At 63.4% G+C, this 57,671-nt stretch carries 50 protein-coding genes (2 of these 50 cut by a window edge); 23 read left to right on the top strand and 27 right to left on the bottom strand.

Annotation, left to right across the window (positions count from 1 at the left end):
- On the bottom strand, positions 1-3 hold the 5' portion of the coding sequence (locus ACFFJ6_RS06395) for a DUF6894 family protein (protein WP_378385516.1). 255 nt of this gene lie to the left of the window's left edge; 3 of the gene's 258 nt are visible here — the first part of the coding sequence; the start codon lies at positions 1-3; its stop codon lies beyond the left edge, outside the window.
- A gap of 137 nt (positions 4-140) precedes the next feature.
- Between ACFFJ6_RS06395 and pip the strand changes: the two genes are divergently transcribed.
- The gene (pip, locus tag ACFFJ6_RS06390; protein ID WP_378385514.1) at positions 141-1,133 is read left to right on the top strand and encodes a prolyl aminopeptidase; all 993 of its coding nucleotides are present in this window, start codon (positions 141-143) and stop codon (positions 1,131-1,133) included.
- A gap of 3 nt (positions 1,134-1,136) precedes the next feature.
- Here pip and ACFFJ6_RS06385 read toward each other — a convergent pair whose 3' ends face one another.
- Complete coding sequence (locus tag ACFFJ6_RS06385; protein ID WP_378385512.1) at positions 1,137-1,910, bottom strand: SDR family NAD(P)-dependent oxidoreductase; 774 nt, start codon at positions 1,908-1,910, stop codon at positions 1,137-1,139.
- 94 nt (positions 1,911-2,004) lie between these two features.
- On the opposite strand from ACFFJ6_RS06385, the gene ACFFJ6_RS06380 reads away from it, so the two are divergent.
- From ACFFJ6_RS06380 to ACFFJ6_RS06345, 8 genes are all read left to right on the top strand, one after another.
- A complete protein-coding gene (locus ACFFJ6_RS06380) occupies positions 2,005-2,499 on the top strand; it encodes a winged helix-turn-helix transcriptional regulator (protein WP_378385510.1) in 495 nt (164 codons plus the stop codon).
- Positions 2,500-2,517: 18 nt separating this feature from the next.
- Positions 2,518-3,186 carry a hypothetical protein gene (locus tag ACFFJ6_RS06375; protein WP_378385508.1) on the top strand — a complete coding sequence of 223 codons (669 nt, stop codon included), beginning with the start codon at positions 2,518-2,520 and terminating at the stop codon, positions 3,184-3,186.
- Positions 3,187-3,429: 243 nt separating this feature from the next.
- Positions 3,430-6,282 (top strand): bifunctional transaldolase/phosoglucose isomerase, encoded by a 2,853-nt coding sequence (locus ACFFJ6_RS06370; RefSeq protein WP_378385506.1) that lies wholly within the window; start codon positions 3,430-3,432, stop codon positions 6,280-6,282.
- Positions 6,283-6,436: 154 nt separating this feature from the next.
- Positions 6,437-7,477, top strand: a complete 1,041-nt coding sequence (gene gnd / locus ACFFJ6_RS06365; RefSeq protein WP_378385504.1) for a phosphogluconate dehydrogenase (NAD(+)-dependent, decarboxylating) — start codon at positions 6,437-6,439, stop codon at positions 7,475-7,477.
- A complete protein-coding gene (zwf, locus tag ACFFJ6_RS06360; RefSeq protein ID WP_378385502.1) occupies positions 7,474-8,985 on the top strand; it encodes a glucose-6-phosphate dehydrogenase in 1,512 nt (503 codons plus the stop codon). Before gnd ends, zwf begins: the two co-directional genes overlap by 4 nt.
- Positions 8,986-9,032: 47 nt before the next feature.
- Positions 9,033-9,731: a 6-phosphogluconolactonase gene (gene pgl, locus ACFFJ6_RS06355; RefSeq protein ID WP_378385500.1), complete on the top strand. Its 699-nt coding sequence runs from the start codon at positions 9,033-9,035 to the stop codon at positions 9,729-9,731.
- Positions 9,732-9,756: 25 nt separating this feature from the next.
- Positions 9,757-10,263 carry a gluconokinase gene (locus ACFFJ6_RS06350; protein WP_378385757.1) on the top strand — a complete coding sequence of 169 codons (507 nt, stop codon included), beginning with the start codon at positions 9,757-9,759 and terminating at the stop codon, positions 10,261-10,263.
- Between the two features lie 7 nt (positions 10,264-10,270).
- A complete protein-coding gene (locus tag ACFFJ6_RS06345) occupies positions 10,271-11,083 on the top strand; it encodes a Cof-type HAD-IIB family hydrolase (RefSeq protein ID WP_378385498.1) in 813 nt (270 codons plus the stop codon).
- 26 nt (positions 11,084-11,109) lie between these two features.
- Here ACFFJ6_RS06345 and ACFFJ6_RS06340 read toward each other — a convergent pair whose 3' ends face one another.
- A complete protein-coding gene (locus tag ACFFJ6_RS06340; protein ID WP_378385496.1) occupies positions 11,110-12,918 on the bottom strand; it encodes a glycoside hydrolase family 15 protein in 1,809 nt (602 codons plus the stop codon).
- The gene (malQ, locus tag ACFFJ6_RS06335; protein ID WP_378385755.1) at positions 12,908-14,881 is read right to left on the bottom strand and encodes a 4-alpha-glucanotransferase; all 1,974 of its coding nucleotides are present in this window, start codon (positions 14,879-14,881) and stop codon (positions 12,908-12,910) included. Before malQ ends, ACFFJ6_RS06340 begins: the two co-directional genes overlap by 11 nt.
- A gap of 186 nt (positions 14,882-15,067) precedes the next feature.
- Here malQ and ACFFJ6_RS06330 point away from each other — a divergent pair, with 186 nt between their 5' ends.
- The 6 genes from ACFFJ6_RS06330 to treY are packed head-to-tail and all read left to right on the top strand — an operon-like array spanning position 15,068 to position 29,111.
- On the top strand, positions 15,068-17,023 hold the full coding sequence (locus ACFFJ6_RS06330) for an alpha-1,4-glucan--maltose-1-phosphate maltosyltransferase (protein WP_378385494.1): 1,956 nt from the start codon (positions 15,068-15,070) through the stop codon (positions 17,021-17,023).
- A gap of 11 nt (positions 17,024-17,034) precedes the next feature.
- Positions 17,035-20,337, top strand: coding sequence for a maltose alpha-D-glucosyltransferase (gene treS, locus ACFFJ6_RS06325; protein WP_378385492.1), 3,303 nt, complete (start codon positions 17,035-17,037; stop codon positions 20,335-20,337).
- Positions 20,334-22,484: a 1,4-alpha-glucan branching protein GlgB gene (glgB, locus tag ACFFJ6_RS06320; RefSeq protein WP_378385490.1), complete on the top strand. Its 2,151-nt coding sequence runs from the start codon at positions 20,334-20,336 to the stop codon at positions 22,482-22,484. Before treS ends, glgB begins: the two co-directional genes overlap by 4 nt.
- A gap of 2 nt (positions 22,485-22,486) precedes the next feature.
- Positions 22,487-24,565 (top strand): glycogen debranching protein GlgX, encoded by a 2,079-nt coding sequence (glgX, locus tag ACFFJ6_RS06315; RefSeq protein ID WP_378385488.1) that lies wholly within the window; start codon positions 22,487-22,489, stop codon positions 24,563-24,565.
- Complete coding sequence (treZ, locus tag ACFFJ6_RS06310; RefSeq protein ID WP_378385486.1) at positions 24,562-26,322, top strand: malto-oligosyltrehalose trehalohydrolase; 1,761 nt, start codon at positions 24,562-24,564, stop codon at positions 26,320-26,322. The genes glgX and treZ overlap by 4 nt, the downstream gene beginning before the upstream one ends.
- The gene (treY, locus tag ACFFJ6_RS06305) at positions 26,322-29,111 is read left to right on the top strand and encodes a malto-oligosyltrehalose synthase (protein WP_378385484.1); all 2,790 of its coding nucleotides are present in this window, start codon (positions 26,322-26,324) and stop codon (positions 29,109-29,111) included. The genes treZ and treY overlap by 1 nt, the downstream gene beginning before the upstream one ends.
- Positions 29,112-29,153: 42 nt before the next feature.
- Here the strand turns inward: treY and ACFFJ6_RS06300 are convergent, their stop codons facing one another.
- Positions 29,154-29,465, bottom strand: coding sequence for a polyhydroxyalkanoic acid system family protein (locus ACFFJ6_RS06300; RefSeq protein ID WP_378385482.1), 312 nt, complete (start codon positions 29,463-29,465; stop codon positions 29,154-29,156).
- Positions 29,466-29,641: 176 nt separating this feature from the next.
- Here ACFFJ6_RS06300 and ACFFJ6_RS06295 point away from each other — a divergent pair, with 176 nt between their 5' ends.
- The gene (locus tag ACFFJ6_RS06295; protein ID WP_011503879.1) at positions 29,642-29,806 is read left to right on the top strand and encodes a DUF3309 family protein; all 165 of its coding nucleotides are present in this window, start codon (positions 29,642-29,644) and stop codon (positions 29,804-29,806) included.
- 15 nt (positions 29,807-29,821) lie between these two features.
- Here ACFFJ6_RS06295 and ligD read toward each other — a convergent pair whose 3' ends face one another.
- Positions 29,822-32,563 carry a DNA ligase D gene (ligD, locus tag ACFFJ6_RS06290; RefSeq protein ID WP_378385479.1) on the bottom strand — a complete coding sequence of 914 codons (2,742 nt, stop codon included), beginning with the start codon at positions 32,561-32,563 and terminating at the stop codon, positions 29,822-29,824.
- 119 nt (positions 32,564-32,682) lie between these two features.
- On the opposite strand from ligD, the gene ku reads away from it, so the two are divergent.
- Positions 32,683-33,564, top strand: a complete 882-nt coding sequence (gene ku, locus ACFFJ6_RS06285; protein WP_378385477.1) for a non-homologous end joining protein Ku — start codon at positions 32,683-32,685, stop codon at positions 33,562-33,564.
- 241 nt (positions 33,565-33,805) lie between these two features.
- Here the strand turns inward: ku and ACFFJ6_RS06280 are convergent, their stop codons facing one another.
- Both ACFFJ6_RS06280 and ACFFJ6_RS06275 read right to left on the bottom strand, forming a co-directional pair.
- Positions 33,806-34,183, bottom strand: a complete 378-nt coding sequence (locus ACFFJ6_RS06280; RefSeq protein ID WP_378385475.1) for a DUF6496 domain-containing protein — start codon at positions 34,181-34,183, stop codon at positions 33,806-33,808.
- A gap of 146 nt (positions 34,184-34,329) precedes the next feature.
- Positions 34,330-34,593 (bottom strand): sulfurtransferase TusA family protein, encoded by a 264-nt coding sequence (locus ACFFJ6_RS06275; protein WP_378385473.1) that lies wholly within the window; start codon positions 34,591-34,593, stop codon positions 34,330-34,332.
- A 118-nt stretch (positions 34,594-34,711) separates the two neighbouring features.
- Between ACFFJ6_RS06275 and mobA the strand changes: the two genes are divergently transcribed.
- Both mobA and ACFFJ6_RS06265 read left to right on the top strand, forming a co-directional pair.
- The gene (gene mobA, locus ACFFJ6_RS06270) at positions 34,712-35,338 is read left to right on the top strand and encodes a molybdenum cofactor guanylyltransferase MobA (protein WP_378385471.1); all 627 of its coding nucleotides are present in this window, start codon (positions 34,712-34,714) and stop codon (positions 35,336-35,338) included.
- A 78-nt stretch (positions 35,339-35,416) separates the two neighbouring features.
- Entirely contained in the window at positions 35,417-35,632 is a 216-nt protein-coding gene (locus ACFFJ6_RS06265; protein WP_378385469.1) for a hypothetical protein, read from the top strand.
- 94 nt (positions 35,633-35,726) lie between these two features.
- Here ACFFJ6_RS06265 and ACFFJ6_RS06260 read toward each other — a convergent pair whose 3' ends face one another.
- Both ACFFJ6_RS06260 and ACFFJ6_RS06255 read right to left on the bottom strand, forming a co-directional pair.
- Positions 35,727-36,779, bottom strand: coding sequence for an alcohol dehydrogenase (locus ACFFJ6_RS06260; protein ID WP_378385467.1), 1,053 nt, complete (start codon positions 36,777-36,779; stop codon positions 35,727-35,729).
- 71 nt (positions 36,780-36,850) lie between these two features.
- A complete protein-coding gene (locus ACFFJ6_RS06255; RefSeq protein WP_378385465.1) occupies positions 36,851-37,813 on the bottom strand; it encodes an NAD(P)H-dependent flavin oxidoreductase in 963 nt (320 codons plus the stop codon).
- 111 nt (positions 37,814-37,924) lie between these two features.
- Between ACFFJ6_RS06255 and ACFFJ6_RS06250 the strand changes: the two genes are divergently transcribed.
- Positions 37,925-39,487 (top strand): AMP-binding protein, encoded by a 1,563-nt coding sequence (locus tag ACFFJ6_RS06250; RefSeq protein WP_378385463.1) that lies wholly within the window; start codon positions 37,925-37,927, stop codon positions 39,485-39,487.
- 113 nt (positions 39,488-39,600) lie between these two features.
- Here the strand turns inward: ACFFJ6_RS06250 and ACFFJ6_RS06245 are convergent, their stop codons facing one another.
- The 14 genes from ACFFJ6_RS06245 to urtA form a co-directional block, all read right to left on the bottom strand.
- The gene (locus tag ACFFJ6_RS06245) at positions 39,601-40,326 is read right to left on the bottom strand and encodes an urease accessory protein UreF (protein WP_378385461.1); all 726 of its coding nucleotides are present in this window, start codon (positions 40,324-40,326) and stop codon (positions 39,601-39,603) included.
- Complete coding sequence (locus tag ACFFJ6_RS06240) at positions 40,316-40,987, bottom strand: urease accessory protein UreE (RefSeq protein ID WP_378385459.1); 672 nt, start codon at positions 40,985-40,987, stop codon at positions 40,316-40,318. Before ACFFJ6_RS06240 ends, ACFFJ6_RS06245 begins: the two co-directional genes overlap by 11 nt.
- A gap of 277 nt (positions 40,988-41,264) precedes the next feature.
- Complete coding sequence (locus ACFFJ6_RS06235; RefSeq protein ID WP_378385457.1) at positions 41,265-41,564, bottom strand: putative quinol monooxygenase; 300 nt, start codon at positions 41,562-41,564, stop codon at positions 41,265-41,267.
- Positions 41,565-41,601: 37 nt separating this feature from the next.
- Positions 41,602-41,901: a putative quinol monooxygenase gene (locus ACFFJ6_RS06230; RefSeq protein ID WP_378385455.1), complete on the bottom strand. Its 300-nt coding sequence runs from the start codon at positions 41,899-41,901 to the stop codon at positions 41,602-41,604.
- A gap of 985 nt (positions 41,902-42,886) precedes the next feature.
- The gene (ureC, locus tag ACFFJ6_RS06225; protein ID WP_378385453.1) at positions 42,887-44,599 is read right to left on the bottom strand and encodes an urease subunit alpha; all 1,713 of its coding nucleotides are present in this window, start codon (positions 44,597-44,599) and stop codon (positions 42,887-42,889) included.
- On the bottom strand, positions 44,596-45,132 hold the full coding sequence (locus ACFFJ6_RS06220; RefSeq protein ID WP_378385451.1) for an HD domain-containing protein: 537 nt from the start codon (positions 45,130-45,132) through the stop codon (positions 44,596-44,598). Before ACFFJ6_RS06220 ends, ureC begins: the two co-directional genes overlap by 4 nt.
- Positions 45,133-45,438 carry an urease subunit beta gene (locus ACFFJ6_RS06215; protein ID WP_378385448.1) on the bottom strand — a complete coding sequence of 102 codons (306 nt, stop codon included), beginning with the start codon at positions 45,436-45,438 and terminating at the stop codon, positions 45,133-45,135.
- 145 nt (positions 45,439-45,583) lie between these two features.
- Positions 45,584-45,886, bottom strand: a complete 303-nt coding sequence (locus ACFFJ6_RS06210) for an urease subunit gamma (RefSeq protein WP_378385445.1) — start codon at positions 45,884-45,886, stop codon at positions 45,584-45,586.
- A 53-nt stretch (positions 45,887-45,939) separates the two neighbouring features.
- The gene (locus ACFFJ6_RS06205) at positions 45,940-46,776 is read right to left on the bottom strand and encodes an urease accessory protein UreD (protein ID WP_378385442.1); all 837 of its coding nucleotides are present in this window, start codon (positions 46,774-46,776) and stop codon (positions 45,940-45,942) included.
- Positions 46,777-46,812: 36 nt separating this feature from the next.
- Complete coding sequence (urtE, locus tag ACFFJ6_RS06200; protein ID WP_378385440.1) at positions 46,813-47,508, bottom strand: urea ABC transporter ATP-binding subunit UrtE; 696 nt, start codon at positions 47,506-47,508, stop codon at positions 46,813-46,815.
- 213 nt (positions 47,509-47,721) lie between these two features.
- A complete protein-coding gene (gene urtD, locus ACFFJ6_RS06195) occupies positions 47,722-48,486 on the bottom strand; it encodes an urea ABC transporter ATP-binding protein UrtD (protein WP_378385437.1) in 765 nt (254 codons plus the stop codon).
- 5 nt (positions 48,487-48,491) lie between these two features.
- The gene (gene urtC, locus ACFFJ6_RS06190; RefSeq protein WP_378385434.1) at positions 48,492-49,682 is read right to left on the bottom strand and encodes an urea ABC transporter permease subunit UrtC; all 1,191 of its coding nucleotides are present in this window, start codon (positions 49,680-49,682) and stop codon (positions 48,492-48,494) included.
- A 310-nt stretch (positions 49,683-49,992) separates the two neighbouring features.
- Complete coding sequence (gene urtB / locus ACFFJ6_RS06185) at positions 49,993-51,606, bottom strand: urea ABC transporter permease subunit UrtB (RefSeq protein ID WP_378385432.1); 1,614 nt, start codon at positions 51,604-51,606, stop codon at positions 49,993-49,995.
- 99 nt (positions 51,607-51,705) lie between these two features.
- Positions 51,706-53,022: an urea ABC transporter substrate-binding protein gene (gene urtA, locus ACFFJ6_RS06180; protein WP_378385429.1), complete on the bottom strand. Its 1,317-nt coding sequence runs from the start codon at positions 53,020-53,022 to the stop codon at positions 51,706-51,708.
- 484 nt (positions 53,023-53,506) lie between these two features.
- Between urtA and ACFFJ6_RS06175 the strand changes: the two genes are divergently transcribed.
- From ACFFJ6_RS06175 to ACFFJ6_RS06165, 3 genes are all read left to right on the top strand, one after another.
- The gene (locus tag ACFFJ6_RS06175) at positions 53,507-54,994 is read left to right on the top strand and encodes a DEAD/DEAH box helicase (RefSeq protein WP_378385427.1); all 1,488 of its coding nucleotides are present in this window, start codon (positions 53,507-53,509) and stop codon (positions 54,992-54,994) included.
- A 24-nt stretch (positions 54,995-55,018) separates the two neighbouring features.
- Entirely contained in the window at positions 55,019-55,303 is a 285-nt protein-coding gene (gene infA / locus ACFFJ6_RS06170; protein ID WP_011503902.1) for a translation initiation factor IF-1, read from the top strand.
- A 278-nt stretch (positions 55,304-55,581) separates the two neighbouring features.
- Positions 55,582-55,794 carry a cold-shock protein gene (locus tag ACFFJ6_RS06165; protein ID WP_025588297.1) on the top strand — a complete coding sequence of 71 codons (213 nt, stop codon included), beginning with the start codon at positions 55,582-55,584 and terminating at the stop codon, positions 55,792-55,794.
- Between the two features lie 126 nt (positions 55,795-55,920).
- Here ACFFJ6_RS06165 and ACFFJ6_RS06160 read toward each other — a convergent pair whose 3' ends face one another.
- The 3 genes from ACFFJ6_RS06160 to ACFFJ6_RS06150 form a co-directional block, all read right to left on the bottom strand.
- Entirely contained in the window at positions 55,921-56,541 is a 621-nt protein-coding gene (locus ACFFJ6_RS06160) for a TadE/TadG family type IV pilus assembly protein (protein ID WP_378385422.1), read from the bottom strand.
- A gap of 9 nt (positions 56,542-56,550) precedes the next feature.
- Complete coding sequence (locus tag ACFFJ6_RS06155) at positions 56,551-57,093, bottom strand: TadE/TadG family type IV pilus assembly protein (protein ID WP_378385419.1); 543 nt, start codon at positions 57,091-57,093, stop codon at positions 56,551-56,553.
- 179 nt (positions 57,094-57,272) lie between these two features.
- Positions 57,273-57,671, bottom strand: the 3' portion of a protein-coding gene (locus tag ACFFJ6_RS06150) for a pilus assembly protein N-terminal domain-containing protein (RefSeq protein ID WP_378385417.1). The gene runs 93 nt beyond the window's last position; 399 of the gene's 492 nt are visible here — the last part of the coding sequence; its start codon lies off the right edge, out of view — the gene reads right to left on this strand; its stop codon occupies positions 57,273-57,275.

Raw genomic sequence — 57,671 nt, 5'->3', positions numbered from 1 at the left:
CATCCAAAAGTTTCCGTTTCTCCTCGGCAGAAAGTGAGGGCGGGGTCGAAGATGCGCAACCCTGTTCCCCGCATGGCGCCGTCCCGCGTCCCCGCCTTGCCGTGCTCGCCTTCTGCCTCATTTGGCTGTAACCACACAGGATGGCACCCGAAGCAGAACGCGAGATCCGTCCCGGCCACATTGGCGCCGCGGCGCCGCTGATGTCGCAGATGCTGCCCGTCGGCGACGGCCATACGCTCTATGTTGAAACCAGCGGCAACGCGGATGGTTCGCCCGCGGTCTATCTGCACGGCGGCCCCGGCAGTGGCTGCCAGCCCGACCACCGCCGGCTATTCGATGCGCAGCGTTATCACACCGTGTTGTTCGATCAGCGCGGCGCCGGCCGCAGCCGACCGAAGGGCGGACGCGACGCCAACACGCTTCCGCATCTCGTCGCCGACATGGAAACGATCCGCACTACGCTCGGGATCGAGCGCTGGCTCGTGGTCGGAGGCTCGTGGGGCGCGACGCTGGCACTCGCTTATGCGCAAGCACATCCACAGCGCGTCAGCGGCATCGTGCTGCGCGCGACCTTTCTCGGCACCCGCGCCGAACTCGAAGCGGCCTTCCTCGAAACGCTGCCGAGATTCTATCCCGAACTGAATGCGGACTTTCTGTCCCTGCTTCCGGAGAACGAACGCGCCGCGCCGCTGGATGCCTATTGGCGCCGCATTCTCGATCCGGATCCAATGGTTCACGAACCTGCCGCGCGAGCTTGGGGAGAGACCGAGTCCATCCTGTCTCAGATCGCCCCGAAACGGACGCGGCTCGATCACTCCAGTTCTGGCGGCACTCGGCCGCTGCCGTCCACGCCGTTCATGGAAGCGCATTACTTCGTCAACGACTGTTTCATGCGGCGGGATCAACTGATCGCCGAAGCCGGGCGGCTCGCCGGCATTCCCGGCATCATCGTGCAAGGCCGCTACGATCTGCTGTGCCCGCCCGCAACCGCCCATCGGCTGATCGCGAGCTGGCCGGACGCAGAGCTGCGCACCACCGATGCCGCCGGCCATCTGCTTTACGATCCAGGGATCCGCGATGCCGTGATCACTGCGATCAACGACGTCGCGGATCGGATCGAACGTCAGCGCTGATCGTCAGCCGCGATAGATCGGCGCGCCGGCAGGTGAGCCGGTCGTGCCACCGTCGACGAAGATCTCGACACCCTGAATGTGAGCCGCATCGTCGGATGCCAGGAACAGCACCGTCTTGGCGATGTGCTCAGGCTCGGCGATGCGCCCAAGCGGCGTAGCGGCGGCGATGCGGCGCTCGAGCACAGCCATCGCCTGATCGGTCGGCGCAGCGTCTTTCCAGATCGGTGTGCGCGCACCACCCGGGGCGACGACATTGACCCGGATATTGCGCGGCGACAGCTCGGACGCCATCACCCGTGCCATTCCCCGTAGCCCTGCCTTGCTGGCCGCATAGGCAGAGTAGCCGGGATTGCCCAGCACCGCGATCACCGAACTGTTGAGGATGATCGAGGCACCGTCATTGAGATGCGGCAGCGCCGCCTGCACGGTGAAGAACGGCGCGGTGAGATTGGTACGGATCACATGCTCGAACGCGTCGAGCGTGGTCGCGCCCAACGGGGTCACGCCCGGAATGCCGGCATTGGCGAACAGAATGTCGAGCTTGCCGAAACGCTCGGCAGCCTGCGCGGCGGCCCGCTCCAGCGCGGCGACGTCGTTGACGTCGGCCTCGACGGCAAGCGCCGCGGCGCCCAATTCCTCTGCGGCAGCCTTGAGCCGCGCCGCATCGCGCCCCGTGATTGTGACCTTGGCTCCCTCGGCGACGAACAGTCTGGCTGTTGCCAGACCGATGCCGCTGTTGCCGCCCGTGATCAATGCCGTCTTGCCCGCCAGCCTCATGACTTCCTCTCAGGTTGCATGATGAAACTTATTGCGATGTACGCCACTGGTTTTATATTGCAACCACACAAGCGCGTGATCGGCGGAGCGCAAGATGGTGAAACGAACAAGTTTTGAAGCAGACCCATGCCCGATCGCACGCGCCCTTGAGGCAATCGGCGACTGGTGGTCATTGCTGATTATCCGGGAAGCGTTATTCGGGGTCCGGCGCTTCAACGAATTTCAGGGCAAGCTCGGAATGGCCAAAAACATCCTCGCGAGCCGGCTCCGCAGGCTGGTTGAGCATGGCGTTCTTCGGACCGAGCCGGCCGCGGATGGCAGCGCCTACCACGAATACTTACTGACACCGAAGGGGCGGGGCGTTTTTCCGATCCTCGTCGCGCTGCGGCAGTGGAGCGAGGAATTCGACGCTCATCCGGACGAGATCGCCACCATTTTGGTGGATCGCGAAAGGGGGCGCCCGGTGAAGAAGCTTGAACTTCACGCAGAAGACGGCCGGCTGCTCAAGCCGGCCGACACCACGTTGCAGCCGCGATCAGCTGGCAAATCGAAGAAATCAGGCGCACGCAGCAGCGCCTCGTCGCACTGAAACCAGGACAACTCGTCGATGCCGCTCGCCGCTCAGGGAATGTTGCTGACCTCGATGGACATCGACGCGGCGGACGAGTGCGACTTCAATCGCTGGTACGACCGCGAACACCTCGCCGAACGCGTGGCTATCGACGGCTTCCTCGAAGCACGCCGCTATGTCGCGCTGGATGCCGTCCCGAAATATCTCGCGCTGTATGCGACTGCGACCTTCGACGTGTTGAGCAGCCCGGCCTATCGCATGGCGCTCGCCAACCAGACAGAATGGTCGAACCGCAATATCGCGAAGTTCAAGAACATGATCCGCGGCGTGGCGAGGATCACCGCAAGCCATGGCCAGGGCCGCGGCGCGATACTCGGGCTGGTGCGACTTCGCCCGCGAGCCGGCAATCAGGAGCACCTCCGATCCGCAATCTTCGCCCAGCGCGATCTGTTGTTGAGGAATGGCCTCGTCTCGATGCACCTGTTGGAGAACGATCCCGCTCTGTCGCGACCGCTGACGGACCCGCCGCGCGTGACCAGCCCCGGCGCCTCGGACTGGTTCGTGGTCATCGAGGGTACCGATCGGACGGCGGTCAGGACGTCGATGACCGAACGGTTCGAAAGCACCATCGGACCGGAGCTGATCTCCACTGGCGTTTATGCGCTGCTTTGGGATTTGACGAAGAGCGACCTCTCCGTGACCTAAGCCCGCTAAGCGACGGACTTGGCCGACTGCCTCTCGATCAGGCAGATCGAGCGACCAGCGGGCTTCATCCAGGCATCACAGCTTTGCGATAGGGCTCGTTCGGAACCCTTTCGCCCCTTGCGCGTCAATTCAGCTCGCCGATGTTGCCGGCCGCCACGGCTGGCCAAGGACGTGTTGACAAGCTTCCGCTCCCGGACGGAAATGCACGCGAGGCTCCCTCGCACCGAATGACAGACAAAGCACATGAACCCCGTCAAAGCGCTCGAACAACACGACCAGGCCGTCTGGCTCGATTTTCTCGCCCGCGGCTTTATCGCCAAAGGAGACCTCAAAAAGCTCATCGACCAGGACGGGGTGAAGGGAGTGACCTCCAACCCGTCGATCTTCGAAAAGGCGATCGGCTCCTCCGACGAATATGACGGCGCGATCACGACCGCGCTGAAACAGGGCGATCGATCAGTCGGTGAGTTGTATGAAGCGGTCGCGGTCGAGGACATCCAGCACGCCGCGGACGTGCTGCGGCCGACCTATGATCGGCTTGAAGGCCGCGATGGCTTTGTCAGCCTCGAAGTGTCGCCCTATCTGGCGCTCGACACCAAGGCGACCATCATCGAAGCCGAACGGCTGTGGGGTGCGGTCAAGCGCGAAAACCTGATGATCAAGGTGCCGGCGACCCGCCAGGGTCTCGCTGCGATCAAGCATCTGATTTCGAAAGGCATCAGCGTCAACATCACGCTGTTGTTCTCTCAGCAGGTCTACCGCCATGTCGCTGAGGCTTATCTGTCCGGTCTGGAGACACTGATTGCGAATGGCGGCGATCCTGCGCGTGTCGGCAGCGTGGCGAGCTTCTTCGTCAGCCGGATCGACAGCGCCGTTGACAAGCAGCTCGACGACAAGATCGCTCAGGCCGACGATCCGGAAGAGAAGGCGCGACTCGAGAAGCTGAAAGGCAAAGTTGCTATCGCCAATGCAAAGCTGGCGTATCAGGACTACAAGCGGCTATTCTCAGGCGATCGCTGGGCCAAGCTTGAAGTCTGCGGGGCCAAGCCGCAGCGACTCTTGTGGGCCTCGACGGGGACCAAGAACAAGGCCTACAGCGACGTCCTCTATATCGAGGAGCTGATCGGCCCCAATACCGTCAACACCGTGCCGCCGGCGACGCTCGACGCGTTTCGCGATCATGGCAAGCCGCGTGACAGCCTTGAAGAGGATGTCGACGACGCCATCGCGATTCTGAAGGATCTCGAGAACTCCGGCATCTCGCTACAGAGCATCACCGACACTTTGGTGACCGAAGGCCTGCAGCTGTTCGCCGACTCGTTCGACAAGTTGCTCGGCGCCGTCGCCTTCAAGCGCAACACAGTGCTGGCCGGCCAGGTCGGGACCCAGAAGCTCGCGCTCGCTGCGGACCTCGACAAAGAGGTCAAGAGCCATGCCGACGAATGGCGCAAGACGGGCAAGATCCGCCGGCTGTGGGATTTCGACAAGTCGGTGTGGACCGATACCGACGAAGACAAGTGGCTGGGCTGGCTGAACAGCGCCAAGGCCGAGCAATCCAAACTCGCCGACTACGCAGACTTCGCCAAGTGGGTGAAAGCCCGCGGCTTCACCGACGCGGTCGTCCTCGGAATGGGCGGCTCCAGCCTCGGCCCCGAGGTTCTCGCGGAGACCTTCCCGAAACAGGACGGCTTCCCGAAGCTGCACGTACTCGACTCCACCGACCCCGCGCAGGTGCGCACTCTCGAACAGAGTGTCACGCTGGGCACGACGTTGTTCATCGTGTCGTCCAAGTCCGGCGGCACCACCGAGCCGAACGTGATGAAGGACTACTTCCTGTCGCGTGTCGGCGAAGCCGTTGGAGCCGACAAGGCGGGGCAGCATTTTGTCGCCGTGACCGATCCGGGTTCGTCGATGGAGAAGGTCGCCACAGAGCAGAAATTCGTCCGCATCTTCCACGGTGATCCGACGATCGGCGGCCGCTATTCGGTGCTCTCCCCGTTCGGCATGGTGCCTGCGGCAGCGGCCGGCCTCGATCTCACCAAGCTGCTCGAGCTGACGTTGACGATGGTGCGATCCTGCGGACCCGACGTACCGCCAAGCGAGAACCCGGGCGTTCAGCTCGGCCTTGCGATGGGCTGCGCCGGCCTCGCCGGGCGGGACAAGGTCACGATCAGTTCGTCCAAATCGATTGCCGATTTCGGCGCCTGGGCCGAGCAGCTGATCGCCGAATCCACCGGCAAAGACGGCAAGGGATTGATCCCGATCGACGGCGAGCCGCTTGCAGCGCCCGGCGCCTACGGCAATGATCGCTTGTTCATCGATCTGCGCGTGGACGGCGAAAACGACCCCGCGCACGACGCGAAGCTGGCCGCGCTGGAAGCGGCAGGCCACCCGATCGTGCGGATCGTTTTGAAGTCGCCCGATCACATCGGCCAAGAATTCTTCCGCTTCGAACTCGCCACTGCCGTGGCCGGCGCAATCTTGGGGATCAATCCGTTCAATCAACCGGACGTGGAATCCGCCAAGATCAAGACCCGCGAACTTACCGCGGCGTTCGAAAAGTCCGGCGCCTTGCCGGCGGAGAAGCCTGCTTTGTCGACGGCCGGGGTCGATCTCTACACCAGCGAATCCAACGCTGCGGCGCTGCGCGAAGCCGGTGCCAATGGCACGCTGGATTCATGGATCAAAGCGCACCTGTCCCGCGCGCAGAGCGGCGATTACGTTGCCCTGCTGGCGTATATCGAGCGCAACGGCACACATATCGACTCGCTCCAGGGGATGCGGCTCGCCGTTCGCGATCACCGCCACGTTGCGACCTGCGCGGAATTCGGCCCGCGCTTCCTGCACTCCACCGGGCAGGCCTACAAGGGCGGGCCGGACAGCGGCGTGTTTCTTCAGATCACCGCAGACGACGCGCAGGACCTGCCGGTGCCCGGCCAAAGCGCCAGCTTCGGCGTGATCAAGGCGGCGCAAGCACGCGGCGATTTCGATGTTCTCACCGAGCGCGGACGGCGAGCGCTGCGCGTTCACCTCAAGGGCGATCTCGCGGGCGGCCTGAAGGCACTCGACGCGGCCGTTCGCGCGGCGCTGAACTGATGAGCAGAGATCTTCTTCGCGAGTGAGCCAGGCAATCCATCGGCCTCTGTCGCTGGACTTCTTTGTGGCTGCTGGCGGAGACCACGATCTCTGAGAACGAACAACGGGACCGCGCAATCAAGCGCGGCCTGGACACAAAGCTGGAGATTTCGGCATGCAACTCGGCATGGTCGGCCTCGGACGAATGGGCGGCAATATCGTTCGCCGTCTCATGAAGGATGGCCACCAAGCCGTGGTGTATGATCGAGACCCGGCAGCGGTGGATGCGCTGGCCAAAGAAGGCGCCTCCGCCGCAGGCAGCCTGGAGGACCTCGTCAGCAAACTCGGAGCGCCGCGCGCGGTGTGGGTGATGCTGCCGGCTGGCCACATCACCGAAACCACCATCGAACAGCTCAGCAAACTGCTCAGCGCCGACGACGTGATCATCGATGGCGGCAACACGTTCTGGCAGGACGACATCCGCCGGGCCAAGACGCTGCGTGAAAAGTCGATCGCCTATGTGGATGTCGGCACCTCCGGCGGCATCTGGGGATTTGAGCGCGGCTATTGCATGATGATCGGCGGCGACAAGCCGATCGTCGACCGGCTCGATCCGATCTTCGCGACGCTTGCGCCCGGAATCGGCGACATTCCACGGACCCCCGGTCGCGAGGAAAGAGATCCCCGCGTCGAGCAAGGCTACCTGCATGCAGGCCCTGTCGGCGCCGGCCACTTCGTCAAGATGGTTCATAACGGCATCGAATACGGTCTCATGCAGGCCTACGCCGAAGGTTTCGACATCCTCAAAAATGCCAATATCGACGCGCTGCCGAGCGAGCATCGGTTTGATCTCGATATCGCCGACATCGCCGAGGTCTGGCGACGCGGCAGCGTGATCCCCTCCTGGCTGCTCGACCTCACCGCTTCGGCGCTGGCGCGCAACGCGGCGCTCGACAGCTATTCCGGCTTCGTGGAGGATTCCGGCGAAGGGCGATGGACCATCAACGCGGCGATCGAGGAAGCCGTGCCCGCCGAGGTGCTGACCTCGGCCCTGTTCGCGCGCTTCCGCTCGCGCAAGGAACATACTTTCGCCGAGCGGATTCTTTCAGCGATGCGCGCGGGCTTCGGCGGTCACAAGGAGCCGCAGCAACATCCCGATGCGGCCCATCAGGCCGCGCCGCACCAGAAGCTCAACCCCACCTCGGAGCGTGCGTGACCAGTCAGCCCAATGCGCAGATCCCTGACGGCTGCGCCTTCGTCATCTTCGGCGTCACCGGCGATCTCACCCACCGTCTGGTGATCCCGGCCCTTTACAACCTCGCCGAATCCAATCTGCTGCCGGAAAAATTCTGCGTCGTCGGCATCACCCGCAAGGAGATGTCGAGCGAAGATCTCCGCGCCAGTCTGATGCACGGCTTGCGCAAATTCGCGACGCGGCCTGTCAACGAAGATATCGCCGACAAGCTGCTCTACTGCGTGACGGCCGTCAGCGCGGATCCATCGGATCCCTCGTCGTTCGATCGGTTGCGCGAACGGCTCGAGAAGCTCGAAGCCAACCGCAACACCGGCGGCAACCGGCTTTTCTATCTGGCGACTCCCCCCGACGCTTTCGCGCCGATCTCGACCGAGCTCGGCCGCTCCGGTCTGCTCAAGGAAGACGGAGGCGCCTGGCGGCGGCTTGTGGTCGAAAAACCGTTCGGCACCGACCTCGCATCGGCCAAGGCGCTCAACGAACACCTGCTCAGTATCGTCAGCGAACATTCGCTGTACCGGATCGATCACTATCTCGGCAAAGAGACGGTGCAGAACATCCTTGTGCTGCGCTTTTCCAACGGCATGTTCGAACCGATCTGGAATCGCGAGCATATCGATCACATCCAGATCACCGTCGATGAAAAGCTGGGAGTCGCCCATCGCGGCAGCTTCTACGACAAGACCGGTGCGCTGCGCGATATGGTGCCGAACCATCTCTTCCAATTGCTGTCACTGGTCGCGATGGAGCCCCCTTCGCACTTCAATGCGCATTCGGTGCGCTCGGCGAAAGCGGAAGTCCTCGCCGCGATTCAGCAACAGAGCGAAGAGGAAGCGCTGCGCAATTCCGTGCGCGGCCAATACACCGCCGGCAAGGTCGGTGATACCGAGATCGGCGACTACCGGAGCGTCCAGGACGTCGATCTGGCCAGCAACACCGAGACCTACGCGGCGCTGAAGCTGACGATCGACAATTGGCGATGGGCCGGCGTGCCGTTCTATCTGCGCACCGGCAAGGCGCTCGGCGCCAAACGCACCGAAGTCGCGATCAAATTCAAGCAGGCACCGTTCGCGATGTTCCGCTGCACACCGATCGAGGAGCTGTCGCAAAACTATCTGGTGATCGGCATCGAGCCGGTCGAAGGCATTGCGCTGCAGTTCAACACCAAGATCCCCGGCCCTTCGATCGCCATCGACGGCGTCGAGATGACGTTTCGCTACAAGGACTATTTCAAGGTCGCGCCCAGCAATGGTTATGAGACCCTGCTGCACGACTGCATGATCGGCGACAACATCCTGTTCCAGCGCGCCGACGGCGTCGAGGCCGGCTGGGAGGCCGTACAACCGTTCCTCGATGCCTGGGAGAAGGCCGGCGCCGAAGGTTTGCAGAGCTATCCAGCCGGTAGCAACGGCCCCGAGGATGCAGACGCGCTGCTGGCGCGCGACGGCCGCAACTGGCGGGAACCAAGCTAGTGCAAGCCGGGGATCACCAACACGTCGTCGTCGCCTCCGACGCCGAAATGTTGGCGCGATTGGCCGCGCAGCGGCTGATCGCCCGGATCGCCCTGCACCACGAACGGCCGGCGATCTGCCTGACCGGCGGATCCGGCCCTCAGCGAATGTTCGAGCTGCTGGCGACCGAATTCGAAGGCCGGATTCCATGGGCGCGCGTGCACTGGTTCATCAGCGATGAGCGGGTCGTGTCGCTCGACGACACGCTCAGTAATATGGGCACCGCGAAGCGCGTGCTGCTCGACGGCAGAGCGCCAGCAGACAACATCCATCCAATTCCCACCAGCAAAGGCGCTGCGCCAGATGACGTCGCGCGCCGCTACGAGCGCGAGCTGCAGTCCTTCTACGGCGCAACTACGCTGGACCCGACACGGCCCTTGTTCGACCTGGTGCTCGGCGGCGTCGGTCCCGACGGTCACACCGCCTCGCTGTTTCCCGGTTGGCCGCAACTTGCGATCCGCGACCGCTGGACCGCGGGTGTCGACAAGGCGCATGTGGAGCCTTTCGTACCGCGCGTCACCCTCACCTTCCCGGCATTGGCCTCGTGCAACGAGATGCTGTTCCTGGTTCACGGCGCCGGCAAGCGCGGCATCGTCGAACGCGTATTGAATGGTGAGGATCTGCCGGCCGGCAAAGCGCGGTCGAACGGCGAAACGGTCTGGCTGGTGAGCGAGGACGCTCTGCCGGAGAGCATTCGTGACCGCTGAGCCCGCGCCTCGCGCACTGATCGTGATGGGCGTTTCGGGATCCGGCAAGACGACGATCGGCAAGGCACTCGCGGCCCGGCTCGGCTGGACCTACGAGGACGCCGACGATTTCCATCCACCGGCCAATGTCGCGAAAATGAGCGGCGGGCATCCGCTCACCGATGACGACCGCTGGCCCTGGCTCCACGCCATCGCGGCCGAGATCGACAAGGTCGCCGATAATGGCGGTCATGTCGTGTTCGGATGTTCAGCCTTGAAGCGAAGCTATCGCGAGATTCTGGTCCACGGTTGCGCCGATATACGGATTGTCTATCTGGACGGCAGTCGGGAGCTGATTGCCAGCCGGATCGCGGCACGGCGTCATCACTTCATGCCGCCCGGTCTGCTCGACAGCCAGTTCGCGACGCTGGAACGGCCCGGCGCAGAGGAAAACCCGATCGTGGTCGGCATCGATGCCTCGGCCGAGCAAATCGTCGACCGCATCGTAGCGCAACTTCCTGAACCTTTCCGCCGTCGATCCTTCGTGGAGTAATAGTCGTATGTCCCGCATCAGTCTGGTGATCTCCGATGTCGACGGCACCCTCGTGACGTCGGACAAGCGTCTGACGGACGGGGCACGTGCCGCCGTCACGAAGCTGCGAAATGCCGGCATCGGCTTTACGCTGACAAGCAGCCGCCCCCCGGTCGGAATGCGGATATTCAGCGACACGCTGGGCATCACACTGCCGATGGGGCCTTTCAACGGCAGCTCGATCGTGGATCCCTCGCTCGCCGTGATCGAGCAGCACGTCATTCCCGCGGATGCAGCGGCAAAGAGCATCGAGCTGCTTGATCGCCACGGCATCGACATCTGGGTTTTCACCAACGACAATTGGTACATTCGCCGCGACGACGGCAAATACGTGCCGCACGAGCAGCGAACGATTCAGTTCGAGCCGACCCCAATCGACGACTTCACACCTTTGGTCGGAAAGGCCTGCAAGATCGTCGGCGCCAGTCCTGACTTCGCCTTGCTCGAACGCTGCGAGCCGGAGTTGCAGGCCGAACTCGGGGATAGCGCGCTCGCCGTACGCTCCCAGGACTACTACCTCGACGTCACGCCGCCGGGCCAAAACAAGGGCACCTTCGTGGAGGCGATGTCGAAACGGCTGAACATTCCGACCGAGTCGATCGCCACGCTGGGCGACATGCAGAACGACTTGCCGATGTTCAAGGTCAGCGGGCTGCCGATCGCGATGGGCAACGCCACGGCCGACGTCAAGAAACTTGCCGCGCATGTGACTCGCACGAACGAAGAGGATGGCTTCGCCGCGGCGATCGACTTCATTCTCGCCCGTAATGCCAGCAGTTAAGCCCCTTGCCTACGTTAACCCCTCGCCTACTGCGAACGCTGAACGGCCGGCTTCTTGCCGCATTCGGCCATCGCAGCGCTGAGATTATCGGCCGTGACTACGACAGCGATGTGAGTCAGTGCCTGAGGGAAGTTGCCGGTCTGGCGACGGGCGTCCGGATCGTACTCTTCGGCCAGCAGTCCGACATCGTTGGCCACGCCGACGACGCGGTCGAACAATTCTTTCGCCTCATCGATCCGGCCGGCCAGCACGTAAGCATCGGCCAGCCAAAGGGTGCACGCCAGAAACGCGCCCTCGATCGGCAGCGGCTGATCTGGCGTCTCGCGTGGGTCGTGGCGTAGCACGAAGCCGCGATGCATCAGATGTGTCTCGATCGCGGCGATCGTCCCGATCATCCGGGGATCGTCTGGCGGCAAGAAGCCGACAGCCGGAAGCAGCAGCAGGCTGGCGTCGAGCACGTCCGCGCCGTAATGGTCCACGAACGAGTTCTGCTTCTCATCGAAGCCCTTTGCGCAGACCTCACGATGAATCTGGTCGCGCAACGCCCGCCATTTTTCGAGCGGCGCCCGCAATTCGAATTTCTCCGCACTTTTGATGCCGCGATCGAACGCCACCCAGCACATCACCTTGGAAAACACATAGTGCTTCCCGGGCCCGCGGCGCTCCCAGATGCCGCTGTCGGCCTGATTCCAGACTTCGGCCAGATGCTCGAGCACGGCGCGCTCCATTGACCAGGTGTCTCCATCGAGCTCGAGGCCCGCCATCCGCCACTGGTGAAATGCATCGATCAGTTCGCCATAGACGTCGAGCTGCAATTGGCCATGGGCGGCGTTGCCGATCCGCACCGGCTGCGCGCCCTGATACCCCGGCAACCAGTCGGCCTGCCACTCCAGCAGCCGCCGATTTCCGTAAATCGAATACATGATCTGCATCTCGGCAGGCGCACCGGCCACGGCACGCATCAACCAGTCGTGCCAGGCTGAGGCTTCACTGGAGTAGCCATTGTTCATTAAAGCGAACAGCGTGAAGGTCGCGTCGCGCAACCAGCAGAAGCGATAGTCCCAATTGCGCGAGCCGCCGAGTTGCTCCGGCAGAGAAGTCGTCGGCGCCGCGACGATGCCGCCGCTCGGCTGGAAGATCAGCGCCTTCAGCGTGATCAGTGAACGCATCACCAGATCGCGATGGTCGCCGTCGTAAGTGCAGCGACCGGCCCACTCCGACCAGAACGCCTCGGTGTCGCGGAGCGCATCGAACGGATCGATGACGCTGGGTACCGGCAGATGCGAGGGCCCATAGCTCATGACGAACGGAATCGCTTCGCCAGCCTTGACGGAGAAGTCGGCGACCGTGGTCATTTCTTCGCCATGCGTGAGGACAGGCGTACGCAGCACCGCCATGTCCGGTCCGCAAATCGCGAGTAGCTCCCCTTCCCGCTCCCCTTGCTTCACCCAAGGAACGTTGACGCCAAAGCCGAAACGCAACACGAGGTGCATCCGCATCTCGACCGTGCCGGAATCGCCACGTACCAAACGGACGACATCCGACGCCTTACCGCGTGGTGGCATGAAGTCGATGAGCGTAACGACGCCGCCATCGGTCTCGAATCTGGTTTCCAGAATGAGACTGTCCCCGCGATAGCAGCGACTGGTCTTCGTCATCGGCCCACGCGGGCTGATCTGCCAGTGACCGTGGCTATCGTCGCCGAGCAACGCAGCGAAGCAGGCATCTGAATCGAAATACGGCCAGCACAGCCAGTCCATCGAGCCGTTGGACCCGACCAAAGCCGCTGTTTCGCAATCTCCGATCAGTGCGTACTCTTCGATGTTACCCGGCAACGGCGCTCACCGCGTGACGGCGATCTTCGGTGGCGGCCAATAGCGCCTGCCGGTTGATCACGGATGCGATCTCCTCGAGCCCGCTCGGCAGGCGCCGTCGCCAGTTCGGATGCTCGAACACCGTCCCAGGCACGTTCGGCTGATCGATGACACCGAGCAGATCCTCCAGCGAAATCGCCAGGAGCCGCGAGGGCGTGCGCGCGAGGAAAGTCAGCACCGCATAGATGTCTTCGTGCTGAATGCCTTGATGGCGCAGCGCGTCACCGAGCATCGTCAGCGCATGCCGCCGCGCGTCGTCGCTTTCGCCGGGATCGACACCGACCGAGCGCTTGAACTGCAGATCAGCGGAGCTTCGCCAGCCGGAATAAGTGGCGAGATCATGGGTGTTGAACGTCACCAGCGCCTCGGGGAGATAATGATCGATGCCGTAGAACCAGCCCTGATGATAATCACGCTCGAACATCATCACGCGATACGACCAGATGCCCCAGCTCGCTAGATGTTCGCGAAATCCTTCCGGCACCGTGCCGAGATCTTCGCCGATCACCACACAGTGATTGGCTACGCTCTCCTGCGCGGTGACCGCCAGCAGCGCATCGAACGGCATCGTGACGTAGACGCCGCTATTCGCCGCATAGCCGTGCGGGACGAGATACAGGCGGTTGAGCCCCAGCACGTGATCCAGCCGGATCGCGCCCGCGTAGCGCATCGCAGCGCGCAGCATGTCGCGGAACGGAGCGAAGCCGGTCAGCTCGAGCCCCGCAGCATTGAAGCCGGCAAGGCCCCAATTCTGTCCAGCCGAGTTGAGCTGATCCGGCGGCGCCCCGACGGAGAGATGTCGCGAGATCGCCAATTGCTCGTTCCAGGCGTCGAAGCCATCGCTCTGCACGCCCACAGCGACGTCGAGATAGAGCCCGACATCCATGCCACGAGAAGCCGCCAGATCGCGGCAAGCGCGAAGTTGGTCGTCGGCGCACCACTGCACGTACTCGACGAATTCGATCTCCGCGCCGTCCGGCCCCTCACGCAACTGCTCGAAGCGGGCGTCGTCCGGCTGTTGCCATTCGGTTGGCCACTCCCACCACGGCTTTGCGAATTTATGCCGCAGCGCCTCGAAACAAGCAAAGCGAGTGAGCAGAGGCGCACGCTCGCGGCGGAAGGCCTCGAATGCCGCGCGGCGCGACGGGTCCGGCGCCGTGCGGAAGCGCTCGTATGCGCTCCGCAGCGCACGCCATTTTAAATCGGCAACCGCATGATAGTCGATCAGTTCTGCGTCGCGCAGCAAAGCCGCAGCTTGTTCGGCTCCCGGCAGATCGGCGAGCTCGAATTCGGGAAGCTGCGCAACATCGATGTACAGCGGATTGAGAAACAGCCGGCTGTTCGGCGAATAGGGGCTGCAATCGCCCGGTCTGTCGTCGAACAGCGCATGCAGTGGGTTCAATCCGATGCCGCCCGCCCCAAGCCCCGCGGCAATGTCGATCAGACGCGCCAGGTCGGTGAAGTCTCCGATTCCCCAGTTGCGTGCCGAACGCAGACCATAAAGCTGCACGGCGACGATCCACGAACGCCGGAAATCTCCACGGTAGGCGGCCGCCGGCGCCACCAGCAGCGACGTATCTTCCGTGTGGCCCGCAGCGTCCGCGAGCTGCAGCAGGTAGCTGCCGGTCGGCAGATCAGCCGGCAGATCGAGGTTGCGGTCACTCGTCGTACCGGACGCCAGCGTGGCATCGCCTGCGACGATTTTCCACGCGACCGGCTCGGCCACGTCTGCCCTGAGGCGCGGTCGCATCCTGTCGCCATCGCGGATCACCGCGATGTGCTCGAGCAAAGGATGATCGGCGCCCGCAGGCATCGCATCAAGAATGATCTGAAGAGCTGCCGGTGGCGTGACGTGGCGATGCCCCTGGCCGTCGAAAAACTCGGTCTGGATCCCGAGCTCTGCCGCTTTGGTGAATAAATCCATCACGCACGCTGTCTGCGGCGGCGCGGGGAGCGCCGCGAATCCGTCAATCCCGAACAGGATAGTCGTCTGCAACGCGATTGCGTAGGGTGGGTTCCCGGAACCTTGCCGTTCCAGAAGCTTTGTAACGAGACGACGGCCCGTTTTTCGTTTCCAGGGGATGGGACGCCAGTCCTATACGGCATCACCGTGAACAAATCGACCCAAGCCTTTCAGACCGTCGCTGCAGGCGGTGCTTTCCACATCGAAGACATCTACCCCATCATCGATGGCGGCCGCTTTCCCGTGAAAAGGATCGTCGGCGAGCCGATCGAGGTGTGGGCGGACATCTATCGCGACGGTCACGACGTGATGGCCGCCGCGCTGATCTGGCGTCGCGAGCAGGATCAGGACTGGCAGCGCACCCCCATGCGACATTTTGCCAACGACCGATGGACCGCCACATTCGTGCCCGACGCTATTGGACGATATGTCTACGCGATCGAAGCCTGGACGGACGAGTTCGCGACCTGGCGTCATGGCGTCGAGTTGAAGCTGAAGGCCGGACAGGATGTGACCCTGGACGCCCTCGAAGGAGCCGGGATGCTGACCCGGGCCGTGCATGGCGGCGCCGAGGCCTTGGCGACCGTGCATCGGCAGTGCGAAAATTATCTACAGACCGGCGAAGTTGCGCCCCTGCTCGCTCCCGATCTGCGCGACGCGATGGCGGAGAGCCAGGCGCGTCCCGACCTGACCCGATCGGCCTTGTTGCCGCTGATGATCGATCGTGATCGCGCACGCAACGGTGCCTGGTACGAAATGGTCCCGCGCAGCCAGAGTAAGGTGCCCGGCCAGCATGGGACCTTCCGGGATTGCATCGAGCGGCTTCCGGACATCGCGGCGATGGGCTTCGACGTCCTTTATTTCACGCCGATCCATCCGATCGGCCGGGTCAATCGCAAAGGCCGCAACAATGCACTGAAAGCGGATCCGGGAGATCCCGGGAGCCCCTATGCGATCGGTGCGGAGGAAGGTGGTCACGATGCGGTACATCCCGAACTCGGCACGCTGGACGATTTCCGCGCCCTCCTCGACGCCTGCAAGGTCGTCAATATGGAAGTGGCGCTCGACATCGCCGTGCAGTGCTCGCCAGATCATCCGTGGCTGAAGCAGCACCCGAGCTGGTTCAAGCGCCGGCCAGACGGCTCGATGAAATATGCCGAGAATCCGCCCAAAAAGTACGAAGACATCGTCAACCCGGACTTCTCTTGCGACGACGCCGGCTCGCTGTGGAATGCGCTGCGCGATGTGATCCTGTTCTGGGTCGATCAAGGCGTAAAGATCTTCCGCATCGACAATCCACACACCAAGCCTTTGCGGTTCTGGGAATGGATGATCCGCGAGGTGCAACTCCGTCATCCTGACGTGCTGTTTCTCGCCGAGGCCTTTACCCGTCCGAAGCTGATGAAGGGGCTCGCCAAGCTCGGCTTCAGCCAGTCCTACACCTACTTCACGTGGCGAACCCAGAAATGGGAAATCGAGGAATACCTGCGGGAGCTTACGCGATACCCGGAGCGGGACTTCTATCGGCCCAATTTTTTCGTCAACACGCCGGATATTCTGCCCTTCCATCTGCAGGGCGGCGAAACATGGATGTTCAAGGCCCGCCTTGGACTCGCCGCGATGCTGTCATCGACCTATGGCATCTATAACGGCTTCGAATTGATCGAACACGAGCCGATCCCCGGCAAGGAGGAATATCTGGATTCCGAGAAATACGAAATCAAGGTGCGGGACTGGGACAAGCCCGGCAACATCAAGCCCTATATCAGAGACATCAACCGGGCTCGCCGCGCCAATCCGGCCTTGCAGCAGATCAGCAATCTTCGCTTCGTCGACATTCAAGATCCCGACGTGACCGGCTTCATCAAATATTCCAACGATCTCACCAACGTCGTCGCATGCGCGATCGCGCTTTCGGCCGAACCGCATGAGGTGTGGTTTCCGTTCGGCGACACTCAGGTCGAGGTCGGGGGTGAGCGCCGCGCCGTTGCGGCGGTCGAGAACATCCTCACTGGCGAACGCTTCGGCGTTGAATGGGGCGGACTGCATCTGCGGATTGATCCGCAGCGCGATCCCGCAACGCTGTTCCGCTGCCTCGCATGAAGGATGCAGCCATGAATCTGATGTCCCCAATTGACGAAGCCGAAGACGTGGTCGACGCTCACGCTGCTGACGATCTTTGGTATAAAGACGCCATCATCTATCAGCTGCACGTCAAAGCATTCGCCGACAGCAACAATGATGGCATCGGCGACTTTGCCGGCCTGACCGAGAAGCTCGACTATCTTCAGGATCTCGGAGTCACGACGCTATGGCTGCTGCCGTTCTACCCCTCGCCGCAGCGGGATGACGGTTACGACATCGCCGATTACGGATCGATCAATCCCGACTTTGGCACCATGAAGGACTTCCGTCGCTTCATCGCGGAAGCGAAGCGACGTGGCCTGCGCGTGATCACCGAACTGGTCATCAATCACACGTCGGATCAGCACGCCTGGTTCAAGCGCGCCCGGCGCAGCCCCAAGGATTCGAGCGCGCGCGACTGGTACGTCTGGAGCGACACCGACCAGAAATATCAGGGCACGCGGATCATATTCACCGATACCGAGAAGTCCAACTGGACCTGGGATTCGGAAGCCGGCCAGTATTATTGGCACCGCTTCTTCTCGCATCAGCCGGACCTCAACTTTGATAATCCCCGGGTCGTCAGCGCCGTCGTCAAGGTGATGAAGCGCTGGCTCGACACCGGCGTGGATGGCTTTCGGCTGGACGCGATTCCCTATCTGTGTGAGCGCGACGGCACCAACAACGAGAACCTCCCCGAGACCCACACGGTCATCAAGAAGCTGCGGGCCGAGCTCGACGCTTACGCCAAGGGCAAGGTTCTGCTTGCCGAGGCCAATCAGTGGCCCGAGGATGTCCAGGAATATTTCGGCCAGGGCGACGAGTGCCACATGGCCTACCACTTCCCGCTGATGCCGCGGATCTACATGGCGATCGCGCAAGAAGACCGTTTTCCGATCACCGATATCATGCGGCAGACCCCGGAAATCCCGACCAACTGCCAGTGGGCGATGTTCCTGCGCAACCATGACGAGCTGACGCTCGAGATGGTGACGGACGTCGAACGGGACTATTTATGGAAGACCTACGCGGCCGACCCGCGGGCGCGCATCAATCTCGGCATTCGCCGTCGCCTCGCGCCGCTGATGGACAATGATCGGCGCAAGATCGAGCTGATGAACTCGCTGCTGCTGTCATTCCCCGGCACGCCGATCATCTATTACGGCGACGAGATCGGAATGGGCGACAACATCTATCTGGGCGACCGCAACGGCGTGCGCACGCCGATGCAATGGTCGCCAGACCGCAACGGCGGGTTTTCCCGCGCTGACCCGGCACGCCTTTATGCACCGCCGATCATGGATCCGGTCTACGGCTATGCCTCGGTGAACGTCGAGGCGCAGGCGCGCAGCCTGTCGTCGTTGCTGAGCGCGACCAAGCGCCTGATCTCGGTGCGCAAATCCACGCCGGCGTTCGGACGGGGGTCGATGACCTTCATTCGCCCAAGCAATCGCTCGGTGCTGGCTTATGTCCGGCAGTACGAGGACGAAGTGATCCTGTGCGTCGCCAATCTGTCGCGCTCAGCCCAGCCCACCGAACTCGATCTGTCGCCGTGGAAGGAGCGCATTCCGCAGGAGATGCTTGGCCGCACGAAATTCCCGGCGATCGGCGAACTGCCCTACATGATCACGCTGGCGCCCTACGGCTTCTACTGGTTCAAGCTCGAGGAACGTGGCGTGTCGGAACATGTCGCACCCGCGGCAACCGTCCTCGAATTTGAAACCCTGGTCGTCCCGGTCGGAGCAACTTGGATGTCGCTCGCCCGCACCCGCGGCGTGTTCGAACGCGATGTGTTGCCCGCGTTCCTGTCGCGCACCCGCTGGTTTCCGGAGCGATCGATGCGGGCGATTCAGCCGCGCGTGACCTCCGCGATCCCGTTCTCCAACACGCACGATAACCGTCCATGGCTGGCGTTCTTCGAAGCCAGCGTACGCGGCATCAATGGACGCTATGTGCTGCCCATGCAGATCAATTGGGTCCGGTTCGATCGCGAGCGCTACAACCCGCGGGCGTTCGCAGCTGTGCGCCAGGGCTCACGTGAGGGCACTCTTCTCGACGTCGCGGGAGACACTGAGTTCACCACCCTGCTGCTCGACAACCTGCGGGAAGCCGTCGTCATCGAAAACGAAGGCGATCGGCTCGAATTCCGTCCCGGCTCGCGGCTCGCCGAGAAGCCGGCAGGCCCTTACGAACAGATCCGTTCTGTTTCCACCGAACAGTCGAACTCCACCGCTCTCGTGGGCGAGTATTACGTCATCAAGGTGTATCGGCGCCTCGAGAGCGGGATCAATCCCGAGATCGAGATGGGGCGCTTCCTGACCGAAGTCGCCGGTTATGCGAACACGCCATCTCTGCTCGGCAGCGTCGAGCTCGTCGAGGGCGACAACGTCAGCGCTATCGCCGTTGTGCATGACTTCGTCGCCAATCAAGGCGATGGCTGGGTCATGACCTCCGGCTATCTCGATCGCTATATCGACGATCAGCGTGTGCTGATGAACGCCGATAAGGAAAACGTCAGCGAAGAGCTGGCCCCCTATTTGCGCTACATGGAGCAAACCGGTCGCCGTCTGGCCGAGATGCACATCGCGCTCGCAAGCCACCCGGAGGTGCAGGCCTTCGCGCCAGAGCCGATTTTCAGCGACGATGCCCGACGCCTGACCGAGACTTTGTCGGCCGATTCCATTCGGGTTCTCGATGAGTTGAGCCGTAAGCGTGAAAGCCTCAAGGACAGCGAGCGGGCACTGGTCGATGACTTCCTCGCGTTGCGCGAAGGATTATCGCAGCGGCTCGCGCATCTGCTGGGCGAACACGGTGGCCTGAAAATTCGGCATCACGGCGACTTCCATCTCGGCCAGATGCTGATCGTGAAGGAGGACGTTTTCATCATCGACTTCGAGGGGGAGCCCCGCCGATCGCAAGCGGAACGTCGCGCAAAAGCGCCAGCCGCGCGCGACGTTGCTGGCCTGGTACGCTCGATCGATTATTCGACCACCGCGGCCCTGGAGCGGGCGTTGAAGACCCACCCCGAGGAAGCTGGCAAAATTGCCGCAGCGCTCGACGCCTGGCGGGAGAGCGCCACCGACGCCTTCCTTACCGCTTACCGCGAGACAATGGCAGACAGTTCGGTCTGGCCGGCCGATGCCGCAGCATCCGATCGGCTACTGGACTTCTTCCTGATCGAAAAGGCATTGTACGAGATCGAGTATGAGCTCGCCCATCGTCCCGACTGGCTCCACGTGCCGCTGGCTGGCATTCTTCGCATCCTGACTCGGCAGCCCGAGGAGACAACATGACTGCACAACTGACGGACGAGGCCTACGCGGTTCTCGAAGGTCGCCACAGCGATCCTTTCCACTACCTCGGCCCTCATCCGGAGAACGACCGCGTGGTTGTTCGGGCGCTGCTGCCCGATGCCACCGCTGTCGAAGCCGTCGGTGAACATGGCGAAGCCGCGGCGCTCGAGCGCCTGCACGATGCCGGCCTATTCGTTGGATCGCTGCCGAACGGCTCACGCCGCTATCAACTCCGCGCCCGCTTCGGCGACGCGACAGTCGAGCTTGAAGACCCCTACCGCTTTCCGCCGATTCTGACAGATTTCGATCTCTATCTTCTCGGCGAGGGCACGGATCAGCGGCTTTATGACAAGCTCGGCGCTCATCCGATGGTGCTCGAAGGAGTACCAGGCGTCGCATTCGTGGTGCTTGCACCGAACGCCCGCGGCGTCAGCGTCGTCGGCGACTTCAATTTCTGGAATCCCCAACGCCATCCGATGCGGGTGCGCGGCAACGGCTATTGGGAGCTGTTCATTCCGGGCGCGTCTGCCGGCGACCACTACAAATACAGTATTGTCGGACCGCATGGCGAGCAGTTGCCGCAGAAGTCCGACCCGTTGGCTTTCGCCGCAGAGCTGCGTCCGAAGACCGCATCGATCGTGGTCGACGCGACCACTCTGCCGCACCCCCGTCCGGCGCCTGAAAAAATCAACGCGCTGAACGCTCCGATGTCGATCTATGAGGTGCATCTCGGTTCGTGGCGCCGCAAGGACGGCGACCAATGGCTGACCTATCGCGAACTCGCGGAGCAACTGCCGGCCTACGTCCGGAACATGGGGTTTACCCATGTCGAATTTCTTCCTGTCAGCGAGCATCCGTTCGACGGCTCTTGGGGCTACCAGCCGACCGGCTTGTTCGCACCGACGTCACGGTTCGGCACGCCCGAAGATTTCTGCTCGCTGATCGACGCCTGCCACCGGCACGGCATCGGCGTGCTGCTCGACTGGGTGCCTGGTCACTTCCCGGACGATCCACACGGCCTCGGCAACTTCGACGGCACCGCGGTCTACGAGCACGCCAATCCGATGCAGGGCCGCCACCTCGACTGGGGCACGCTCATCTACAATTACGGCCGCACCGAAGTCGTCAACTTCCTGGTGTCGAATGCGCTGTTCTGGCTGGAGCGCTATGGCATCGACGGACTGCGCGTGGATGCGGTCGCGTCGATGCTTTACCTCGACTACAGCCGGCCGGCTGGCGGCTGGATTCCCAACAAATTCGGCGGCCGCGAGAACATCGAGGCCATCGAGTTCCTCCGTCGCTTCAATTCCGAAGTTTACGCAAAATTCCCCAATGCGACGACGGCCGCGGAAGAGTCCACCGCCTGGCCGCAGGTGTCGCGGCCGGTCGACGTCGGCGGGCTCGGCTTCGGCTACAAGTGGAACATGGGGTGGATGCACGACACGCTGAATTACATCAGCAAGGATCCGATCCACCGCAAATATCATCACGGTCAGATCCTGTTCGGCCTGCACTACGCCTTCTCGGAAAACTTCATTCTGCCGCTGTCTCACGACGAAGTCGTGCACGGCAAGCGGTCGATCCTGGGGCGGATGCCGGGCGACGAGTGGCAGCGTTTCGCCAACTTGCGGGCCTACTATTCCTTCATGTTCGGTCATCCGGGCAAGAAGCTGATGTTCATGGGCTGCGAGTTCGGCCAGGAGCGCGAATGGAATCATGACCGCTCGCTTGACTGGCACCTCTTGGAGTCGCCGAAATACGCCGGGGTGCAGGCGCTGATCCGCGATCTCAACAAGCTGTACCGCGAGCTGCCAGCGCTGCACGAACTCGATTGCGACCCCTACGGCTTCGAGTGGATCATCACCGAAGACTCCGGGCGGAATGTGTTTGCCTGGATGCGGAAAGGCAACGATACCCGTGCGCGTTGTCTGGTGATCGCGAACTTTTCGCCGAACGTCTATCAGGACTATCGCGTGCGCGTGCCCTTCCCCGGCCGCTGGCGGGAGGCTCTGAATTCGGACGCGGCCATCTACGGCGGCAGCAATGTCGGGAACGGCGGGGAAGTGCATACCCTTGACGGGCTGGTTCCCGAGCTTAGTCTGACCATTCCGCCCCTCGCCGCGATCTTTCTGACGCCGGAAGACTAACAATGCGCCTCACTGCTGGAAGCTGCTCTCGTCTCGGGGCGACCTGGGACGGGCGCGGCACCAATTTCGCTTTGTTCTCCGCCAACGCCCATAAGGTCGAACTGTGCCTGTTCGACAGTCAGGGGCGCCGCGAGCTAGAACGAATCGAACTCCCTGAGCGCACCGAGGACGTCTGGCATGGCTACCTCAACGACGTCTCGCCCGGTCAGCTCTACGGGTATCGTGTGCACGGTCCGTACGATCCCGAACGTGGCCATCGCTTCAACGCCCACAAGCTGCTGCTCGATCCGTACGCCAAGCGGCTGTTCGGCCGGCTGGTCTGGAGCGATGCGCATTTCGCCTACCGTACCGGAAGCCCGCGCGAAGACCTGTCGTTCGACCGCCGCGACAATGCGAGGGGCATGCCGAAGGCCATGGTGATCGACGAAACCGGCGGCTTCTCACGCCATGAGAACCGTCCCGGCATTCCGTGGGAAGACACCATCATCTACGAAGCCCATGTCAAAGGGCTGACGCAGCAACGCGAGGACGTTCCGCCAGGATTGCGCGGCACCTTTGGCGGTCTTGCCGCGCCCGCGATGATCGACCATTTCAAGCGGCTCGGCGTCACCACGATTGAACTTCTCCCCGTTCACGCGCTTATCGATGACCGCACGCTGGTCGAGAAGAAGCTGGTGAACTACTGGGGCTACAACACGATCTCGTTCTTTGCCCCGGAGCCGCGCTACGCTGCGGACAATCCCCTCGACGCGTTTCGCACCACGGTGGCGCGGCTGCACGATGCCGGGATCGAAGTGCTGCTCGACGTCGTCTACAACCACACCGCCGAAGGCAATCACCTCGGTCCGACGCTGTCGTTCCGTGGCATCGACAACGCCTCGTACTACTGGCTGTCGCGCGACAACCCGCGCTACTATGATGACTTTACCGGCTGCGGCAGTTCTGTGAATCTGCAGCACCCGCGCGTGCTGCAGATGGTGATGGACAGCCTGCGTTATTGGGTCGAAGTCTGCCACGTCGACGGCTTCCGATTCGACCTCGCTACCACACTGGCGCGCGGCCCCAACGGCTTTGAACGCAACTCCGGCTTCTTCACCGCAATCCGCCAGGACCCGGTGCTGGCTTCGGTGAAGCTCGTCGCCGAGCCGTGGGATCTCGGAATGGGCGGCTATCAGGTCGGCGCGTTCCCGTCGCAATGGTCGGAATGGAACGATCGCTACCGCAGCGCGATGCGGCGTTACTGGAGCGGCGAGGGCAGCCTGATCGGCGAAGTGTCGCGGCGGATGACAGGATCGTCGGACATCTTCAATCACGACAGCCGAATGCCGCGCGCCAGTATCAATCATGTCACGGTGCATGACGGCTTCACGCTGGCCGACTTGTTCAGCTACAACGACAAGCACAACCTCGCCAACGGCGAAGACAATCGCGACGGCTCGAACGACAACCACAGCAATAATTGCGGCCACGAAGGCCCGACCGACGATGCGGCGATCATCGCGCTCCGTCGGCAGCTCCGCAAGAACCAGATCGCCTGCTTGTTCCTCGCGCAAGGCGTCCCGTTGCTGCTCGCCGGCGACGAGGTCGGCAATTCGCAGAATGGCAACAACAACGCTTATTGCCAGGACAACGAGATCGGCTGGGTCGACTGGCGAGGACTGAACAGCGAAGGCGACGACATGGTCGACTTCGTTGGCCTGATGGTCGAGCTGCGCAAGAACTTCCCGCAGCTACGCTCACGGCGCTGGGTTGACGGCAGACGCGCCGACGGCACGTACGGCGTGCTGTGGCTGACGCCGTCCGCCGCGGAGATGACCGAACAGGATTGGGCCTTTCCGGACGGCCGCTTCCTTGCCTATGTGATCAGCCCATCGCAGCCGTACAGCAGTGCGATCTTCATCGTCTTGAACTCGGGTGTCGAAACGATTCCGTTTCTTCTGCCCCAGCTGCCCGAGTATCAGAGCTGGCATCAGCTCTTCGATACCACCAAGGACACTGTCCAGGTGGCGTCGCTCGCGTCGGGTAGCGCCTCGTCTGCCCCACCCCGATCCGTCATGGCGTTTTCTGGAGCCCCTGCATGAACAATCGAGCCCACGGCCCCCGCGTTACTCAAAACGGGGTCGAATTCCGGCTGTGGGCTCCGGACGCCGAGCGCGTCGACGTCATGCTCGATCGCGCCTATCCGATGAAGCAGGACAAGGACGGCTGGTTCCGAGCGGAAATCGAAGGGATCGGCGGCGGCGCGCGTTATCGGTTTCGCATCGATGACAGCAACGACGTGCCCGATCCGGCTTCGGCGTTTCAGCCGGAGGATATCACCGGCCCAAGCGAAGTGATCGACCACTCGGCGTATCATTGGCGGGCCTCCGAATGGCGCGGCAGGCCTTGGGAAGAAGCCGTGGTACTCGAGGCGCATGTCGGCACCTTCACCACGCCGGGTACATACCGGGCTATCATCGACAGGCTCGACGATCTGGTCGCGACCGGCATCACGGCGCTGGAGCTGATGCCGCTTGCGGATTTCCCCGGCCGCCGCAACTGGGGCTATGACGGCGTGCTGTGGTATGCGCCCGACAGTGTCTATGGCCGTCCTGAAGATCTGAAGGCGCTGATCGACGCAGCGCACGAGCGCGGACTGATGGTGTTTCTGGACGTGGTCTACAATCACTTCGGCCCGGAAGGAAATCACCTCGGCCAGTACGCGCGGACCTTCTTCTCGGAAGCGCACACCCCTTGGGGCAACGCGATCAACTACTATGTCGCGGAGGTCCGCGCCTTCGCCATCGAAAATGCTCTGTACTGGCTGCGCGAATATCGTTTCGACGGCCTGCGTCTCGACGCGGTCCACGCCATTCCGGATCAGGGCGAAATTCCGATGCTGTACGAGCTCAGCCGCGAGGTCGGCAAGTTGGCGGCTGAAACCGGACGACATCTGCACCTCATTCTGGAGAACGACGACAACATCGCCGCGCAGCTCGACCCGACGATCGATCCGCATCGCGGACAATATCGCGCGCAATGGAACGACGATTATCACCACGCCTGGCACGTCGCCCTGACGGGAGAAACCCAGGGTTACTATTCGGACTATGCGGGCGAACCGCTGCAGCAGGTCGCCCGTTCGCTCGGCTCGGGCTTCGTCTATCAGGGCGAACCGTCCGAGCACCGCGGCGGCACGCCTCGCGGCGAGCCGAGCGGTGAACTGCCGCCGCTCGCCTTCGTCAACTTTCTCCAGAACCACGACCAGATCGGCAACCGCGCCTTGGGCGACCGGCTCGAAAGCCTCGCCCGCGCCGAAGCCGTCGAGGCGGCGCTGGCCATCACCCTGCTGGCACCGACTGTCCCGATGTTGTTCATGGGTGAAGAGTGGGGATCGCAGGCGCCCTTCCCGTTTTTCTGCGACTTCCACGGAGATCTTGCCGAGGCGATCCGGAAGGGCCGGCGCCGCGAGTTCGCGGGCGCCTACGAGAAATACGGTGACGATGTCCCCGATCCGCTCGACGAGTCCACCTTCAAGAGCGCAGTGCTTGACTGGAGCGAGCGCGAGACGGGCCCAGGTGCGAAACGGCTCGCCCTGGTGAAGACATTGCTGACGATCCGTCGGGAGACACTCGTGCCGCGTCTGCGGGGCGCCAGATTTGGGGACGCGGCAGTCTCCGGGCGGAAGCTGCTGACCGCTGATTGGCGGCTCGGCGACGGCTCCACGCTCCGTCTCACGGCCAATCTATCCGACCAGCACCTAGATGCCGAAGGGCCGGTTGGAACCAAAGTGTGGGGCGATGATTGGGACGGGAGCATTCCGCCGTGGGCGGTTTCCTGGCGCCTCGAAGAGTCCTGATGTCCCCCCCGATCCCGACTGCAACCTATCGCATTCAGCTCACCGCCGATTTCGGCTTCGACGATGCGGCGGCTATCGTCCCCTATCTCAAGGCTTTGGGGATTTCTCACCTGTATGCCTCGCCTTTCACCAAGGCACGCAAGGGGTCGAGCCATGGCTACGACATCGTCGATCACACCAAGCTGAACCCCGAGCTGGGCGGTGAAGAAGGCTTCGCAAGACTGTCTGCGGTATTGAAGCAGAATGACATCGGTCTGATCCTCGACTTCGTCCCTAACCATGTCGGCGTGCATTTCGCCGATAATCCCTGGTGGCTCGACGTGCAGGAATGGGGTCCCGCCTCACCGCACGCCGCGTCATTCGACATCGATTGGGATGTGCTGCCGTTCCGCAGCCGCGGCGGCGTTCTACTGCCGATCATCGGCTCCTCCTACGGCAAGGCACTCGAAGCCGGCGAGATCGAACTGCGCTATGATGCGGACGAAGGCAGCTTCTCCGCATGGTACTTCGAGCATCGCCTGCCGATCGGACCGCAACGCTATGGCGAGATCTTGCGCGCCGTCGTGCGTGAGGCCGATGCGGCCGAGGAGCCCGCCGGCAAGGCTTTGCTCGACCTCGCCGCACGCTATCGCGGCGTCAGTCATCCCGACCGCAAGGAAGCACCAGCCTTCAAGGCTGCGCTGAAGGGGGTCGAGGGCGGTGCGGCGTTGATCGAAAAGGGACTTGCCGCGTATCGCGCCGGGGAAGGCCGCCAGACGCAAATTCAGGCGCTGCACAATCTGCTTGAGCGCCAGCATTACCGGTTGGGACACTGGCAGCTCGCGACCAGCGAAATCAACTATCGCCGCTTCTTCGACGTCAACACCCTCGCCGGCCTGCGCGTCGAGGACGCGGCGACGTTCGAGGCGATCCATCAGCTCGTCAAACGGCTCGTAGCTGAGGGGCACCTGCAGGGACTGCGCCTCGATCACATTGACGGATTGCGTGATCCCGCCCAATACTTCCAGCGTCTCCGCAAACTGACCCGCGATGCGCAAGGCCCGGCCGCAACACCGCTTTATATGGTCATCGAGAAAATTCTCGGCGAAGGCGAGAAGCTGCCGCGCTTCGCCGGCGTGCACGGCACGACGGGGTATGAATGGCTGAACGTCATCACGCAGGCGCTCGTGGACGGTGCGGGCCTCGAACCGCTCGACGAAATCTGGCGGCAGATCAGCAACAACTCACCGGATTTCGCGCCGGTTCTGATGCGGGCCAAGCGCCGGGTGCTCGAAACCCTGCTGCTCAGCGAATTCACCGTGCTGACGCGGCTGCTGGCACGGATTGCCAACGGGCACTACTCAACACGAGATTTTTCAGCAGATAATCTGCGGCAGGTGTTCGAGCTCTACGTCCTGCATTTTCCCGTCTATCGAACATACATCACCGGCAACGGCCCCACCGGGCCGGATCGCGCGCTGATCGACCGGACGATCGAGAAGGCGCGTGCCGATTGGTACGGCGCCGACGACGGGATCTTCGATTTTCTGCGCGATGCGCTGACGATGGATCTGCTCAAGCCCGGCCGCGCCGCCCACAGTAAGCCACGGGTGCGCCGGTTCGCCCTGAAGGTCCAGCAGTTCACCGGACCGACAATGGCGAAGTCGCTGGAAGACACCGCTTTCTATCGTTATCACCGCCTGCTCGCGCTCAACGAAGTCGGCGGCGAGCCGTCTGCCCACGCGCTGTCGCCCGACGCATTCCATGGGCTGATGATCCAACGCGCCAAAGACTGGCCGCATGGGATGACCGCGACGATGACTCACGACGCCAAGCGCGGCGAGGACGCGCGCACGCGGCTGCTGGGGCTCGCGGAAATGCCCGGCGAATGGGCCGCCACGGTCTCGAAGTGGAAACTGATGAATGCGCCGCATGTCGTCACAGACGATGGCCTGCGTGCGCCATCTGCCACCTTCGAATACATGCTGTACCAGTCGCTGCTCGGTGCATGGCCGCTCGAGCCCGACTCCGACTTCACTGCACGAATGCAGGCTTTTGCCCTGAAGGCCGCACGCGAGGGCAAGGAAGGCACCAATTGGATCAATCCTCATCCGGCCTATGAGGACGGCGTCAAGACATTCATCGACAGGATCCTCGATCCGCGGCAGTCCGGCGCTTTCCTGGAGTCGCTGCAGACGCTATCGCGGAGGCTCTCGATTATCGGGGCCCTGAACTCGCTGAGCCAGGTGACGCTGAAAGCAACAATGCCTGGCGTGCCGGATTTTTATCAAGGCACCGAATTTTGGGACTTCTCGCTGGTCGACCCCGACAATCGCCGTCCGGTCGACTTTACGGCCCGAGCCAAGTCACTCGAGGGGTTGACCGCACCAGATTGGAAGGGGCTGATCGAGCACTGGCACGACGGCCGCTTGAAACTGGCCTGGACGCGGCAGCTGTTGAAGCTACGCGGCGAGCTTCCGGAGGTTTTCACGGATGGCGATTATCGCCCGCTCAAGCTTGCCGGACCACATGCCGATCATGCGATCGCCTTCGCCCGCACTCACGGAAGTAACGCTGTGATTGTGGCGGTCGGCAAGAATTTCGCGCCATTGTCGGATCACGGCCGGCAATGGCCGCTCGCCGACGCCTGGGACGCCTCGATCGAGACCGACGGTCTCGTCTTGGACGACGATACGGCGGAGCAAGGCCTTTCGCTTCGCGACCTGTTTCGGGGCTTGCCGGTCGCGGTACGGCGCGCCCGGATCGCGGAAGCCCGGCCCGCCAAGCTCCGCCGCAAAGCCGAAGCTTGATCCCCTAGGCTGCCCTACTTGGGGGCAGCTTCTTCTCGCCCGCTATTTCTTCTTGTCCAGCAGCAGGTGGCCACGATCCTTGATGGCGCGCTGCGCCACTTCGGTAAATTTCTGCAGCAACCACGGCAGCCGGACTTCGACGACAACGTGATCGTCCACCACATCGACTTGGCCCGCAGCAACCTGCCCGAGCGCACGTACCCGGAACACCATGCGATCTCCCTCCCAGTGCTCGTGATCCACTTTCATCACCGGCACGGACACGGCCGCACGACTGAGGCCCACGCGCAGACGGCGGATCGCCTCCTCGCGGCCGAGCCGGTGGGGGATGGATACGACAAGCGGGGCTGACATCACGGGCTTCCTTTTGTCAGGGCGAACTAACCAAGGCTCATGTAGGCGGCCCGACAAGAAATAACAGGGCGCCTTCCACACGCCTGGGTTCAATTGCAGGAACCTTCGCTCTTGCAGCGGGTTTCTGCTGCGACAGGCGGAGCATTCGGGCAGTCCGTCGCGACAAGGAGAGCGAGATGTCTATCGGCACAATCATCCTGATCATTTTGATCATCGCATTGCTGGGCGGCTTCAGCGGCGTTGGCGGCGGCCCGTTCTACGGTACCGGTTATTACGGCGGCGGCGGACTCGGTCTGATCATCATCATCCTGGTGATCCTGCTTCTGCTCGGCAAAATCTAATCCGACTCGGGCACATCAGGCCCCGCTGGATGCAAGCGCCTTAACGGCCGGCTTCAGCGGGGTCGCGGCTTTGTCGTAATCAGACCAGGCTTTGGTCTTGCGCAGCAGCGACGGCACAGTCTCCACCGTGTAACGCTTCGGATCCAGTCCGGCTTTGACCTGAGGCCAGGTCAGCGGCATCGACAACGTGGCGCCCTCGCGCGCACGCGGCGACAGCGGAGCAACCGCAGTCGACATCCGATCGTTGCGCAGATAATCGAGGAAGATCTTACCCTTGCGCTGCTGCTTGGACATGTTCAGCAGATAGCGATCAGGGCTGTCTTCGGCCATCTGCGCACAGACGGTCTGAGCGAACGTCTTGGCCTGCTTCCAATCGACATCGTCCCTCGGCTTGAGCGGCACCACGACGTGCAGCCCCTTCCCTCCCGTGCTCTTGCAGAACGTCGCGAGCCCTAGCGCCTCGAGCCGCTCCTTCATCTCGCGCGCCGCGCCGATCACTTCGTCGAAGCCGACTTCTGGCGCTGGATCGAGGTCAAACACCAACCGGCCCGGTACGTCGTAGCGGTCAGGCGCGCAGTTCCAGGGATGCAATTCAAGCCCCCCGATCTGCGCAGCCGCGATCAGCCCTTCGACGCGGTCGATCTGCACATATGGTTTGCGATCGCCGGAGACTTTCGCCAGATCGATCAGATTGGACATCCCAGGCATTGCGTGCCGCTGAAAGAAGTGCTCGCCATTGACGCCGTCGGGCGCGCGCACGATCGAACAAGGCCGTCCTCTGACGTGGCCGATCAGCCAGTCACCGACGGCTTCGTAATAGCCGGCGAGATCCATTTTGGTGATCGCGCCGCTGAAATCGCTGGCCGGCCATAGCTCCTTGTCGGGCTTGGAGATCACCACACCCATCACCTCGGCACGACCGCCGGGAGCGCCCACGCTTTTGCGCGCGGCGCGCGGCGCTTTGCGCTTCGAAGTGGTCTTCGCGAGTTTAGCCGGCGTTCCCTTCGCCTTCGGCTCCGCGATTTCAACCCTCGCTGGGACTTCGGCCTCGACCTCCGACGCCGGCTTATCGGCACGCAGGCCTTTGAAGGCGGCTTGCCGCACCATGCCGGCGCCCGTGAAGCCGGCGAACTCGATCTCCGCGACCAGCTCCGGCTCGACCCAATGCACATCCCGCGTCTTGCGCGGCGCGTTCTTGCCGGTGAACGGGTTGTCCTTGCTCTCTCGCGCCTTCAACTCGGGGAGGATACGCTTCACCACGTCCTGACCGTATCCGGTGCCGACGATGCCGACATAAGCGAGCTGATCGTCGCGATGCACGCCGACCATCAGCGAACGGAATTTTCCAGCGGTCGTCTTCCAGCCGCCGATCACCACCTCATGGCCGGCACGGCACTTCGCCTTGGTCCAACTGTCCGTGCGACCAGAGCGATACGGCGCGTCGAGTTTCTTGGAGACAATGCCTTCGAGCGACAGCTTGCAGGCGGATTTCAAGATCGCGTCGCCGCCACTCTCGAAATGATCGACATAACGGATCAGCTTTTCTTTGCGCCGACCGCGCGCGACCTTCAGCAGATCAGCGAGCCGGGCCTTGCGTTCCACCAGCGGCAGATGGCGGAGGTCTTCGCCTTTGGCATAGAGTAGATCGAACGCAAAGCAGATCAGGTTGCTGGTGTCGCCGTCGGACAGCGCCGCCTGTAACGCCGCGAAGTCGGGATGGCCGTGATGATCGAGCGCGACGATCTCCGTGTCGATGATCACGTCCGGCAGCTCGGCCGCTTCCTTCGCAATCGCCTTGAACTTCGCGGTCCAATCAAGCCCCTTACGCGTCAGCAGCGAGGCCTTGCCGCTCGCGACGCGAAGCTGCATCCGGTAGCCATCGAACTTGATCTCGTGAACCCAGCCCTCGCCGCCCGGCGGCCGATCGACCGAAACGCAAAGCTGCGGCGACACGAAGTCTGGCATCGCCACGCGCTTGGCGCTTGCGCGTTTTGCAGACTTCGCGGCGGCTTTCGTGCCCTTCTTCTTCGTCACCGGCTTGCCTGAACGCGCCGACTTTTTGCCGGTCCCGTTGGCCGCTCGCTCATCCGCCGCCAGCCCCTCGTTCGAATCCCATACCGCGTCGGCCCTCACCCGTGCGATCTTGCCGGTCATGAACGGCTTCGGGGCGCGGCCCTTGCCTTCGGCGATCTGCTCCATGGCGCGGCCAGACGCAACCGAACGATCCTCGTCCAGTACGCTTTCGCCATCGCCGTCGCGTGCATACTCGTCGCGATGCTTGATCAGCAGCCAGTTGGTGCGCTTGCCGCCATTGCGATCATGGCGCATCCGCACCAGCACCCAGCTGCCGTGCAACTTCTCGCCATCCAGCGTGAACTTCAGATCGCCCTTCTTGAAGCCGCGCTCGGGATCGTCGCAATCCCAGAAACCGCGGTCCCACAATTGCACCGTGCCTCCGCCGTACTGCCCCTCCGGAATGGTGCCTTCGAAATCGCCATAGTCGAGCGGGTGGTCCTCGACCTCGACAGCGAGCCGCTTGTCATGAGGATCGAGCGACGGCCCCTTGGTAACGGCCCACGACTTGAAGACACCGTCGTACTCCAACCGCAGATCGTAGTGCAGACGCGTCGCGTCGTGCTTTTGGATCACGAACCGTCGCCGCTTCGAGGGGGCGACGGCAACGTCGCCTGACGGCTCCGCTGTCTGCTCGAAATCGCGCTTCTTGCGATACTGCGCGAGGTTCTTGTTCGGCGCCATGATGATCTCCCGCTGGACCGCAACTTGCGGACGCGGAACCAAAACCCTAGCGTTCGGTTGAAGTTCCCGACCGGTTCGCGCCGGCCGCCCTGCATTCACATCCCGCCTCGGAGAGCATCATGGCCCCGCGCCGCGCCTACTGGAAGGGCTCGCTCAAACTCTCGCTCGTCACCTGCCCGGTCGCGCTGTATCCGGCTTCGACCAGCGTCGAGAAGACCCGCTTCCACATGATCAACACCGAGACCGGCAATCGACTCAAACAGCAGATGATCGACGAGGAAACCGGCGACGTCGTCGAGAAGGATCAGAAGGGCCGCGGCTACGAAGTCCGAAAGGGCAAGTATGTCGAAATCGAAAAGGAGGAACTCGAGGCGGTCCAGATCGAGAGCACGCACACGATCGACATCGATAGCTTCGTACCGGCGGACGAGATCGACAAACGCTATCTCAACAACCCGTACTACATCGTGCCAGAAGGCAAGGCCGCGATCGACGCCTTCGCGGTGATCCGCGACGCCATGAAGGACAAGGGCCGTGTTGCCCTCGCGCGGATCGTGCTCACCAACCGCGAGCATGTGCTGGCGATCGAGCCGCTCGGCAAGGGGCTGCTCGCGACGACGTTACGCTACCCCTACGAACTGCGGGATGCCGACGAGTATTTCGACGGCATCAAGACGCCGAAGATCTCGAAGGACATGATCGAACTCGCCGGCCATATCCTCGATACGAAAGCCGCGCATTTCGACCCCTCGAAATTCAAGGACGACTACGAGGCCGCGCTGAAAACTCTGGTGAAACGCAAGGCCGCAGGCAAGTCGATCAAGATCCCGGAGCCGGAGGAGAAGTCCGACGACGTGGTGAATCTGATGGATGCGCTGCGACAGAGCCTTGGCAAGAAAAGCGACAAGCCCGCCCAGAGACGTCCTGCATCGGCGCGAGGTCGTGGACGCGCCGCGAAGAAGGCACATCGGTCCGCCGCCCGAGCCCGCAAGGCCAGTTGAGGGTTCGGCAGCGAGAGAGGGCGTCATGCCTCTCGACCTGGTGAGCATCCGAGCGCCCCTCAATCCGGGCACCTACACAGCTTGCGAGCCCCGGCATCTCCTAGGGAAGTTGAATGAGTCGCTCACTCAGAATCACGGCGGCGAAACCCTTGCCGCGGTGGCTTGGAAAGCCCGGGTTCGCCGTAGTACGGCGACCCGGAGTGACAAAGCCAAGCTGCAATGATCGCTTGGCTAGGTCGGTTTAAGACTTCTTTTTGGACGATTTCTTTGAGGATTTGCGGCCGGACGATTTGTGCCCCGGCGAGCTTTTGGCCGCCGATTTGCCCGACGAGGACTTCGTACTGCGCTTCGCGCTGCTCTTGGTGGTGTTCTTCTTGGCCGTACTTTTTGCGGCCTTCTTCGTCGTCTTCTTGGCGGCCTTCTTGCCAGAGCTCTTTGCCGACTTCTTGCTCGGCACCTTCTTGCCTTCAGTGCGGGCCTCGGACAGACCGATCGCAATCGCCTGTTTGCGACTCTTGACGGTCTTGCCGGAGCCGCCACTCTTCAACGTCCCCGCCTTTCGCTTCTTCATGACACGCTCGACGTCTGCCGATGCCTTCTTCGAATACTTACGGGCCATCCTGCTCTCCCTTGGTAACAGGGGCCTAATTGTTCCGGATGATAACAAGTTCCGAACGTAACGGTTTTTGCACGCAATCCGTGGCAGTTTCAGAGGCTCCGCAACGGCGATCTTTTGAAAAGCGGCTCGCCTGCCGAGGCGCCCCTTCATTCCATTCTGACCGACGCGGCCTGTCCCGTTGCCGGCTTCATCTTCTCGATGACGAAGATGATGATCTCGTCGCTGCGGGTCGTGCTCTCCAGACGATCACCGGTCTGCTGAACCATCACCGGAATGTCCACCATCGACATCGGATCGCTGCAACGCACGACGAGCCGCTCACCGACGGCGAGAGTCGTCAGCGCCTTGCGGGTCTTCAGCACCGGCAGCGGGCATTTGAGCCCGGCTAGGTCGAGCGTGATGTCGTTCATCGCCGAGGACGATGGCGAAGCCCGGCGGCCGCGTCAATCGTCGCCAGCTTGTCCTTATTGCGGATACAGGGTGCTGCGGGCTATGACCCAGACGCTGAACTTTGCTGGATGATACCTGATGACCGATCACCTCGCCACCTCCGCCGTGATTCTCGCTGGAGGTTTGGCGCGGCGGATGGGCGGCGGCGACAAGGCGCTACGCGACATCGACGGCCGCAGCTTGATCGCACGTGTGATCGATCGATTGGCGCCGCAATGCGCACCCTTGGTTCTGAATGCGAACGGTGAACCCTCGCGGTTTGCCGCGTACAATCTGCCGATCGTCAACGATCAGGTCGCGGATTTCCCCGGGCCTCTCGCCGGCATTCTCGCGGGGCTCGACTGGATCGACACGTATCATCCGGAAGTGCAGTGGATGCTGAGCGCTCCGGCGGATTGCCCCTTCCTGCCGCTCGATCTGGTTGCCCGATTGCATCAGGCGCGGATCGATCAGCAGGCGCAGATCGCGGTTGCGTCTTCGGGCGGCCGGTCGCATCCGGTCGTGGCGTTGTGGCCTCTTGAAATGCGCAGCGACCTGCGCCGCGCGCTGCTCGCCGATGACATCCGCAAGGTCGACAGATTCACGGCGCTGTTCGCCCGCGCGATCGTCGAATGGCCCGTGACTCCCTACGATCCATTCTTCAACGCCAACACGCCCGACGACCTGATCGAGGCCGAACGGATCGCTGCACGTCACGGCGCCTAGCGGGTCGAAACCGTCTGCGGAACGCCGACTCCGCTCGTGCGTTGGAATGTCGCAGATTTCGTCTCACAGGAGTTAGCCATGAAGCGCATCGCTCTGTGTGCCGCGGTCCTCGCGGTCGCATTCACGTCCGCCGCCGAAGCCAAAGGCTGCATCAAAGGCGCCATCGTTGGCGGCGTGGCTGGCCACATGGCTGGGCATGGCAAGCTCGGGGCCGTAGCCGGCTGCGTCATCGGCCACCACGAAGCCAACAAGGCCGACAAGAAAGCACAGCAGCAGACCAACCAGACGAACTAATCGATCGAACGGCAACACCGTCGCCGCGTCGCGCGAAGCAGTCAGGTCTGTGACCAGACCTGACTGCTCTGCTGAGATTGCAGAACCTTGATGGTTACGGCGTCAGCACGGCGCGACCGATCAGCTTGCCTTTCTGCAGATCAAGCAGTGCCTGGTTGGCTTTGGGCAATGGCAACGGCGTGACTGGGATTGGCGCGATCTTCTTGGCGCGGACAAGATCGAGCAGTTCCTGCGTCTCCGCAAGATTGCCCACATAGCTGCCCTGGATGGTGATGGCCTTCATCGGAATAAAAGGCAGCGCCCAGGGCGCGCCCCCGCCGAACAGGCCGACGATCACAAGCTTGCCGCCCTTGGTGAGACAATCAAAACCGAGCTGTGCGGTCTGCGCGTTGCCGACGAGGTCCAGCGCGCCGCGGATCGGCATTCCGGCCTTCGCCATGATCTGCTCCAGTGCGTCGGACGCGGCGCCGTCGACCGACGCCAGCGCGCCGGCCTTCTCGGCCGCCTCGCGCTTTGACGCGTCGATGTCGACCATGATGGCGCCCTTGCCCCCCATTGCCTTCAGCAAAGACAGCGCCATCAATCCGAGCCCGCCGGCGCCAAAGATCACAATCGGCTCGTCCAAGCAGAATTCGAGCTTCTTCAGCGCACTGAACGTGGTGATGCCCGAGCACGCGTAGGGCGCCGCAGTCACGGGATCGAGCCCGTCGAGGCTGAGCAGATAGCGCGGATGCGGCACGATCAGTTCGTCCGAGTAGCCGCCATCGCAATACACGCCGAGGAAGCGCGGCTTGAGGCACATGTTCTCGTCGCCGGCCTTGCACACCGCGCACTGGCCGCAACCGATCCACGGATACACCAGCGCGACCTGCCCGATTTTCGCATCCTTGGCATCGGGCCCGGCCGCGACGATCTCGCCGACGGTCTCGTGGCCCATCGTCAGCGGCAGCGCGACGCCGCGATCGGCAAGCGACAGCTTCTTGCGGCCGTGACCGAGTTCGTAGCCGCCTTCCCAGATGTGCAGATCGCTGTGGCAGACGCCGGCCGCCTTTACGCGGACCAGAACCTGAGTGCCGGTCAGTTCCGGCGTCGGGCGGTTTTCCTCGCTGAGCGGCTGGCCGAAGCCGGTAACACGGAAACTCTTCATGCGCGTTCTCCCCGATTATCGTTGAGGCAAAATATGACACGCCGCTGCAGGATCGTCGACCCGGTACGGCTTCATGCTGCCGAGCGAAATTCGTCGGCTGTTCGTTGCACCAGCTCGGCCACGTTCACGACGCCGCCGACGCCCGATGCGGAATGGCCCGCGCTCCAGATATCGCGCCAGCGCTTGGGCCGCTGCTCCCGCGCACCGACGTCGATGTCCTTGCCAATGTCGATCGCACCACGCTCCGGCAGATCGTCGGGATCGAGCCCCGCTGCGACGATCGAGGGCCGCAGCATGTTGGTCTGCAATCCGGTGAACGCCTTGGTGAGCAGGATGTCGTCGGCTGAGGACGACACCACCATGGCCTTGTAGCGCGGATCGGCGAGACTCTCCTCCGTGGCGATGAACTTGGTCCCCATATAAGCGAGGTCGCAGCCGAGAGCCGTCGCCGCGCGCAGCGCCACGCCATCGCTAATTCCGCCAGCCAGCACGATCACGCCGTCATAGAACTTGCGCACCGCGCGGGCGAAGGAGAACGGATTGAGCCATCCCGTCTGACCGCCCGCACCCGCAGTCAGCAGCACCAGCCCATCCGCGCCTGCTGCCGCCGCGCGTTCGGCATGACGAATACTCGCGACGTCGGCCAGCACCATCGCGCCAGCGTCGTGCAGCGGCTTGATCACCGGCTCGGGCGAGCCGACGCTGGTGATCACGATCTCGGGCTTGTGCGCCAGCAGCACCGTCAGGTCGTCGGCGAGCCGCGCGTTGGAGCGATGCACGATCAGATTGGGACACCAAGGCGCGGCGCGGCGACCGGATTTATCCGCGTGCGCTTGTGTGCGCTGTTCGATCGCGCTGATCCAGTCGTCGAGTTGTTCCGTACTACGGCAATTCACAGTCGGAAACGATCCGATTACCCCGCTTGTGCACGCCGCAGTGACCAGATCGACACCAGACACCAGAAACATCGGCGCCGCGATCAGTGGCAGTTCGAGCCTTTCGCGGAATTTACTGAGACGATCGGGTGCAGCCACGGTTGTTCCTCCTCATCATCTTTGCTGTTTCGCCGTAGCATCGGCGTGCTACTCTTGGTCTGAACATTGGCACGCGCAAAAGCCGATGACAAACATTCGGGAGCAAGCCCCATGACCGACGCCCTCAACGCATTCCCCACGGCCGGCACGCAAACGCTGCGCGCGCTGTCCCGCTATCCGACGCGCACCGCGTTCAGCTGGCCAGGCGGGACGCTGAGCTATCGTGGCGCGATCGACATGATCGGCAGCATCCAGAAGGTGTTCATGGGACTCGGCGCGCAGCCCGGCACCCGCGTTGCGATGCTGACCGCGAACCGCGCCGAAACCTGGTGCGCCGGTGTCGCCGCGCAGCTCTGCCGCTTCGCCATCACCTGGCTGCACCCGCTCGGCTCGCGCGAAGACCAGATCGACCAGATCGAAGATTCCGGCGCGGAGATTCTGGTGATCGACGCGGCGGCATTCCTGCAGCGTGGCGGCGAACTGGCGATGCAGGCACGCGGTCTGCGCCATGTCTTCACCGTCGGCCGCGCCGATTACGGCCTCGATTTGCTGGTCGCGCTAGGCAAGGCCGGCAGCGCCACGCCGAAGGATTTCGCGCAGCTCGACGACGTCGCCGTGCTGAACTACACCGGCGGCACCACCGGAAAATCCAAGGGCGCGCTGCGCCGGCATCGCGAGAACGCCGGCTTCGCCAGTGCCATTCTGGCCGACTTCGAAATTCCGATGGATCCGCGCTATCTCACCGTAGCGCCGATCAGCCACGTCGCGGGCACCAAGGTTCTGCCGGCGCTGATGCGCGGCGGCACCATTCACATGATGAAGGGCTTCGATCCCGAAGCCGTGCTGCAGACCATCCAGCGCGAAAAGATCAACTTCACGCTGTTCGTACCGACGATGATCTACGTACTGCTCGATCATCCGGCTCTGTCGAAAACGGACTTGAGCTCGCTCGATCTGGTGCTGTATGGCGCGTCGCCGATGTCGCCGACGCGGCTGATCGAAGGCATCGAGCGGATCGGACCGGTGTTCTCGCAGCTCTACGGCCAGACCGAGTGCTATCCGGTGTCGGTGCTGCGCAAGGCCGATCACGATCCGAAGCAGCCCGAGTTGTTCCTGTCCTGCGGCTTTCCGATCGCCGCCTGCGACGCGCGGATCCTCGACGACGACGATCAGGAAGTCGCAGACGGCGAAGCCGGCGAAATCTGCGTGCGTGCGCCGCACGTGATGAAAGAATACTGGAAGCGGCCCGAGCAGACTGCCGATACGCTGAAGAGCGGCTGGCTGCACACCGGCGACATCGCCAAGCGCGACGATCGCGGCTACATGTACATCCTCGACCGCAAGAAGGACATGATCGTCTCGGGCGGCTTCAACATCTTCCCGCGCGAAGTCGAAGACGTATTGTCGACCCACAGCGGCGTCGCGATGGTCGCCGTCGTCGGCGTGCCTGACGACAAATGGGGCGAAGCCGTCACCGCCGTCGTGGTAACCAAACCCGGCGCGCAACCCGACGAGCGTGAACTGATCGAGCTGGTGAAGAGCCGCAAGGGCTCGGCGCATGCACCGAAGCAGATCAAGTTCGTCAGCGAAATGCCGATGACCGGCGTCGGCAAAATCGACAAGAAAGTGCTGCGCGCCGAATTCTGGCAAGGCCGCGATCGAATGGTCGGTTAGTTACTTCGCCATGCCCAGGCTTGTCCCGGACATCCACGTCTTTGCCGCGCGGTTTGGTTCAAGGCATTGATGGCCGGACCGAGCCCGGCCATGACGGCATTTGCAGATGTCGGCTACGACCTGAATAGCCGCGTGTACTGCGTTTCGTGGCGGAGGCTGGCGAGGTCGGCGCGGAAGGTGGCGCTGCCGAGGTCATCGAGCGACGCGGCCAGAGCGCGGTCGCCGGTGGCGATGACGATCGGCTCGAGCGCGGCGAGGACGCGCTGGCTGTCGGTCTGGCCGAGCGGGACCAGCCGGGCGCCGGCGGAGATCCAGTTCGACACCACCGCGTGCAGAAACGCGTGCAGCGTGGCGGCGAGCGGCACGCCGTGCACGGCGCTGACGAGGCCGACCGCGACCGGATAGGCCAGCGCGCCGTCACAAGCCTTCACGGCGCGCTCCAGCCCGTCGCTGGCCCAGGCAGTGCGCACGATCTCGATGAAAGCGCGGCCCTGCGCGGTGGTTTCGAGATGACGCTCGGCCGATGGCACGAAGGCGACGGCCAATTCGGCGATATCCCGCAGCGCCGGCTCGTTTCCGGTTGCGACGGCGCGGTACGCGTGGGCGAGGAACACGCCGTCACAGAAGCCCGCCCCGTGTTCGAGCATCGCGGCGAGCCAGTCGCGCAGGCTCGTTGCATCTGTGATATCACCCGCTTCCACCGCCCATTCGAGGCCGCTCGAATAAGAGAACGCGCCGACCGGGAACGACGGCGACAGCCAGGTCATCAGCCGATACAGCGCCGCGCCCTGCTGCGCCGATAGCGGTTCGTCGGCCGATGCGCCCCGCTCAGTGGTCATGCTTGTGGGAATGGCCGTGCGCGTGGCCGTGATCGTGGCCGCAGTGCTCGTCGTGCACATGCTCGCTCGCCGCATGATCATGGTGCCCGTGATCATGGTGTCCATGATCGTGCTTGCGGTCATGCGCAGCATGGGCGTGATCGTGATGATCATGGCCGTGGTGATCGTGATGACCATGATCGTGGCCCGCATGACCATGATGCCCGTGCGCGCCCCCGCCGCTCTCGTGCGCCGGCGCGTAGGCGCCTCCTTCCGGATCGAACGGCGCTTCGATTTCGACCACCTTGCCGCCCAGCCCTCTCACCATCTCGGCGATGACGTGGTCGCGGCGGATGCGCAGCGCCTTCGCCATGATCTGCGTCGGCAGATGCCGGTTGCCGAGATGCCAGGCGAGCCGCACCAGATGCAGCGGATCGCGGCCGCGGATCTCCAGCAGCGGCTCGGGCGCGGCGACGACTTCCACCAGCCGGCCGTCGTCGAGCACCAGCGCGTCGCCGCCACGCAGCGCGATCGCGTGTTCGAGATCGAGCAGGAATTCGAGGCCGCGGGTGCCGGTCATCGCCATCCGCCGGCGATGGCGATCGTCGAATGCCAGCACGACGGTGTCGGCCGCCGGCTCCTTGAAATGATATTGACCGTGAACTTTGCTGGCTCGGATCATGAAGGGCTCATCGCATATCAGGACGAACCCGATGCTTTAGAGCATTTCCCGGGCAAGGGAAATCCGGATCACACGGCACGGCGAGGACTTCATGAGCCCTTTGAAACGGCTGTATGCGGCTCGATGGAAGTGACCACCTCCCCGTCGTCATTGCGAGGAGCGAAGCGACGAAGCAATCCAGAGGCTCGGCACACCGGTGCTGGATTGCTTCGCGGAGCCTGTCATCGGGCGGCGCTTTGCGCCGACCCGTTGGCTCGCAATGACGCGGAGAGGCATCTCAGAACGTCTCGACCTTGCCGTCGCTGATGATCTCGATCACCGTCGGCGAGGCCTTGAGCGGCGTCGACAATTCGCGCCACACTTTCATGTGCGGCGCGCGGGCGTGGGCGTTGAGATCCTGGCGACTCTCCCAGCGCTCGACCACCACGAAGGTGTCCGGATCGTTGATCGAGATGTGGCTCTCGTAGGAGATGCAGCCCTTCTCCTTGCGGGTCTCAGCGATGCAGGCCTTGGCGCCTGCGATGAAGGCCTCACGCGCCTCCGGCTTCACCCGGGTGGTGGCGACGACGTAGATCATGGGGATTGTCCCTTCTCGTTGATCGCGGTCGCGCCGCTTACTTCACGTCGACCTTGGCGGGCGTTATGATTTCGATCTTCGGCGGCGCCGCCAGGCACTTCGCCGCGGCGCGGCCGAACGCCTTGAAGTGCTCGGTCTTGCCGTGCGGGCCGAGCGCTTCTGCGTTTTCCCACTGCTCGACGAACACCATCTGGGTCGGATCGGTGACGCTCTCGTGCAGATCGTAGGCGACGTTGCCGGGTTCCTGGCGCGTGCCGGCAATGCACTCCTTGGCGGCGGCGATCAGCTCGGCCCGCATCTCGGGCTTCACGGTGAGTGTGGCGACGACATAGATCACGAAAATTCCTCCCGGCGGTTTATCGTTGCGGCAATTGCCGCGCGGACATTAGGCGGATGCGCGGGGCGATGCAAAGGGGCCAAGGTGCATCAAGCCCCGTCATTACCGGGCTTGACCCGGCAATCCATCCTCTTCGCCAAATGTCCTTTGCTCAGCGCGCTGCCTCGCTGCGAATCTGATTGAATTATCAAACAGCCACGGCGAATCGGTCTCGCGGCGCATGATGCGTCCGAGCTTTGCGCCCGTCGCTTCACAGCGAGGGGTGGGGGCGCGCCGGCTGGCGCAAAATGGGTGAGTTTTCGCGATGGTTTTGCGACCATCGCGCAACGCCTTCCGGCGCGCCCACCGCGGCGCTTTCTGATTTCAGGCCCGTGCTTCCGGCGACAGGCAAGGGTAATGAAACCCCACTGATCCGGCGGATTACGCCGCCTTCACCTGCCTCCGTCCAGCGAACTAACAAGTCGCAGAGCCTCGTAGTAGGCCCGGACGGGTCCCCGAAACCTCCCGGACGCATGGGTGCGAGCCACGCGCGCGGGACGCCGCGTCCGTTCGGCTCTGCCGGCACTTTGCCGGCGTCCTCGAACCATCGTTCCGGACCGGTGACCCGGCCCGCCGATCTGTCCCGCTGACCGACGCCTCGCGACAGCGCCCCTCACGGACAGGACGGCGGGGACTATAGTCCTTCTAGGAATAATGTCAAGGTCTGTAGCCCGGATGGAGCGGAGCGAAATCCGGGGTCGCGCTGGCGGTCATCCGTGGGCGATGTCCGTGTCGATGTGCAGCCCTCGATTACGCTTCGCTGCATCGAGGCTACGGGCTGCGCCCGCGCCCCCACGTCATCGCCCGGCTTGACCGGGCGACCCAGTATTCAAGGGCGTTCATTTGAAGCACAGCACTTCAACCGAAGTGCTCTGGGATACTGGGTCACCCGCTTTCGCGGGTGATGACCGCTGAGGAGTATGGCTCCTCTTCGCCTAAGCGATATTCAGAACATGAAGTAGCGCTGCGCCATCGGCAACACGTCGGCCGGCGCGCAGGTGAGGAGTTCGCCGTCGGCGCGGACTTCGTAGGTTTCGGGGTCGACTTCCAGCTTCGGCGTAGCGTCGTTGTGGATCATGCTCTTCTTGGAGATGCCGCCACGGACGTTGCTGATCGGAACCAGCGTCTTGGCGATGCCGAGATCGCGGGCCAGATTGCCGGCGGCTGCCGCCTGCGAGGTGAACACGACCGACGACGCGGTCAGCGCCTTGCCGTAGGCGCCGAACATCGGCTGATAGTGCACCGGCTGCGGCGTCGGGATCGAGGCATTGGGATCGCCCATCGGCGCCGCGACGATGCTTCCGCCCTTGATGATGCAGTCCGGCTTGACGCCGAAGAACGCCGGCGACCACAGCACGAGGTCGGCCATCTTGCCGACCTCGACCGAGCCGATCAGCTTCGACACGCCATGCGCGATCGCCGGGTTGATGGTGTACTTGGCGATGTATCGCTTGACGCGAAAATTGTCGTTGCGCGACGTGTCCTGGGAGAGCGCGCCGCGCTGCTTCTTCATCTTGTCGGCGGTCTGCCAGGTGCGGATGATGACTTCGCCGAGCCGGCCCATCGCCTGGCTGTCCGACGACATCATCGACAGCGCGCCGAGGTCGTGCAGGATATCTTCGGCCGCGATCGTCTCCTTCCGGATGCGGCTCTCGGCGAACGCCAGATCCTCGGCGATCGATGGATCGAGATGGTGGCACACCATCAGCATGTCGAGATGCTCGTCGATGGTGTTGCGGGTGAACGGCCGCGTCGGATTGGTCGACGACGGCAGCACGTTCTCCAGGCTCGCGACCTTGATGATGTCCGGCGCGTGGCCGCCGCCGGCGCCTTCGGTGTGGAAGGCGTGGATGGTGCGGCCCTTGAACGCCTTCACCGTGTCTTCGACGAAGCCGCTTTCGTTGAGCGTGTCGGTGTGGATCATCACCTGGATGTCGTACTCATCCGCCACGGTGAGGCAGTTGTCGATCGCCGCCGGCGTCGTGCCCCAGTCCTCGTGCAGCTTCAGCGCGCAGGCGCCGCCTTCGATCATCTCCTTGAGTGGGCCGGGGAGCGCGGCGTTGCCCTTGCCGGAGATGCCGAGATTGACCGGGAAGGCATCGAACGACTGAATCATCCGGCCGATGTGCCATGGGCCCGGCGTGCAGGTCGTCGCGAAGGTGCCGTGCGACGGGCCGGTGCCGCCGCCGAGCATCGTGGTGACGCCGCTCATCAGCGCGTGCTCGATCTGCTGCGGGCAGATGAAATGGATGTGGCTGTCGAAGCCGCCGGCGGTGAGGATCTTGCCCTCGCCGGCGATGACGTCAGTGCCCGGGCCAATGATGATGTCGACATTCGGCTGGATGTCCGGATTGCCGGCCTTGCCGATCGCGCTGATCATGCCGGCCTTGAGCGCGACGTCGGCCTTGACGATGCCCCAATGGTCGACGATCAGCGCGTTGGTGATCACCGTGTCGGCGGCGCCGTCCTTGTTGGTCACCTGCGACTGGCCCATGCCGTCACGGATCACCTTGCCGCCGCCGAACTTCACCTCCTCGCCATAGGTGGTGAAGTCCTTCTCGACCTCGATGATCAGATTCGTGTCGGCGAGCCGCACGCGGTCGCCGGTGGTCGGGCCGAACATGTCGGCATAGACGGAACGTGAAATTCTGGTGCTCACAACACGGCCCTCCCGCGCGCGGCGGTTTCGTCGAAGAGTTGTTCGAGACGCTGGTTGACGCCGCGACAGCCGGCCGCGACCTGCTCTGCCCAGTCGAGATAATCGATCAGCCGCTCGCGCTCCCAATCGTCCGGCGGCGACAGGATCAGCGAGCGCAGATTGCTGGTCTTGTCGGCGAGCTTGATCATGCGCGCGCGCGGCGTCAGATGCGGCGCGTGTTCGATCTGCAGCCGCTTGCGCTCGAGTTTCGGCAGCGTCTTGTCGTCGGTGACTTCGACCACGAGCGATGCGACGTCGTCGCTGAATTCGGAGGCGAGGTCGTCGCGGGTGACGCCGGTGTCCTCGATGGTGTCGTGCAGCCAGCCCGCTGCGGTGAGCGGCGCATCGCCGCCGTCAGTCGCGACCGTCAGCAGCAGCGCGACTTCGGCGAGGTGATTGACGTAAGGCTCCTTGTCGGCACCCTTGCGCCGCGTTCCGGCATGACGGCGCGCGGCGAAGTCGGCGGCGCGGGAGACCAGCACGAGATCCGTCATCTACAGCTTGCCCATCACGTCGCCGCGGAAGCCGTAGATGGTGCGGCCGCCGGCGAGCGCGACCAGTTGCACGTCGCGGCTCTGGCCGGGCTCGAAGCGCACGGCCGTGCCGGCCGCGATGTCGAGCCGCATGCCGCGCGCCTTGTCGCGGTCGAAGCGCAGCGCCGGGTTGGTTTCGAAGAAATGATAGTGCGAACCGACCTGGATCGGCCGGTCGCCGGTGTTCGCCACCGTCAGCGTCACCGTGGCGCGCCCGGCATTGAGTTCGATTTCGCCGTCTTCGATGAAGAGTTCACCGGGGATCATGGACTTCTCCTGCAAGCTCATGGTTCGAGACGCGCGCCTGCGGCGCGCTCCTCACCATGAGGGCATCAACACGGGCAGACCTCATCCTGAGGAGCGCCCGCAGGGCGCGTCTCGAAGGATGAGCGCGACAATGCGACATGCGCGACTACCTGATCGGCTGGTGCACGGTGACGAGCTTGGTGCCGTCGGGGAACGTGGCCTCGACCTGGATGTCGTGGATCATCTCGGCGATGCCGTCCATGCATTGGGCGCGGGTGAGCACCTCGGCGCCCGACTTCATCAGCTCGGCGACGCTGCGGCCGTCGCGGGCGCCCTCGACGATGAAATCGGTAATCAGCGCGATCGCCTCGGGATGGTTGAGCTTGACGCCGCGCTCCAGGCGCCGGCGTGCGACCATCGCCGCCATCGAGACCAGCAGCTTGTCCTTTTCGCGGGGGGAGAGATTCATGAAGGCACTCGATCGATTGCAGAACTCGTGGGGCGCGGTACGCCCGGTTCAGACTAACTAAACCACAGCCGTGGCAGCGCGCGGCCGGCGGCGCGACGCAGCACCGCGACCATGTCGGCGCGCAGCTTCGCGGCATCTTGAGCGCAGAACCGCGCCATTGCAATTCCATTCCAGGCGGTGATGCCGACCTCGGCGCCGAACGCATCGGCGTCTTCGCGCAGGCGCTCGACCAGCGCGGCGTCGCCCGGCGCGATCAGTGCGGTGCCGATGGCGACGCCGCCTTTGGCGACCGCGGGCCGATCCAGCAACGCGGCGATGTCGCCGTCAAGCCGGACGGTTTCGGCGAAGACCAGCTTGCCGCCAACCCGCAGCCGCCAGCGATCGACGAAGCGGCCGGTCCGCATCGTCTCGCCCATCGCCGAGCGGCCGAAAATGACGGATTCGCACAGCAGCAGCGACGCGCCGGCCGCGAGCTCGATGTCGATGCGGCGCTCGGCGCGGGCCTGATCGAACAGAATGGTCTCCTGCGGCAGCCAGGCCAGATGGCCGCCCTCCGCGACGCGCAGCGCGATCTCGAGCTGCGCCGACGGGCCGTGCGAGCGATAGACCTTCTCGGCGGCGGCGGTGGTCAGCGTCAGCCGTGCGCCCTCGTCGACCGTAATATCGATACCGAAGCGGTCGCCGCCAGCGACGCCGCCCGCGGTGTTGACCAGCACAGCGGAGAGCCCCTGCTGCTCGGGCGAGGGAAAGCGGACGCGGAGCGAGCCGGATTCATGCAACTGCCCGCGCCGCGTGGCGCCATCGACGGCGCGGACGTCGAACGCCACCGCGCCCTGGGCACGATTGCCGGCGAACACCGCCGACTCGGCTGCGCTGGTGTCGGTCTGCATCCTTCCCCCGGGCCGCGGCCGACCGGCCGCGCGTGATTACAGCGCCATCTGCCGGCTGATCTCGGCGGGATCAAGGTTGGCGCGGTCGCAGGTGTACTTCACTGCGCCGCGGTCCATCACCGCAAAGCTGTCGCCGAGTTCGCAGGCGAAATCGAGATATTGCTCGACCAGCACAATGGCGATGTTGCCGAGGCTGCGCAAATAGGAAATCGCGCGGCCGATGTCCTTGATGATCGACGGCTGGATGCCCTCGGTCGGCTCGTCGAGCAGCAGCAGTTTGGGCCGCATCACCAGCGCGCGGCCGATCGCGAGTTGCTGCTGCTGGCCGCCCGAGAGGTCGCCGCCGCGGCGGCCGAGCATCGAATTCAGCACCGGAAACAGCGAGAACACGTCGTCGGGGATCGACTTGTCGGCGCGCTTCAGCGGCGCGTAGCCGGTCTTGAGATTTTCCTCGACGGTGAGCAGCGGAAAGATCTCGCGGCCCTGCGGCACCAGCGAGATGCCACGCCGCGCGCGCTCGTAGGGCTTCAGATGCGAGATGTCGGCGCCGTCGAAGGTGATCGAGCCCGACGCGATCGGCTGCTGGCCGACCATCGCGCGCAAGAGGCTGGTCTTGCCGACGCCGTTCCGGCCGAGCACGCAGGTCACCTTCCCCGGCTCCGCCGCGATCGACACCCCGCGCAAGGCCTGCGCCGCGCCGTAGTAGAGGTTGATGTTGTCGACGGTCAGCATTGGCTTCCTCAATACGTACGTTCAGCAAGGGCTCGCGTGAATTGCACTGCAGTCATCCCACTCACCGGCCGTCATCCCCCGCGAATGCGGGGGATCCAGTACGCCGTAGCGTCGCGATATAAAAGCGACACTCTGGAATACTGGGTCGCCCGCTTTCGCGGGCGATGACGGTTGGGAGTATGGAGACGCATTAGTCCATATCATCAGTCCACATCACCGTCCCAAATACACCTCAACCACCCGCTCGTTCGCCGAGACGTCGTCGATCGTGCCCTCGGCCAGCACGGTGCCTTCGTGCAAACACGTCACCTTGACGCCGAGTTCGCGGACGAAGGTCATGTCGTGTTCGACGACGACCACGGTCTTGTCGTGGCTGTTGATCTCTTTGAGGAGCTCGGCGGTCTGATGGGTCTCGACATCTGTCATGCCTGCGACCGGTTCGTCGACCAGCAACAGCTTCGGGTCCTGCGCCAGCAGCATGCCGATCTCGAGCCACTGCTTCTGACCGTGCGACAGGTTACCGGCGAGGCGGTCACGGGAATCGCCGAGCTTGATGATCTCGAGCACGCGGTCGATCCGCTTGCTCTCCGGCTCGCTGCGCCGCCAGAACAGCGTGCCGCGGACGCGGTGATCGACGTTGAGCGCCAGCAGCAGATTGTCCTCGATGGTCTGGCTCTCGAACACCGTGGGCTTCTGGAATTTGCGGCCGATGCCGAGCTTGGCGATCTCGGTCTCGTCGAGCTTGGTGAGGTCGGTGGTACCGTCGAACACCACCTCGCCTTTGTCGGGCTTGGTCTTGCCGGTGATGATGTCCATCATCGTGGTCTTGCCCGCGCCGTTGGGGCCGATGATGGCGCGCATCTCGCCGGGCTCGAGCGTCAGCGACAGATTGTTGATCGCGTGGAAGCCGTCAAACGAGACGTGGACGCCGTCAAGATACAGCATCGCCGAGGTGGTGCGGGTTTCCAGCAGGCTCATCGCGCTTACTCCGCCATCTTCGGCGCGATCACGCCGTCTTCGCGCGCGGCGCTCTCGCGCGCCGCCGCGGCCGCATCGTCGCGCTTGGCCTGGTCCTTCTCCCTGCCCTTCTCCCACCAGGCGTTGAAGGTGCCGATGATGCCCTTGGGCAGCAGCAGCGTCACCAGCACGAACAGCGCGCCGAGCATGAACAGCCAATACGGCGCCAGCGGCCCGGAGGTGAACACGGTCTTGGCGTAGTTGACCACGACGGCGCCGAGCGCCGCGCCCACCAGCGTGCCGCGGCCGCCAACCGCGACCCAGATCACCGCCTCGATCGAATTGGCCGGGGCGAATTCGCCGGGGTTGATGATGCCGACCTGCGGCACGTACAGCGCGCCGGCGACGCCGGCCATGCAGGCCGACAGCGTGAACACGAACAGCTTGTAGGATTCGACCCGGTAGCCGAGGAACCGGGTGCGGCTCTCGGCGTCGCGGATCGCGATCAGCACCTTGCCGAGCTTCGAGGTGACCACCGCACGGCAGATCAGGAAGCCGATGCCGAGCGCCAGACAGCTCAGCACGAACAGCGCCGCGCGCGTCCCGTCGGCCTGGACGTTGAAGCCGAGGATGTCCTTGAAGTCGGTCAGGCCGTTATTGCCGCCGAAGCCGAAATCGTTGCGGAAGAAGGCGAGCAGCAGCGCGTAGGTCATCGCCTGGGTGATGATCGACAGATACACGCCGGTGACGCGCGAGCGGAACGCCAGCCAGCCGAAGCAGAACGCGAGCAGACCCGGCACGATCAGCACCATCAGGGCGGCGAACCAGAAATGGTCGAAGCCGTACCAGTACCACGGCAGTTCCTTGTAGTTCAGGAACACCATGAAGTCCGGCAGGATTGGATTGGCGTAAACGCCGCGGGTGCCGATCTGGCGCATCAGGTACATGCCCATCGCGTAGCCGCCGAGCGCGAAGAACGCGCCGTGGCCGAGCGAGAGAATGCCGCAATAGCCCCAGATCAGATCGATCGACAACGCGAGCAGTGCGTAGCAGACATATTTGCCGAACAGCGAGATCAGATAGGTCGGCACGTGCAGGAACGAGCCGTCCGGCAGCAGCAGATTCGACAGCGGCAGCAGAATTCCGACCGCGGCGAGCACCAGCAGGAACACCGTCGCGCTGCGGTTCAGCGAGCGGGTGAGGATGTGCGGGGTCATGACACCGCCTTTGCGTCATTGCGAGGAGCGAAGCTACGAAGCAATCCAGCGTCCTCGACGCGAAGCTCTGGATTGCTTCGCTTCGCTCGCAATGACGTGGCGAGTGTCGTGAACATCGCCGCGAAACGGCGCCTCTTAGCGAGCAATGAACTTGCGGCGCGTCCTCCCCTCCCCCTTGCGGGGAGGGGTCGGGGGTGGGGGGCCACGGGCACTGAGCTTGTGGCAAGTGCCCCCACCCCAGCCCTCTCCCGCAAGCGGGAGAGGGAGTCGGGCTGCGGCGCGGGGCGAAAGTGGTGCGCGACAATCATCCTCATGCCTCCACCGCCCTGCCCTTCAGCGCGAACAGGCCGCGGGGGCGTTTTTGGATGAAGAGGATGATCAGCACCAGGATGGCGATCTTGCCGAGGACGGCGCCGGCGAACGGCTCGAGGAACTTGTTGGCGATACCCAGCGAGAAGGCGCCGACCAACGTGCCCCACAGGTTTCCGACTCCGCCGAACACCACCACCATGAAGCTGTCGATGATGTAGCTCTGGCCGAGATTGGGCGAGACGTTGTCGATCTGCGACAGCGCCACACCGGCGATGCCGGCGATGCCGGAGCCGAGGCCGAAGGTCAGCGCATCGACGCGCGAGGTGGCGATGCCCATGGACGCGGCCATGCGGCGGTTCTGGGTCACGGCCCGCATCTCGAGGCCGAGCGCGGTGTAGCGCAGCATCGCCAGCAGGATCGCGAACACCGCCAGCGTAAAGCACAGGATCCACAGGCGATTGTAGGTGATGGTGATCTGGCCGAGTTCGAACGCGCCGCTCATCCAGCTCGGATTGCCGACTTCGCGATTGGTCGGGCCGAACAGCGTGCGCACCGCCTGCTGCAGGATCAGCGACAACCCCCAGGTGGCGAGCAGCGTCTCTAGCGGACGACCGTAGAGAAAGCGGATCACGCTACGCTCGATCAGCACGCCGATCGCGCCGGCGACCACGAAAGCGAGCGGCACAGCGATCAGCAGCGAATAGTCGAACAGCGCCGGATAGCGGGTGCGGATCGCCTCCTGCACCACGAAGGTGGTGTAGGCCCCGAGCATCACCATCTCGCCATGCGCCATGTTGATGACGCCCATCACGCCAAAGGTGATGGCGAGGCCGATTGCGGCGAGCAGCAGCACCGAGCCGAGCGACAGCCCATACCAGGCGTTCTGCACCATCGACCAGATTGCCAGATTGCGCTCGATCGCCGCCTTGGCGCTGGCGATGCCGCTGGCAACGGCGGCGCTCTGCTCGGCCGGCACGCCGGTGAGCAGCGCCATCGCGTCCTGATCGCCGCGGGCCTTGATGGTGGCAATGGCGTCGAGCTTGTCGACATCCGACGCGCCTTGCTTGAACAGCAGGATCGAGGCGCGGGCCTCGGTGAAGGCGCGCTTGGCGGCGGCGTTCTTCTCGGCCTTCAGCGCCGCTTCGACGGTCGGCAGCATGGTCTCGTCGTGGGTCTTGAACACCGACTGCGCGGCCTGAATGCGCTTGTCGAGATCGGGCGACAGCAGCGTCAGGCCGGCCATGGCGCCGGCGACGACGCGGCGGAGCTTGTTGTTGAGCCGGACGGCGCTCGCCTTGGCGGGCAGCGCGGCGACGGCCTCACCACTGGCCGCATTCGTGATCTTGCCGTCGTCGGCCTTGATGAAGGCGGCCTTGCTGTCGGGGTCGGCGTAGAGCTTGCCGTCCTGCAGCGCGATGATGATCGGGGCGGCGCGCGGATTGCCGCTGGCGATCAGTTTCCCGATCGCGTCCTCGGTGTCGGAAAAGGAGTCCTGCGAAAACTGCGCGATCGCGTCTTCATAAGAACCGGCGAAAGCCGGCAGGGCGGCGAAGCTCGCACATGCGATCGCCACGGCGGCGAACACGAGGCGCAATGAACGGATCAATGGCACTGAATTATCCCGGCAAGGATGAAGGTGCGTCGGATCAGGATCGAAAGGGCGGCGCGCGCTGCGTCGCCGCCCTTTCGTCACGCGTCAATCAGCGGGCGATCAGGAGCCGCCGCACTTCTTGGTCACGGTGTTGTAGTTGCCGCACTTCAGCGTCACCCAATCACCGATCAGGTCCTTGGAGCCGTCCAGTTCCTTCGACCAGGCGTCGCCCGGCACCAGGCCCGGGGTCTTCCAGACCACGTCGAACTGGCCGTCAGCCTTGATCTCGCCGATGAACACCGGCTTGGTGATGTGGTGGTTCGGCAGCAGTTCCGAGATACCGCCGGTCAGGTTCGGCGCCTTGGTGCCCGGCAGGGTGTCGATCACCTTGTCGGTGTCGGTCGTGCCGGCCTTCTCGACCGCCTTCACCCACATGTTGAAGCCGATATAGGTGGCTTCCATCGGGTCGTTGGTCACGCGCTTCGGATTCTTGGTGTAGGCCTGCCACTCCTTGATGAACTTCTCGTTCTCCGGCGTCTTGATCGACTCGAAGTAGTTCCAGGCAGCGAGATGGCCGACCAGCGGCTTGGTGTCGATGCCGGCGAGCTCTTCTTCGCCGACCGAGAACGCCACCACCGGAATGTCGGTGGCCTTGATGCCCTGGTTGCCGAGCTCCTTGTAGAACGGCACGTTGGCGTCGCCGTTGATGGTCGAGACCACGGCGGTCTTCTTGCCGGCCGAGCCGAACTTCTTGATGTCGGCCACGATCGTCTGCCAGTCGGAATGACCGAACGGCGTGTAGTTGATCATGATGTCTTCCTGCTTGACGCCCTTCGACTTCAAGTAGGCTTCGAGGATCTTGTTCGTGGTGCGCGGATAGACGTAGTCGGTGCCGGCCAGCACCCAGCGCTGCACCTTTTCTTCCTTGGCGAGATAATCGACCGCCGGGATCGCCTGCTGGTTCGGCGCGGCGCCGGTGTAGAACACGTTGCGCTCGCTCTCCTCGCCCTCGTACTGCACCGGATAGAACAGGATCGAGTTGAGCTCCTTGAACACCGGCAACACCGACTTGCGCGACACCGAGGTCCAGCAGCCGAACACCACGGAGACCTTGTCCTTGGTGATCAGCTCACGAGCCTTCTCGGCGAACAGCGGCCAGTTCGACGCCGGGTCGACCACCACCGCTTCGAGCTTCTTGCCGAGCACCCCGCCCTTCTTGTTCTGCTCGTCGATCAGGAACAGCACCGTATCCTTCAGCGTCGTTTCGCTGATCGCCATGGTGCCGGACAGAGAGTGCAGAACGCCGACCTTGATGGTGTCCTCAGCGGCTTTCGCCGGCGCGAAGGCCGACAGGCCGATGGCCAGACCCGCGGCGGCTGCGACTACGGCGCGCCGGCTCAATGCCGTCTTCCTCGAAAATTTGGGTTCGATACGCATGCGGTTGTAATCTCCCTGGACGCAGAATGATGCTCGGCCCCACGGCCGTCTGCGGCGAAGGAATCGCAAGAAGCATGCCATGCATGCATCCGCGCTTAACTACTTGATAACGCCTCACAAAAAGGCATCACCCAAATCCCGCACTTTACGCATCTGCACAAATTTTACGTCGCCGGAATGCATGCAGCTTAAACATTTTGCATAAAATATAAGCAAAAACGCCTGCCTGACCAATTTGCACTCTCAGCCTGCCTCATCGCGCCGCGCAATTCGACCTTGAAAGCGCCGCTTTGATGTTCCATATGAGTTGCAAGACCTTGAGACTCGTCAGGTCGCCGCGAGCCGCGTGTTCTGATCCCCCTGCCCCTGAGTTCGGACAGCGGTTTCTGGCTCGTCTTTCAGCCGATTAGAGCCACGCTCCCAACACGCGAGCGTCCCGGTTTGCGCCTGCTCCCGACGAGAGCGTCGGGCGCCTGCTTTCACAATGGAAAGAACCAATCTTTTGACCTCGTTTCAGGATTTCGGCCTCGCCGATCCCATCTCCCGTGCGCTTCAGGACGAAAATTATCACACCCCGACGCCGATCCAGGCGCAAACCATTCCGCTGGCGCTGACCGGCCGCGACGTCGTCGGCATCGCCCAGACCGGCACCGGCAAGACCGCCTCGTTCGCGCTGCCGATCCTCCACCGCCTGCTTGAGAACCGCATCAAGCCGCAGCCGAAGAGCTGCCGCGTGCTGGTGCTGAGCCCGACTCGCGAACTGTCCGGCCAGATCCTCGACAGCTTCAATGCCTATGGCCGCCATCTCCGTCTCAGCGCCACGCTGGCGATCGGCGGCGTTCCGATGGGCCGACAGGTCCGCGCCCTGATGCAGGGCGTTGAAGTGCTCGTCGCGACCCCGGGCCGCCTGCTCGACCTCGTGCAGGGCAATGCCCTGAAGCTGTCGCATGTCGAATTCCTGGTGCTCGACGAAGCCGACCGCATGCTCGACATGGGCTTCATTAACGACATCCGGAAGATCGTCGCCAAGCTGCCGATCAAGCGGCAGACGCTGTTCTTCTCGGCCACTATGCCGAAGGACATCGCCGACCTCGCCGAGCAGATGCTGCGCGATCCGGCCCGCGTCGCCGTCACCCCGGTGTCGTCGACCGTCGAGCGCATCAACCAGCGCGTGATCCAGCTCGATCACTCGGCCAAGCCGGCGATGCTCGCGCAGATCCTGCAGGCCGACGGCGTCAACCAGGCGCTGGTGTTCACCCGCACCAAGCACGGCGCCGACAAGGTCGTGAAGGGCCTGCAGCGCGCCGGCATCTCCGCGGACGCGATCCACGGCAACAAGTCGCAGAACTATCGTGAGCGCGTGCTCGCGTCGTTCCGCACCGGCGAACTGCGTACGCTGGTCGCGACCGACATTGCCGCCCGCGGCATTGACGTCGACGGCGTCTCCCACGTCGTCAACTTCGATCTGCCGAACATTCCCGAGACCTATGTCCACCGCATCGGCCGCACCGCGCGCGCCGGGGCCGACGGCACCGCGATCTCGCTCTGTGCCGGCAGCGACGAGGCCGGCTACCTCCGCGACATCGAGAAACTGATCAAGGTGTCGCTGCCGAAGGAAGACCACCGCACCCCCGGCGCCAAGCCGCCGCCGCCCGCGCAGCAGCGCGGCGGTCAGCGCAACGGCGGTCAGCCGCATCGCGGCCAGCGGAGCGGCCCCGCCCCGCATCAGGCTCGCGGCGAAGCCGGTGCCAACGACCCGCGCCGTCCGCGCCGCGGCGGTAACCCGAACGCCGGCCGACACCCGGACGCGCGTCATACCGATACCCGTCATCCGGACGCCGGCCGCCACGAACCGGCCGCCCGGCCGCAGCATGGCGGCCCCGGTGGCGGTGGCGAGGGCCTTCAGGGCGTCGCTTTTTTGCAGCGCAAGAATCGGCCTGCTAAGACGACGACTCAACGACCGCAACGCTGATCAAGACCGATCTGGAGATCACCGATGGCTAAAGAAGAGCTGATCCAGTTCGAAGGACTGGTGACCGAAATCCTTCCCGACGCGCGGTATCGTGTCCAGCTGGACGCCGGACACGAGATCGTTGCCTACACCGCAGGCAAAATGAAGAAGAACCGGATCAAGACGCTGGCCGGCGACCGGGTGACGATCGAGATGTCGCCCTATGATCTGGAGAAGGGCCGCCTGATCTTCCGCCATAAGGACGAGCGTCCGGGCGGAACGGGCGCGCCGCGCGGCGCCCCGCCGCGGGGTCAGTTCCGGCGCAGGTAAGCCGCTGGATCGACACGACCACATGCGCTTTGCCCTTTCGCAGAGCGCGTTTTCCCGATGGATGCGAAACCCGCGCCTCCAAAAAATCCCGCATGTCAGGATTGTTTTGAGCGCAGGCTTCGCATAATATGGGTTAATCGATTTTCGGCCGGACGACATTAGCTACTACCGGTACAGCCGGTTCAGACGCTGACGACCCTTCCAAAAATTCGATGCCACCAGCCCGCCTGGCCACCAGATGGGCTCCGACCGTATCTATATTTAGAAGGGACTACCCCGTGAGCATGGGAACCGTGAAGTGGTTCAACGCGACCAAGGGCTACGGCTTCATCCAGCCGGATGATGGCGGTAACGACGTTTTCGTTCACATCAGCGCCGTCGAGCGCGCGGGCCTCGGCACGCTGCGTGAAGGCCAGAAGATCAGCTACGAAATCGTTGCCGATCGTCGCTCTGGCAAGTCGTCGGCCGACAACCTGCGTTCTGCCGGCTAAGCAGATCGTCCGGGACTAAGCTACCGAGGGCCGCGCCACAGCGCGGCCTTTTTAATTTGTGGACAAACTCGTCGAGACGACCGCCGACGGGCTCGATGGCAGTGAGCCAGCCGCCCCGCTCGAGCCTCAGAAGGTCGGGCAGCTCGATGTGCCGTACAGCACGCAGATCGACTGGCGCGGACGCGTGTAGGACAGATCGCTCAGCGTGATTCCAGCCGGCGCAACGACGTAGCCGACTGTCGGCTTATACAGATACGCGACCTCGCTCAGGATGAGATAGGTCTTCGTGACCTTCAGACCGTCGGGGATCGAGATCGTGTCGCCCTGCTTCCTCGTCGAATTGATCAGCGTCGTGGTGACGGTGCCGCCGCTTTGCGCCACGGTGGCCGATTTACTCCACTGCACCTTCGCGACGCCGGCATCGTTCACGTAGATCTCGGAGATCACCGCATTCACCGTGTCGATCGGGTACGGCGACAACACGCCGTAGCTGGCCGCGAACACGTTCTTGAGATCGCTGTCGGTCACCGTTGTCGCCTGCGACACCAGATCCGACAGCGTCCGCGCCACCAGCGTCACCTTGCGGTCGACCGCGATACCGGCGGATAGTTCGACCGTCGCGAAGAACGTCACCAGCATCAACGGCACGATGAAGGCGAATTCGGTGGCCGCCACGCCGCTGCGATCGCGCAGCAGCCGTCGCCCCGATCGCTGCGCCTTCCGCCAGACCTTCAACAGCCGTCTCATGAACCGATCCTAATTGTAAGGCTCGTTGCGAAACGCGGCGGTAGCGGTCAACAGCCGCTTGCTGCCAGTCAGATTGGAGATGTTGTAGCCGAGGCCGGTGACGAACAGCGGCCACTGATAGAAAGCCCGTACCACCACGATCTGGCCCGCGGTGCCTGGGCTGTACTGCATGCTGTTGATGAAATTCTTGTTGGCGTCGATCGGCTGCGTGACGTTGACGGTCGAGAAATCGCTGCCGTAGCTGCGCACGTCGACATAGACGCCGTTACAGTCGAACATGCTGCTCAGCTTCCCGCACAGCGCTGTCTTGAATTGGCTCTGGGAATATGCCGCGCTCTGCGCCTGACCGGTCAGGATCAACCGCGCCGAATCCTGAACTGCGGTTTCCAGCACCTGCCCCGCAAAGAACATGAAGGCGGTCTCGATGATGGCGAAAAGCAACCCGAAAAAGATCGGCGCCACCATCGCGAACTCGACCGCCGCCGAGCCACGGCGGCTGCCGCGGAAGCGTCGCAGCAGCATAATGGCGCGCGCCATCAACAACGAACTCATCGGCGATCTCTCGGCGTCTGACGGGTTTCCCTGCGGTGAACCTAGTCAAAACACATTGTGGAAGTGTTTCGCCGGATCGAGACAAAATCGACCGCGCCGTAGAGACTTCGTTAACCACGAAGCCGCCGGCGGGAGCGGCTCCGCAGCCGTCGCCGCCCGGGTGGCGGCAATGCGTTGCGTCAATTGCTCTTCGTGGCCGACGCGCCGGTCGCCTGATTGTTCAACGTCCCGGCCTGATCGATGGTGGCTTTGAAGTAGGGCTCGGAATCGCCCAGCGTGATCCGGCGCTGGCAGACGGGCATGCAGCTATAGGACTCGCGCTCGACCCCGCGATACACCGTCACCACCTTGTCCATCGGGCCTTCGACCTGAATCAGACGGTCGGCGATCACCGCCCCCTTGCGGTCCATGGCAATGACATTGGTGGCGCCGTAGCCCTTGCCGGTGACGACCACCATGCCGCCGGGCTGCATCGTGACGTCGGCGATCAACGGATTGCCGACCACCAGCGTCGAGATGTTCTGCGGCAGCCTGATCAGCTTGGCCTGATCGACATTGACCGAGATGGTCTCTTCGGT

The sequence above is a fragment of the Rhodopseudomonas telluris genome (genome assembly GCF_042432815.1).
Taxonomy (GTDB): domain Bacteria; phylum Pseudomonadota; class Alphaproteobacteria; order Rhizobiales; family Xanthobacteraceae; genus Rhodopseudomonas; species Rhodopseudomonas telluris.
Note: the sequence above shows the minus strand (reverse complement) of the source record. Positions and strands in the feature narration are given on the sequence as shown.

Coding starts and splice junctions, on each gene's coding strand:
- ACFFJ6_RS06295 (WP_011503879.1), top strand. CDS start 29,642: ATGTCTATCGGCACAATCATCCTGATCATTTTGATCATCGCATTGCTG.
- ACFFJ6_RS06280 (WP_378385475.1), bottom strand. CDS start 34,183: ATGGCCCGTAAGTATTCGAAGAAGGCATCGGCAGACGTCGAGCGTGTC.
- ACFFJ6_RS06345 (WP_378385498.1), top strand. CDS start 10,271: ATGTCCCGCATCAGTCTGGTGATCTCCGATGTCGACGGCACCCTCGTG.
- ACFFJ6_RS06215 (WP_378385448.1), bottom strand. CDS start 45,438: ATGATCCCCGGTGAACTCTTCATCGAAGACGGCGAAATCGAACTCAAT.
- pgl (WP_378385500.1), top strand. CDS start 9,033: ATGTTGGCGCGATTGGCCGCGCAGCGGCTGATCGCCCGGATCGCCCTG.
- ACFFJ6_RS06235 (WP_378385457.1), bottom strand. CDS start 41,564: ATGATCTACGTCGTCGCCACCACCCGGGTGAAGCCGGAGGCGCGTGAG.
- ku (WP_378385477.1), top strand. CDS start 32,683: ATGGCCCCGCGCCGCGCCTACTGGAAGGGCTCGCTCAAACTCTCGCTC.
- mobA (WP_378385471.1), top strand. CDS start 34,712: ATGACCGATCACCTCGCCACCTCCGCCGTGATTCTCGCTGGAGGTTTG.
- treS (WP_378385492.1), top strand. CDS start 17,035: ATGAATCTGATGTCCCCAATTGACGAAGCCGAAGACGTGGTCGACGCT.
- ligD (WP_378385479.1), bottom strand. CDS start 32,563: ATGGCGCCGAACAAGAACCTCGCGCAGTATCGCAAGAAGCGCGATTTC.
- urtA (WP_378385429.1), bottom strand. CDS start 53,022: ATGCGTATCGAACCCAAATTTTCGAGGAAGACGGCATTGAGCCGGCGC.
- urtE (WP_378385440.1), bottom strand. CDS start 47,508: ATGCTGACCGTCGACAACATCAACCTCTACTACGGCGCGGCGCAGGCC.
- glgX (WP_378385488.1), top strand. CDS start 22,487: ATGCGCCTCACTGCTGGAAGCTGCTCTCGTCTCGGGGCGACCTGGGAC.
- treZ (WP_378385486.1), top strand. CDS start 24,562: ATGAACAATCGAGCCCACGGCCCCCGCGTTACTCAAAACGGGGTCGAA.
- malQ (WP_378385755.1), bottom strand. CDS start 14,881: ATGGATTTATTCACCAAAGCGGCAGAGCTCGGGATCCAGACCGAGTTT.
- ACFFJ6_RS06175 (WP_378385427.1), top strand. CDS start 53,507: ATGGAAAGAACCAATCTTTTGACCTCGTTTCAGGATTTCGGCCTCGCC.
- urtC (WP_378385434.1), bottom strand. CDS start 49,682: ATGACCCCGCACATCCTCACCCGCTCGCTGAACCGCAGCGCGACGGTG.
- ACFFJ6_RS06160 (WP_378385422.1), bottom strand. CDS start 56,541: ATGAGACGGCTGTTGAAGGTCTGGCGGAAGGCGCAGCGATCGGGGCGA.
- ACFFJ6_RS06260 (WP_378385467.1), bottom strand. CDS start 36,779: ATGAAGAGTTTCCGTGTTACCGGCTTCGGCCAGCCGCTCAGCGAGGAA.
- gnd (WP_378385504.1), top strand. CDS start 6,437: ATGCAACTCGGCATGGTCGGCCTCGGACGAATGGGCGGCAATATCGTT.
- ACFFJ6_RS06155 (WP_378385419.1), bottom strand. CDS start 57,093: ATGAGTTCGTTGTTGATGGCGCGCGCCATTATGCTGCTGCGACGCTTC.
- ACFFJ6_RS06210 (WP_378385445.1), bottom strand. CDS start 45,886: ATGAATCTCTCCCCCCGCGAAAAGGACAAGCTGCTGGTCTCGATGGCG.
- ACFFJ6_RS06300 (WP_378385482.1), bottom strand. CDS start 29,465: ATGTCAGCCCCGCTTGTCGTATCCATCCCCCACCGGCTCGGCCGCGAG.
- infA (WP_011503902.1), top strand. CDS start 55,019: ATGGCTAAAGAAGAGCTGATCCAGTTCGAAGGACTGGTGACCGAAATC.
- ACFFJ6_RS06370 (WP_378385506.1), top strand. CDS start 3,430: ATGAACCCCGTCAAAGCGCTCGAACAACACGACCAGGCCGTCTGGCTC.
- urtD (WP_378385437.1), bottom strand. CDS start 48,486: ATGAGCCTGCTGGAAACCCGCACCACCTCGGCGATGCTGTATCTTGAC.
- ACFFJ6_RS06205 (WP_378385442.1), bottom strand. CDS start 46,776: ATGCAGACCGACACCAGCGCAGCCGAGTCGGCGGTGTTCGCCGGCAAT.
- ACFFJ6_RS06385 (WP_378385512.1), bottom strand. CDS start 1,910: ATGAGGCTGGCGGGCAAGACGGCATTGATCACGGGCGGCAACAGCGGC.
- ACFFJ6_RS06380 (WP_378385510.1), top strand. CDS start 2,005: ATGGTGAAACGAACAAGTTTTGAAGCAGACCCATGCCCGATCGCACGC.
- ACFFJ6_RS06245 (WP_378385461.1), bottom strand. CDS start 40,326: ATGACCACTGAGCGGGGCGCATCGGCCGACGAACCGCTATCGGCGCAG.
- glgB (WP_378385490.1), top strand. CDS start 20,334: ATGACTGCACAACTGACGGACGAGGCCTACGCGGTTCTCGAAGGTCGC.
- ACFFJ6_RS06275 (WP_378385473.1), bottom strand. CDS start 34,593: ATGAACGACATCACGCTCGACCTAGCCGGGCTCAAATGCCCGCTGCCG.
- ACFFJ6_RS06220 (WP_378385451.1), bottom strand. CDS start 45,132: ATGACGGATCTCGTGCTGGTCTCCCGCGCCGCCGACTTCGCCGCGCGC.
- ACFFJ6_RS06375 (WP_378385508.1), top strand. CDS start 2,518: ATGCCGCTCGCCGCTCAGGGAATGTTGCTGACCTCGATGGACATCGAC.
- pip (WP_378385514.1), top strand. CDS start 141: ATGGCACCCGAAGCAGAACGCGAGATCCGTCCCGGCCACATTGGCGCC.
- ACFFJ6_RS06350 (WP_378385757.1), top strand. CDS start 9,757: ATGGGCGTTTCGGGATCCGGCAAGACGACGATCGGCAAGGCACTCGCG.
- ACFFJ6_RS06240 (WP_378385459.1), bottom strand. CDS start 40,987: ATGATCCGAGCCAGCAAAGTTCACGGTCAATATCATTTCAAGGAGCCG.
- ACFFJ6_RS06250 (WP_378385463.1), top strand. CDS start 37,925: ATGACCGACGCCCTCAACGCATTCCCCACGGCCGGCACGCAAACGCTG.
- ACFFJ6_RS06265 (WP_378385469.1), top strand. CDS start 35,417: ATGAAGCGCATCGCTCTGTGTGCCGCGGTCCTCGCGGTCGCATTCACG.
- treY (WP_378385484.1), top strand. CDS start 26,322: ATGTCCCCCCCGATCCCGACTGCAACCTATCGCATTCAGCTCACCGCC.